Consider the following 55,367-nt stretch of genomic DNA (forward strand, 5'->3'; position numbering starts at 1 on the left):
CGCGACGAACACGGGCACGCCCGCTGCGGAGAAGCTTTCGGCGAGACCCTGCAGCGTCACCGTCTTGCCCGTGCCGGTCGCGCCCGCAATCAGCCCGTGGCGGTTGGCGCGATCCAGCCGCAGCTCCTGCTCCTCGCCAGCATGGTTGCGACCCAGAAAAATCGTACTCACCGCGCGCGTCTCCCCGTCCTGCCGACAGGCTTTGCGTCTTCGCGGCGCACCCGTAGCCCGTCAAGGTGGTTCCAATTCGCGGACGCTTCGATAGAGCGGACAGCGAATGGCAACAGCGGACCCCTTCATCCTGCTCGACGATGCGCGACCCGGCGCAAAGGGCGGCGCGCGCCTGCTGGAGAGGCCGCTGGAAATCTTCCGCGCGCTGCGCCCGGACGAGGTCGCCGATACGCTCGCCGCAGCAGAGGCCGCGCAGGCCGAACGCGGCGGCACGCTGGCAGGCTATCTCGCCTATGAGGCGGGGCTTGCGCTCGAACCCAAGCTGCAACCGCTGGCCGATGCGCGCTCGGGCGCGGCAGGGCCGCTGGTATGGCTCGGGCTGTTCGATGCCGAGCAGGTGATTGCCGCAGACGCGGTCGAGGACTGGCTCGCCCGGCGTGCCCACGGCCCCGCCACGCTCGGTCCGCTCGACCCGGCGATTTCGCTGGGCGAATGGCAGGCGCGGTTTGCAGAGTTGCAAGATCAAATCGCGGCAGGCGATATCTATCAGGCGAACCTCACCCTGCCGCTGGCCGGCGCATTCCGCGGCGATCCGCTGGCGCTCTATGCGAGCTTGCGCAAGGCCTCCAGCGCCGGGCACGGCGGCGTGGTGTGGGACGGCAGCCATGCGGTGGTCAGCCTCTCGCCCGAACTGTTCTTCGAACTGGCCGATGGCGGCCTGACCGCGCGCCCGATGAAGGGGACCCGCCCCCGGCATGCGGATGCGCAGGCCGACCGGGGGGCCGCTGAGGAACTCGCAGCGTCGGAGAAGGACCGCGCCGAAAACCTGATGATCGTCGATCTGATGCGCAACGATCTCTCGCGCATTGCCGTGCCCGGGTCGGTGCGGGTCGACGAGCCGTTCAAGGTCGAAAGCTTCCCCACCGTGCACCAGATGGTCAGCACGGTACATGCGCAGATGAAGCCAGGCACGGGCCTTGCGCAGATCGTCGCCGCACTGTTCCCCAGCGGATCGATCACCGGCGCGCCCAAGATCCGCGCGATGGAGATTATCGACCGGCTGGAGCGTGATGCGCGCGGTCCCTATTGCGGCGCGATCGGCGCGTTCGATGCCGATGGCAGCGCCAGCTTCAACGTCGCGATCCGCACGCTGCGCCTGACCCCGACCGAGAATGGCCACGGCACCGCCGTGCTGGGCGTGGGCGCAGGGATCGTCGCGGACAGCGATTCGCTGGGCGAATGGCGCGAGGCGCAGATCAAGGCGGGCTTCGCGCGCGCCAGCAGCCCCGAATCGCGCGCGCCCGCCTTCGACCTGATCGAGACGATGCGGTTCGACCCCGAAGAAGGCGTGCCCCTGCTCGAAGGGCATCTGGCGCGGATTTCCGCCAGCGCGAGCGAGCTGGGCTTCGCGTTCGACCGGCACGCCGCGCGCAACCAGATCCAGACGCTGTGCTTCGATCTCGCCGATCCGGCGCGCGTGCGGCTCGTCTGCGCGCGTTCCGGCACGACCGCGATCGAGGTTTCGCCGCTGCCCGTCACGCCGAGCGAACCGCTCGACTGCATTGCCCTGCCCCTGCCGGTCGATCCCGGCGACTGGCGGCTACGGCACAAGACCACCGACCGGGGCTTCTACGCCGATGCGCTGGCTGCCGCGCGGCATCTGGACGCGCACGAGGCGCTGCTGGTGCGCGACGACGGACTGGTCACCGAAGGCAGCTGGACCAGCGTCTTCGTCGAGCGCGACGGCGTGCTGGCAACCCCGCCCCGCGCGATCGGCCTGCTGCCCGGCGTGCTGCGCGATTCGCTGATTGCCGAAGGCCGCGCAGTGGAAGCCGAACTCACGCTGGACGACCTCGAAAACGGGTTCTGGATCGGCAACGCCGTGCGCGGGTTGATGCGCGCAAGACTCATATAAAAAGCTCCAATTTCACATGACCGATACGACCATCCCGATCCTCTACGAAGACGGCGAGGCACTGGTGATCGACAAGCCCGCCGGCCTGCCGATCGACCGCCCGCGCAAGGGCGGGCCATGCCTCGACGATTATCTGGAGCAGCTCAAACTGGGCTTCCAGCGCCCACCGAGCGCGGTCCACCGGCTCGACACGGATACCAGCGGCTGCCTGCTGCTCGCGCGCAATCCCAAAGCGCATAAACGCTTTTCCGCCGCGTTCGAGGCGCAGCAGGTGACCAAGGTCTATCACGGCATCCTCGCAGGGATCCCTGCGCAGGAAGAGGGCGTGGTCGAACTCGCGCTGTCCAAGATCAGCAGCGCGGAAAAGGGCTGGCGGATGATCCCGGCGAAAAAGGGCAAGCCCTCGGTCACCGCATGGCGGGTGGTCGCGACGCACGAGGGCCGCGCGCTGGTCGAGTTTCGCCCGGCAACCGGGCGCACGCACCAGATTCGCGTCCACGCGGCGAGCGGGATCGGTATCGCGCTGGTCGGGGATCCGGTCTACGGCACCAAGCAGGGCGCACCGCGCACGATGCTCCACGCCAGCGCGCTGACGGTTGAGCGCGAGGGCAAGACGGATATCGCCGCGACCAGCCCGCTCCCGGCGGATTTCCAGGCGCTTGGCTTCGGCGGCGAAGGGCCGGATGCTCCCTGACGATCTGATCTCTCGCGCACACGCGCTGGCGGAGGAACGCTTCGTCGCAGGCTCCGGGCCGGGCGGGCAGAACGCCAACAAGGTCGCCACCGAAGTGCAGCTGCGGGTCAACGCCTACAAGCTGCGCCTCTCCCCCTTCGCATTCCGGCGGCTGGGCGAGGTCGCGGGCAGCCGGCTGACCGATTCGGGCGACATCCTGATCGTCGCGCGCGAACACCGCACGCAGGAAGCGAATCGGGCGCTGGCGCGCGAAAAGCTGGAAGATCTGCTGCGCGAGGCGCACCGGCGGCCCAAGCAAAGGGCCAAGACCCGGCTCAACCGCGTGGGCAAGACCCAGCGGCTCAAGCAGAAGAAGGCACGCGGCGCGGTGAAGGCCAATCGCGGGAAGCCCAGCCGCAGCGATTGGTAGTGCGACTGCTTGCTTGACTTTTGAGGGCCTCGCGGCCAATAGCGCCTGCGATCGGGCGGTGCCGCGTGCGCCGCCTGTTGTTTTTTCACCCGATGCACATCGTAAGGTTCCCCATGGAGCCAATCACCGATGGCCGGGCCATTGAACTGGCAGGATTGAGTTATGGCGAAGCCCGCAACCGTCAAGATCAAGCTCGTGTCGACCGCGGACACCGGCTTCTACTACGTGACGAAGAAGAATCCGCGGAACATCACCGAGAAGATGACCTTCCGCAAATACGACCCGGTCGTGCGCAAGCACGTCGAGTTCAAGGAAGCGAAGATCAAGTAAGAGTGGGGAAGCCGCTCGCGGCCTCCCTCTACCGATTCGTCTGACAATGCCGGAACCGGCACGCTCACGCGCGGTTCACTCCGAGACCATTACGGAGGCCGTCATGACGACCACTCATAAAATACTTCGCCGCCCGCTCGCCGGGCTTGCCAGCATTGCCTTGATCGCCGGTGCGCCGATCGCCGCAACGACCATCGCCCTGCCCTCCCCTGCGCTTGCGCAGGCGGGCGGCTCGCTGGACGACGCGGTCGCGTCGCTGCGCGGCATCAGTACGATGCGCGCCAGCTTCACCCAGACCGACCGCAGCGGCCAGACCGTTCGCGGGACCATGACGCTCAAGCGGCCGGGCAAGATTCGCTTCGAATATTCCAAAGACGTGCCGCTGCTGATCGTGTCCAACGGCAAATCGCTGACCATGGTCGATTACGAGGTCAACCAGGTGCAGCGCTGGCCGATCAGCAATTCGCCGCTGGGCGCGCTGCTGGACCCCAATCGCGACGTCAAGAAATACGGCAAGCTGCGCAATACCGGCAATCCCAACGTGCTCTCGGTCGAGGTGCGCGATCCCAAGAAGCCCGAATACGGCGTCATCACGCTGATCTTCGTGCGCAAGGCCGGTGCGCCGGGTGGATGGGAGCTGACCAACTGGGTCTCGCTCGACCCCCAGAACAATCGCACCACGGTGCGGCTGGCGAATCAGCGCTACGGCGTGTCGGTGAGCGACTCGACGTTCACCTACAAGGACCCGCGCCGCGCATCCCGTCGGCCACGGTAAACCGTTCGTCGAGCGATGCACCCTGTGAGCGATCGAATGACGGCGGCGTTCATGGGGAAGCAAGGCTCGGCAACCTAGTTTCATTCTTGCAAGGCCTGATGAACCAGCGGGTTTCCCCCCTGTTGCCCCGCGGTTCCCTTCAAACACAGGCCTTGTCGCAAGCGTGACGAACGCGCGTAAGGAACCCCCGTGCCACAGCCCCCGGCGCGGGGGTTTTCTTATCTGTTTGGCTTCAAGCGCCAGCGCGCGCATCCGCGCGTTTGGCTATCCTCGCTGACGCTGCGGGCGGCCTCGCAGGTGGCCATTGGCCATCTGCGCCTTCGGCCTCGACTCCGCCCTTGCCGGTCCGCCAAGGCGGACCGGTCTGGTGCGATCCAGGAATGTGGGCCGTCTTAATCTTCTTCCCAGCCGAATGCCTTGCGCATGATATAGGCGACCACGTTCTGCTCGATCACACCGTGGACCCGCTGCGATCCCGGGCCGGTGGCGAACAGCGCGACATCCTCGCCCCCGTGGGTTTCGGAGCCGAGCGGGACCAGCGACTGCTGCTGCGCCTGCGCGCCGGTTTCCGGCTCGCCGCGCTCCCCCTTCACCGCGCCCGGACCATTGGCGTAGCCGAGCGTGGTATACGGCTGCCCGTCGCCTGCGATCACCGCCGCGTCATTGGCCGCACCCGGATGATCCTCGTCCCCGCTGGCAGGCGGATGGACCAGGCCGAGGATCGGATTGCCGCGCTTGGGATAGCCCGCGATCGTGAACACGTGGCTGTGATCGGCGGTCACCAGGATCAGCGTCTCGTCCGGATCGGTATTGTCGACCGCGTACTGGATGGCGCGGGCGAACTCGATCGTCTCCTCCAGCGCGTAGCCCGCCTTGCCCGCGTGGTGGCCGTGATCGATCCGGCCACCTTCGACCATCAGGTAATAGCCCGAGGGATCATCCGACAGGCGGCGGAGGGCTTCGGCGGTCATCTCGGTCAGGGTGGGCTCGCTCGTGTCCGGCTTGCGGTCGAGCTGGTAGGTCATGTGGCTCGGCGAAAAGAGCCCCAGCACCGGCCTGTCGAGCGGTGCTTTGCGCATCGCCTGCGTATCGGCCACGAAGGTGCCGCCCGTACGCGCGGCCCATTCGGCGGGAAGATTGGCCCCGGCGTCCTTGCGCTCGCCACCTTGACCGGTGCCCAGAAACTTGCGCGATCCGCCGCCCAGCGCGAGATCGAACGGGAATTCGACCAGCTGCTGCGCGAAGTCGGTGCACCCGAGCGCCTGCTGCGGAGCGGGCATGTCAGCGTCGGATTCCCAGTTGCGATCCGGGTTGTGGCCGTAAACCGCCGCCGGAGTCGCGTGAGTCAGCCGCGCGGTGCTGACGATGCCGACCGCCTTGCCATGCTCGAGCGCCTCTTGCGCGACCGTTTCCATCATGTGGCCCTGCGCCGCAGCGCAATCGCCGCGCGGCACGTCGGGCGCGGTGTTGATCACGCCGATCCGCGTCTTGGTCCGGGTGTTGAGCGCGGACGCGGTGCCCGCACTGTCGGCGACCTGCGCATCGGTGTTGTAGGTCTTGACCAGCGCGACATTGTCGAACTTTTCGAAGCTGAGCGAATTTTCCTCGCCCGTCTGGCCCTGCTGTTGCCCGGCAAGGATGCGCGCGGCGGTGATCGTTGAAATGCCCATCCCGTCACCGACGAACAGGATCACGTTCTTCGCCTTGCCCTGCGCTACTTGCCCCTGCTGCACAGGCGCGGCGGACTGCACCGCCGGGTCCGCGCCGTAGTAATTGGTAGTGGAGCTGCACGCCGCCAGCGGCAGTGCGATCAGCGCAAGGGCGGCGGCCCAGCGCCGGTGCGGGCGGGCGGAATGGCGGATCATGGCAGGCTCCCTCAAGCGAATGGCTGAAACGAATGGCCGAATCGGCGTTCCCATGCCCCTCGCCGATGAATGAGACAAGCGTGCGACCGGTTGGCGCTTGTGATTCGTGCGCCTTGCGGGGGCCGGACCCCGCGCCTAAGTCCGCCGCCATGGTTTCTGTCACCACATGGAATATCAATTCGGTCCGCCTGCGCATGCCGCTGGTCGAGCAATTCCTCACCGCCAACGCGCCCGACGTGCTGTGCCTGCAGGAGATCAAGTGCGTCGAGGAGCAGTTCCCTGCCAAGGCGTTCCGCGATCTCGGCTATGATCACATCGCGATCCACGGGCAGAAGGGCTATCACGGCGTCGCCACGGTCAGCCGCCTGCCCTTCAGGGAATTCTCCCGCCACGACTGGCAGGATAATGGCGAGGCGCGCCATATCGGCGTGCAGCTGACCGATCCCGTGCATCAGGGTATGGTGATCGAGAACGTCTACGTCCCCGCAGGCGGCGACGTGCCCGACCGCGAGGTAAACGCGAAGTTCGGCCAGAAGCTCGACTTTCTCGAACGCATGACGCGCTGGGCGGACACGGTCGACCAGCCAACGCTGATCGTCGGCGACTTCAACATCGCCCCGCTCGAAAGCGATGTGTGGAGCCACAAGCAGCTGCTCAAAGTGGTCAGCCACACGCCGGTCGAGGTCGAGGCGCTGCAACGCTTCATGGACGCGCACGGGTGGACCGATATCGGCCGCGAGCATGTGCCTGCGCCGGAGCGGTATTACAGCTGGTGGAGCTATCGCAATCCCAACTGGCAGACCAACGACAAGGGTCGCCGACTCGACCACATGTGGGCCAGCCCCGATCTGGCGAAGCAGGCCACGCGGCACACGATTCTGGAAGAAGCGCGCAATTGGGAGCGGCCTTCGGACCATGTCCCGCTGACGACGGAGTTCGAGCTCTGAGCGCGCAGGGCGCAGGCGGCAGCGCCCGCGCGCTGGCGCAGGCGATCGATGCGCTGCGCCACGGCTGGCCGATCCGCGTGGATGGCGGGCCCGCCCTGCTGCCCGTTGAAACCGCGGCGGAGCCTGACGCAAGCGGTGCGCGGATGCTGATCGCCGCGGCGCGCGCGCAGACCCTCAAGCTTGCCAACCAGCGGGATGCGGCGGTTCCGCACGCCCCGGTGCTGATCGAGGGGAGCGATGCCTTCACCCTCGATCTGGCGCGCGCGGTCGCCGACCCGGCGCTGGATCTCGCAAATCCGATGAAAGGTCCGTTTCGCGCAGTTGCGCTGCCCGAGGGAGAGTGGCCTGCAACCGCGCTGGAAATCGCGCGGCGCGCAGGCGTGCTGCCCGCCTTCATGATCGATCCGGCACCATGCGAAGACCCGCTAGACGTGACCAGCGCCGATCTTGCCGCCTTCTCCGCCCCCGACACGCTGCGCATCGCGGCACGTTCCCGCCTGCCGACCTCCGCAGCCGAACAGGCCGAGATCGCGGTGTTCCGCTCGCCCGCAGACCTGCGCGAACATGCCGCGCTGATTATCGGGCAGCAGAATGCCGATCAGGTGCCGCTGGTGCGCCTGCACTCCGAATGTCTGACCGGCGACGTGTTCGGCAGCCTCAAGTGCGATTGCGGCCCCCAGCTCGATGCCGCGCTCGCCACTTTCGCGCAGGAAGCAGAAGGCGGCGGTTATGGCGTGGTGCTCTACCTGCGGCAGGAAGGGCGCGGCATCGGCCTCGTCAACAAGCTGCGCGCCTATCAGCTGCAGGATCAGGGGCACGACACGGTCGAGGCGAACCTGCGGCTCGGCCTGCCCGACGAGGCACGAGACTTTCCCATTGCGGGACGCATGCTTTCACTACTGGGGATTCCACGCATACGTCTGCTGACCAATAACCCGGCGAAGGTTACCGCGCTGGCCGAATCAGGCATCACCATCGTCGAAAGGGTTCCCTTGAGCGCGGGCATCAACCCCCACAACACACGCTATCTCGCGACCAAACGCGATCGTTCCGGCCACCTTTTGCCATGAGGTTGCCGACCATCCGGGAAGAGGTCGAAAAAGACATCCCGGCGATCCGAGCTCTCTCCCGCGCTGCCTTTGCGCGTGCGCAGCGGCCGCGGGGTAACGAGCCGGAGATCGTCGACGCGCTGCGCCGGGACGGAGACCTGGCGCTGTCGCTGGTGGCGACCAATATGGACGAGGCGGTGATCGGCCACCTCGCGTTTTCGCCGGTCAAGATCTCGGACGGCACGCAGGGCTGGTACGCGGCCGGGCCGATTGCGGTGATGCCGACGCGGCAGCGCACGGGGATCGGTGCACATCTTGCAACCCAGAGCATCACCTACCTTATGCAGATGGATGCCAGGGGTATCGTGCTGGTGGGCGATCCGGGATATTACGCCCGCTTCGGGTTCCATCCCGATCCCGATCTCATCCTGCCGGGCGTTCCGCCGGAGTTCTTTCAGGTCCGGACACTGGCCGACGGTCCACTGCCCAAGGGCACGGTCACTTACGCGCCGGCCTTCGGCGAGATGCCGTCCAAGCTCTAGCGCCGCTGGAAGGGTGTGAGGCCGGCACCCAGACGGTTGTCGTCGATCCTCAGATTGGCCCCGGTCCAGTCCGCCACGAAGGCCGACTGGCGCGACAGCGAGGGCACGAAACGCGCGTCGTTGCCCGCGATCACCAGCCCGTCTGAACTATGGGTTTGCTCTTCGGCACCCACTGCGATGAACGCGGAGTAGTTCTCCTTGTCCTCGCCCTGGACGAACCAGTTATTGGTGATCTGCCCGCGCGCACCCTGCGGCAGGTCGATCATGTAATTGGTTTCGCGGCCATTCGAATCGTCGAAGCTGGAGGCCGCGATCTCGACCATCGCCGCGCGCGCCTTCACGTAATGGCCGCCCGTGCCCTGTTCGAACCGGCTGCGGGTCACGCGCAGGTGGCCGATATCGCCGGTATAGATCGAATGGGCGCAGCCGCCCGAGTTCTCGCAGGTGCCCAGCCGGGTGAAGGTGGATCGGTCGACCACCAGCCGCATCTGGTCGTCATGGCCGGTCAGGATGCCCTGCTGGCTATCGCGAAACCAGGAATTGGCCACGGTCAGCGTGCCCGCTTCCTGGCGGATACCCGCGCCATTGCCGTCCGCGACCGCGATATTGCTGAAGATAAGGCCCGAAACGCTCGCCTCGGTGCCGCGCAGGACCAGCGCCGCCTTGCCTTCGCACGCGGTGCCGGTGAACTCGGCACTGCCCGGCTCGCTCGCAAGAAAAGCGATCCTTCCTGCCTGCTGCACCGCGCACTGGCGATAGGTGCCCGGCGCGATGGCGATGCTGCCCTCGCCCGATCCGATCGCATCGACGGCGGCCTGCAAGGTGGGGTATCCACGATTGGTCTCGACCACGACGAACGGGGGGTTGGGCGTCTGCGCCATCAGCGCCGCCAGCGGGATCAGCGCGATCGCCGCCACCGCGACCAGCGTGGCCAGAAGCATCGACGGTCGGCCAAGCACGGGCCGATCGACGAAGGTGGGGCTGATGCGGTCGCTGTCGTGGGTCATGGGCGACAGGCGTAGGATGGAATGGTTAACAAGCCGCAAAGCCTTTGCATGCTGAATGGGCCGCATTTCCCTTTGCCCCGGGCGCGCAGCTCTGCTTAGTTTGCGCCAGCGCGCGCGGCGCATGCCTGCCGCCCCGCGCGGCATATTCCAACGGAGGATCCGCACATGAAATTCACGACCCGGATGGGGCTGGCTGGGGTGCTCGGCGCGAGTGCGCTGGCGCTGGCCGCCTGTGGCGATTCGAACGACGCGAGTGACGAGGTCGTTGCCGAAGATGTCGAGGTAGTCGCCGACGACGCGATGAGCGGCGTCGCAGACGAGCCGATCGAAGACGACTCGGCCATGCCCGAAGCGCCGCCGCCCGCCCCGGCGAGCGAAGGCCCCACCGCCGAAGAACGCGCCGAGGCCGATCGCGAGAAGATGCAGAGCGATGCCGAGGCAGCGGAAGCGGCAGCCGCCGACATCCAGGCCGAACTGCAGAACATGCAGACCGAAAACTGAGTATGGCCTGGGCGGCCCGCGGGACGGGGCGCCCGGGCTTTCTGCCGCGATAAAAAAGACAAGGGATGATCATGTCGGGAATGGATGCCGAGGTCTTCGACCAGTTTATCGAACAGCTGTGGCGCTACGTGCACGAACGGCTGATCCCTGCTGAGAAAGACGTGATCGCGGCCAACGCGATTCCAGAAGAAATTCTCGACGAGATGCGCGAGATGGGCCTGTTCGGCCTGACCATGCCGGAGGAATACGGCGGCGCAGGGATGAACACCTCGCAATATGTCGAGACGATCCGTGTGCTGTCCTACGCCCTGCCGGCCTATCGCTCGATCACCTCGATCAACCTCGGCATGGTGTGCACCGCGCTGAAGAAGTCGGGCACAGAGGCGCAGAAGGCCGAGTGGCTGCCCCGCCTTGCCGCGGGCGAAATCGCGTGTTTCGGCCTGACCGAGCCGGGCAGCGGCTCCGACAGCGCCGCGATGCAGACCACCGCGGTGAAGGACGGCAACGGCTATCGTCTGAACGGCTCGAAACGCTACATCACCAACGCGCCCTTCGCGAAGCTGGGCCTGATCATGGCGCGCACCAGCAAGGAACCGCTGCCCAAGAACGCGCACGTTTCCGCGTTCCTCGTCGACATGGAGAAGGCGGGGGTCACTGTGGGCAAGCCCGACAAGAAGATGGGCCAGGAAGGCAGCCAGATCGCCGACATCTATCTCGACGATGTGCACGTCGATGGCGACGCGCTGCTCGGCGGCGAGGAAGGCCAGGGCTTCCGCACCGCGATGATGAGCCTCGACAACGGGCGGCTCTCCGTCGCGGCGGCGAGCGCGGGCTACGCGCGCCGCATCCTCGATACCGCGATGCGTTACGCCCAGGACCGCAAGGCCTTCGGCGAGCCGATCAACCAGTTCCAGCTGATCCAGGCGATGCTCGCCGATAGCGAGGCGGAAATCTACGCCGCCGAATGCATGCTCAAGGACGCGACCGCCAAGGTCGATGCGGACGAGCCCTCGCTGCTGCCCGCCGCCAGCACCAAGCTGTTCGCCTCCGAGATGTGCAACCGCGTGGCGGATCGCTGCGTACAGATCCACGGCGGTGCGGGCTATCTGGCCGAATACGAGGCAGAGCGGTTCTATCGCGACAGCCGGATCTACACGATCTACGAAGGCACCAGCCAGATCATGCAGCTGGTGATCGCCAAGGCCATGCTGCGCAACTTCGCCAATGGGGCGCAGGGCTGATGGCTGAGCTGCGCCGCGCCGCGATCGTCTCGCCGCTCCGCACGCCCGTGGGGCGGTTCCTTGGGACGCTCACCCCGCTTGAGGCGGGGCCGCTCGCCGCGATTATCATCAAGGCGCTGGTCGAACGCTCGGGCGTCGATCCCTCGCGCGTCGACGACGTTGTCTTCGCGCAAGGCTACGGCAGCGGCGAAGCACCGGCGATCGGGCGCTGGTCCTGGCTTGCCGCCGACATGCCGATCGAGACGCCCGGCTTCCAGCTGGACCGGCGCTGCGGGTCGGGCCTTCAGGCGGTGATCGAGGCGGCGATGATGGTGCAGACCGGCGCGGCGGACTGCGTGCTGGCGGGCGGCGTCGAGTCGATGTCCAATGTCGAGCACTACACGACCAAGGCGCGCCAAGGCGCGAAGATGGGCGACCTCTCGCTCTACGACCGGCTGACGCGCGGCCGCCTGATGAGCCAGCCGATCGAGCGCTTCGGCGTGATCTCGGGCATGATCGAGACGGCGGAGAACCTCGCCAAGGATTACGACATCAGCCGCGAGGCGGCGGATGAGTACGCGGTCGCCTCGCACCAGAAGGCCGCTGCCGCGTGGGACGCAGGCAAGTTTGATGCACAGCTGGTGCCAGTCGATGTGCCGCAGCGCCGCAAAGATCCGATCCGCTTCGACCGCGACGAAGGCTTTCGTCCCGATGCCTCGATGGAAAGCCTCGGATCCTTGCGCGCGATCGAGAAGGACGGGATCGTCACCGCGGGCAATGCCAGCCAGCAGAACGACGCCGCCGCCGCGTGCCTCGTCGTCTCGGAAGACAAGCTGGCCGAGCTCGGCCTCGAACCGCTGCTGTGGTTCGAAGGCTGGGCCGCCGCAGGCTGCGATCCGGCGCGCATGGGGATCGGCCCCGTGCCAGCCACCGAGCGGCTCTTCGCACGCACCGGTAAAGGCTGGGACGATATCGATCTGGTCGAACTGAACGAGGCGTTCGCGCCGCAGGTGCTCGCCGTGCTCAAGGGCTGGGGCTGGAGCGAAGACGATTCGCGCCGCGACATGCTCAACGTCAATGGCTCGGGCATCTCGCTCGGCCACCCGATCGGTGCGACCGGCGTGCGCATTCTCACGGATATGGCACACGAGCTGCACCGGCGCGAAGGGCGCTACGCGCTCGAGACGATGTGCATCGGCGGCGGACAGGGCCTCGCCGCGCTGTTCGAACGCGCCGCCTGATGGCCACCGACTGGTCCGACTGGATCGGGCGCGAGGCGCGCGCTGCCGAACGCCTCGACGAGTCGCTGGCGGCGCGCTGGCTCGCCACGCTCGACCTCACTGCGCCTGAGGGTGCCGTGTTGCCGCAGGGCATCCACTTCGCGCTGTGCACCCCGCAGGCGCCGACCGCGATGCTGGGCGAGGACGGGCATCCGGCAAGGTCGGACGACCCGGCAAGCCTCTACCCGCCGATCGACCTGCCCCGGCGGATGTGGGCGGGCAGCGAGATCGCGTTCCTGCGCCCCTTGATGCTCGGCGACCGGATCGACAAGCTCAGCCGCGTGGTCAGCCTTTCGGAAAAGGAAGGGCGCAGCGGTCGCCTCGCCTTTCTGGAGCTGGAACACGAGATCGCCGCCAATGGCGAGCCCGCAATCCGCGAACGTCAGACGCTGGTCTATCGCGAAACCGCCGCACCCGATACGGCGCTGGTGCCGCCAGTGGTGGGCGAAAAGCTGTTCGATCCCAAGGCGTGGGACCGGGTGCAGACGATGGTGCCGTCCGAAGCGCTGCTGTTTCGCTTCTCCGCACTCACCTTCAACACGCACCGGATCCACTACGATGCGCCCTACGCCCGCGATATCGAGCGCTATCGCGGCCCGGTGGTCCACGGCCCGCTGATCGCGACCCTGCTTTTGCAATTGGCCGCGGAGGTCGCGGGCCCGGTTGGCGCCTTCGGTTTCTCGGCGCGCTCACCCGCAATCGCGGGCGACATTCTGCACCTGGCCGTTCGCGAGCAGGGAAATGCGTTGGAACTGGCCGCGCTCAATGCTGCGGGCGCGGTGCTGACGACGGCCCACGCCGAGCGCTGACTTCAACTCGGTTCGTCGTTAAAATCGGCATAAATTGTTTCGTTACCCGCGAAGTGCTATCTGCACGGACATGGACGCAGTACTCGAACGCAAGCCCGATTTTTCGCAGAAGCCCGTCATGCCCGACGACGTTTTCACCGCGCCGCTCAAGCGGCCGGAGCACGTCGGCGAAGACTGGCTCGAGCCCAAGCAGACCGAATACGACAGCGACGACGACAAGATCTGGGACGATCTTTTCGCGCGCCAGATGGAGGTGCTCCCCGGACGCGCGGCGAGCGCGTTTCTCGAGGGCCTCGAGCGGCTCGACCTTGGCGCCGGCGGAGTGCCCGATTTCGGCGAGCTGTCCGAGTCGCTCGACAAGATGACCGGGTGGAGCGTGGTCCCCGTTCCGATGCTGATCCCCGATCACATCTTCTTCTGGCACCTCGCCAATCGGCGCTTTCCCGCAGGCAACTTCATCCGCACGCGCGAGACCTTCGACTACATCCAGGAACCCGACGTGTTCCACGATGTGTTCGGCCACGTGCCGATGCTCACCAATCCGGTCTTCGCCGATTACATGCAGGAATATGGCCGCGCAGGCTGGCGCGCGATGAAGCATAACCGCCTCAAGGCACTCGGCGCGCTGTACTGGTACACGGTCGAGTTCGGCCTGATCATGGAAGAAGGCAATGATCTGCGCGCCTATGGCGCAGGGATTCTCTCAGGCCCGACCGAGGCTGTGTTCTCGGTCGAGGCGAAGAGCCCCAACCGGATCATGCTCAACGTCGATCGCGTGATGCGGACCGATTATGTGATCTCGGACCTGCAGCCGACCTATTTCGTGATCGAAAGCTTCGAGGATCTGTACCGCAAGACGGTCGAGCGCGATTTCGAGACGCTCTACCAGAAGCTGCCGCCGTCCTTCACCTATGCCAACTCGGCGGTGATCGACGTGGACAATGTGGTCAATGTCGGCACGCAGGAATACCTGCTGCGCGGCGGGCGCGGCAGCAGCGCACGGCCCGTCTAGGGCTCTGCCCACACGCACCCCGGCACGGGTGCCTTTCGGACAAACAAAAACCGGCCCCGAATCGCTTCGGGGCCGGTCGAATTCATCCGACGGATGAAACCCGATTATTCCGCAGCAGCGGTTTCGTCGGTGGTTTCTTCGGTGGTCGCTTCGTCAGCGGCGTCGGTCGCCATGGTGTCTTCAGCCATCGCGTCGTCGGCGGCGTCGGTCGCCATCGCGTCTTCAGCCATCGCGTCGTCGGCAGCGTCGGTCGCCATGGTGTCTTCAGCCATGGTGTCTTCGGTGGTGGTCTCTTCGGCGGTTTCGCCGCAAGCAGCCACGCCCAGGCCCAGAACGACGGTCGACGCGATCAGAGCGGCTTTGAAAGTGGTCTTCATGATTCTTCCCCTAGATTGGTTGGGGGTTCCGCATAGCCACGTTTTTGCCACACGGATACCCTGAATTTGCCTCAATCAGGATGGGATATGCAGATTTCTGCGGATTAGCGGCGGGCGTGCGAGGCCGCAAATGACACAATTGCGAGCACTGCCAGACCGATAGCGATCGCCACGAGCAGCGCGTTGGCACCCAGCGATCCGATCAGCGAGGCATCGCTGACGGCCATGCCAGACACCACGGTCGCGCCTGCACCCAGGGCGATTCGCAGCCACGCAGAGCGCGCATCGTCGGCACCGGTTACAAGCGCGACGATCCAGCCGATGACGCCGCCGCTACAGATGAGGATCAAAAAGCCCATCGCTCGATTCAACAAAAGTTAGGTTTCTGCACTTTTGTCGAACAGCCGAACCCGGGCTTGGTTCCCGCTCGTTTACCCCACCGCCCTCAGCAAGGCGCGGATCGGGTGGCCGCGGACAAGGGCAAGCCCCTTGCCAGCTAGAATGCGAAGAGCCAGATCAGCGTGACCGAGCCGATCAGGATGCGGTACCACGCGAAAGGCGCGAAGCCGCGCTTGCTGACATAGGCGACGAAGGCCCGCACCACGACCAGCGCGACCAGGAAGCTGGCGACGAAGCCCAGCGCGATATGCGTCCAGCCGATCGTCGCGGTCCCTGCGAGAAGCTCCGGCTCCTGGACGATCTTGACCACCGACGCACCGAGCATGGTCGGCACCGCGAGGAAGAACGAGAACTCGGCCGCAGTCTTGCGCCCCACGCCCATCGCCAGTGCGCCCATGATGGTCGCGCCCGAGCGGCTGGTGCCGGGGATCATCGCAAGGCACTGGACGAAGCCGATTCCGATCGCCGTCTTCCACGACAGCGCCTCGACCCCCTGCTCCTCGCGCGTAGGGATGGCCTTCTCCAGCACGAGGATCGCGATCCCGCCCACGATCAGCGCGATGGCGACCACGGCGGGGCTTTCCAGCATCGCGTCGATCACGTCGAGGATCAGCAGGCCGATCACTGCGGCGGGCAGGAAAGCGAGCAGGATGTTGCGCACGAACAAAATCGCCTTGCGCTCTCCGCGCAGCAACCCCGTGCCCATGGTCCAGAAGGTTTTGAAATAGGTCACCACCACCGCGAGGATCGCGCCCAGCTGGATGATGATATTGTACTGCCGCCACAGCGCCGGGTCGTAGCCGAACCACGCCTGCGCAAGGATCAGGTGACCGGTCGAGGAGACCGGCAGGAACTCGGTCAACCCTTCGAGGATGCCGAGCAGGATCGCGGTTACGATGGTGTCCATGGGCGACACGCTCAAAGACAAGGGGCCGCGCAAGTCAAGCTCGCGCGGCCCCACAGTGTCAGGATGACAGGCTTATGCCCGCTTACCAGATCCGGATCCGCTCTTCGGGCGGCAGGTACAGATCGTCTTGCGGGGTCACGTTGAACGCGTCGTACCACGCATCCATGTTGCGCACGATGCCGTTGACCCGGAACTCTTCCGGGCTGTGCGGATCGGTCAGCAGGCGGGTGCGGGCCGCCTCCTCGCGCTGCTGGCTGCGCCACACCTGCGCCCAGGCGAGGAAGAAGCGCTGGTCGCCGGTCAGCCCGTCGATCACCTTGTCTTCCTTACCATTGAGGCTGAGCTTGTAGGCGCGGTAGGCGAGGCTGAGCCCGCCGAGGTCGCCGATATTCTCGCCCAGCGTCAGGCGGCCGTTCACGCAGGTCTCGCCATCGTCGAGCGGGCAGTAGCTGTTGTACTGCGCGACCAGCGCATCGCCCAGCTTGTCGAACGCGGCGCGGTCGGCGTCGGTCCACCAGTTGCGCAGCATGCCGGTGCCATCGGACTTGGAACCCTGATCGTCGAAGCCGTGGCCCATCTCGTGCCCGATGACGCCGCCGATCCCGCCGTAGTTCACGGCCGGATCATTGCTCAGCGCGAAGAACGGCTGCTGCAGGATCGCGGCGGGGAAGACGATCTCGTTCTTGGTCGAGTTGTAGTAGGCGTTGACCGTCTGCGGCAGCATGAACCACTCGGTCCGGTCGATCGGGCCGCCCAGCTTGGAAAGATTGTCCTTCCACTGCCAGCGGGCCGCAGCCATCCGGTTGGCGATCGGATCGCCCGGAGTGATGGTCAGCCCCTGATAGGTTTCCAGATTGTCGCGGTAGCCGATCTTGGGATCGAAGCTGTCGAGCTTGTCGAGCGCTTCATCCTTGGTCGCCTCGCCCATCCAGTCGATCTCTCCGATCGACTGGCGCAGCGCGACGCGCAGGTTGGCCACCAGCTCTTCCATCGCGGCCTTGTTCTCCGCCGGGAAATATTCCGCGACGTAGGACTTGCCGAGCAGCTCGCCGAGCAGGCCCTCGGTCTCGCCGATCGCGCGCTTCCACCGGGGGCGCTGTTCGGGCGTGCCCTGCAGCACCTTGCCGTAGAAGGCGAAATCCGCCTCATCGAAACGCGAGGGCAGGACCGAGGCGTTGTTTTCGAGGAATTCCTTGATCGTCCAGGCCTGCAGCACCTCGACCGGCGTGTTCACCGCCAGCTCCATCAGCGCGGGCGTGCCGCCACCGATCTTGTCGAGCGTCTCGTCGGTCAGGCCGAGCTCCTTCGCCTGCTCGAGGCTGGGCGGAAGGTCGCCGACGATGAAGCGGTCGGTATCGGCAAAGCCGCTCGCGCTGAGCAGCGCGGTGAGCGGGAAGCCACCGGCCAGTGCGCCCAGTTCTTCGGGCGTCAGCGCATTGTAGGTCAGGTCGCGGTTGCGGCGCGTCGCGCGGTCCCAGGAGACCTTGCGGGCAATGCTGTCTTCGAAATTGTACACGGACTCCGCCATCGCGGCGGGGTCGTCATAGCCTGCCTCTTTCAGCAGGAAGGTCAGGTATTCGCGATACTTGGCCTGTATCTCGCGGCCCTTGTCCGTCTCGTCGAGGTAGTAGTCGCGGTCCGGCAGGCCGAGGCCGCCCGATCCGACATAGACCGAATAGCGGGTCGGCTCTTTCGAATCGACGCTGACGCCCCCGCCCATGGGCGAGGAATAGCCCGGCGTGCCCCACAGCGTGGCGAGCTCCGCCAGTGTGCCCGCATCGCGGATCTTGTCGAGATAGGGCTGCGCGGGCGCAAGGCCGGCGGCATTGATCGCGTCGGTATCGAAATAGGAATTATAGGCGTCGACGATACGCTTTTCGTCCGACGTCAGCTGCGCGGCCGGCTTCTTGAGCAGGCTGTCGACCAGCGTGTTCACATCGCTGGTCGACTTCTCGCGCAGCAGGTTGAACGCACCGAAGCGGCTGTATTCCGGCGGCAGCGGGTTCGCATCGAGCCACTTCTGGTTGACGTAGGCGAAGAAGTCGTCGCCCGGATCGATCGTGTCGGACAGCAGCGAGGTATCGACGCCCCATTCGCCGAAGCTCATGGTCGGCGTGGCGGTTTCGCCCTCGCTCGAGCCATTGTCCTGCAACAGCATCTCGATCCCGTCGGGCGCGTCCCCCTCATGGGCGGCGGCGGGCGCGGCGATCGCCAGCGCGGCAACGCTAGCGGTGGCTAGGAAGGTTCGGATCATGATTATGCCCCTTGTTCAAAGATTTGCTTCTATCGCCGCCCGCGATGAACGGCGGATTGCGCATGGTGCCGTCATACGCCCATGCGGGCCAGGTACAGCGACGCTCGTCGGGCCGAGTCTGTCGCTCATCGATTGAGGCAGCGCCGCAATCAGGCGGTGTCGCTGCGCGGCGCGTCGAATTGCAGCTTTGCGAGCTGCGCATAGAGCCCGCCGCGTGCGACGAGTTCGGAATGGGTGCCCTGCTGGACGATCCGGCCACCGTCCATCACCACGATCCGGTCCGCCTCGCGCACGGTGGCGAGCCGGTGCGCGATGACCAGCGTGGTCCGCCCGCGCATCACGTGGCCGAGCGCTTCCTGCACCAGCCGCTCGCTCTGCGCGTCGAGCGCGCTGGTCGCCTCGTCGAGCAGAAGGATCGGCGAATCGCGCAGGATCGCGCGGGCGATCGCGAGTCGCTGTTGCTGCCCGCCCGAAAGACGCGTGCCGTCCTCGCCCAGATTGGTGTCGAGCCCCTGCGGCAGCGCTTCGATAAAGTCGGCCGCATTGGCGAGGCGCGCGGCCTCCCAGATCTCCTCGTCGCTCGCATCCCAGCGGCCATAGCGCAGGTTGTCGCGCGCATTGCCGGAAAACAGCGTACCGATCTGCGGGACGAAGGCCATCCGCTCGCGAATTTCGGCCGGATCGGCGCTCGGCAAGGCAATCCCGTCGAGCCGGATCGTGCCCTCTTCGGGATCGTAGAACCGCTGGGCGAGCATGAAGAGCGTCGATTTGCCCGCCCCAGACGGGCCGACCAGCGCGACGGTTTCCCCCGGCTCGATCTCCAGCGTCAGGTCGTCGATCACGACCTCGCCGGGGCGGCTGGGATAGGTGAAGCTGACATTGCGGAACGACAGGCTGCCGCGCGCGGGCACGGGCAGCGGCTGCGGTTTGGGCGGCGGGGCGATGGCCGGCTCTGCGTGCAGCAGCTCGGCCAGCCGGTCCGCCGCGCCCGCCCCGCGCAGCAGATCGCCATAGACCTCGGTCAGCGACCCGAACGCGCCCGCGACCAGCCCGCCGGTGAGGACGAAAGCGGTGATCGTGCCCCCGGTGATAGCGCCTTCCGACACGGCGAGCGCACCGCGCCACATGACCATCGTGATCCCGCCGAAGATCAGCACGATGACGATCGAGGTCATCGCAGCGCGCAGCAGGATGCGCCGCTTCGCGCTGTCGAAGGTCCGCTCGACCACCCCGGCGAAGCGCTTCCCCTCGCGCGCTTCCTGGCCGAAGCTCTGGACGATGGACATCGCGCTCAGCACTTCGGTGACATAGGCCCCGACATCGGCGACCCGATCCTGGTTGGAGCGCGAAACGGTGCGAATCTTACGCCCGAAAAACACGATCGGCGCCAGCACCAGCGGAATCCCGATCAGCAAGCCGAGTGTCAGCGACGGCGCGAGATAGAGCAGCAGCAGGATACCGCCGATTGCGGTCAGGCTGTTGCGCAGCGCGACCGAAACCGTCGTCCCCACCACGGTTTCGATGATCGCGGTGTCCGAAGTCATCCGGCTCGAAATTTCCTTCGGGCTGTTTTCCTCGTAAAAACTCGGAGACTGCCGCAGCAGGTTTTCCTGCACCTTCAGCCGGATATTGGCGACCACCCGCTCGCCCAGCCAGCTGACGAAATAGAACCGCAGCGCGGTGCCGATGCCCAGCACCACCACGATCATCAGCAGGTACTCGAAGGCGTGCGCGATCTGCTCCGGCCCCGCGCTGCCGCCGAACGCATCGTCGACGATCACCTTGAAGCGCCACGGAATCGCTAGCGTCGCGGCAGATGTGGTGAGCAGCGCGGCAGCGGCGAAGGCGATCTCGCGCGGGTAGCGTGCCGCCTCACGGTAGACCATGCGCAAGGGGGCGAGCGAGCGAGCCTTGGGCGGGCCGGCCTCGGCTTCAGGTAAACTGCCCCGGCGCCGCCGGCCTTTGTGAGTCTGATCTTCGCGAGCCATGTGCGCCCCGCCTAGCCGCGCGGCGGCGGGAAATCCACGGTCGATGGACACCTCATCCACCTCGTACGTTGCCTATAATACATTGTGCGTTGCACAACGGCATGAACCCGGGCAGGCTATTGCCGAACCTGGAGGCGATTTTCGCCCCGACACTGAATGTAAGAGGCCCCCCGTGCTCTATCACGCTTACGAATTGCAGGCCGCCTGGCTGAACAGTGCCAGCGCGATGGCCTCGATCGGCTCCGAATTGCTGACCAATCCGCGCAACCCGATGGCCTATACCGGTATCGGACCGATCGCCGGCTCCGCGCTGGAGGTTTTCGCGCACGCCACGATCCGGCGCGGCAAGCCGGAGTTCGACATCGAAAGCGTCACCGTGAAGGGCAAGGCCGATCCGGTGTCCGAGACGCTGGTGCTGCACCGCCCCTTCGGCGACCTCAAGCGCTTCCGCCGCGCAGGTCTGCCCGATGATGCACCTGCGGTTCTGATCGTCGCCCCGATGAGCGGCCATTTCGCCACCCTGCTGCGCGGCACCGTCGAACGGATGATCGAAAGCGCCGAGGTCTACATCACCGACTGGCACGACGCGCGCGACATCCCCCTCGCCGAAGGGCGCTTCGACCTCGACGACTATATCGATTACATCGTCGAATTCCTGCAGGAGATCGCGCAGCGCAACGAAGGCGAGGCCGCGCATGTGGTCGCGGTATGCCAGCCCTCCGTCCCCGCGCTCGCCGCGACCGCGCTGATGAACGGCGCGAAGGACAAGGCCTCACCCAAGACGCTCACCATGATGGGCGGGCCGATCGACACGCGCGAAAGCCCGACCACGGTCAACGACATGGCGATGAAGCGGCCGCTCAGCTGGTTCCGGCAGAACGTGATTGCCACGGTGCCCGCCCAATACGCGGGCAGCGGGCGGCGCGTCTATCCCGGCTTCATGCAGCTGGCGAGCTTCATGAGCATGAACCTGGGCGGCCACATCCTCTCGCATTACGAGATGTACAAGCATCTGGTCGCAGGCGACGATGACAGCGCGCAGCAGACCAAGGATTTTTACGAAGAATATCGCAGCGTCTGCGACATGACCGCCGAATTCTACCTCCAGACGGTCGAAGAGGTGTTCCAGAAGCACTCCCTGCCCAACAACGAGCTGGAGCATCGCGGCAAGGTGATCGACCTGGGCGATATCACCACCACCGCGCTGCTCGCCGTCGAGGGGGAGCGGGACGATATTTCAGGCATCGGCCAGACCAAGGCCGCGCTGCCGCTGGCGCGCAACCTGTCGGACAAGAAGAAGCGCTACTATCTCGCCGAAGGCGCAGGCCACTACGGCATCTTCAACGGCAGCAAGTGGCGCACCAAGATCGCGCCGGTGGTCGAAGACTTCATGGACGCCAACGGGTGAGGTTAACGACCGAACCTCGGCGTCAAATACTCTCGTAACAAGTCAGGGCAGACGAACTGAGACGCGAAAAGGCTCTCAATCCACGGCCCCGGTCTTATAGTGGGATATACCATCGAGCCCTCGGCGAAGTACGCAGCTGCTGTTAGCAAGGCATGTGAATCGGCGAAGGGGACTCCATCGAGTTGCGGAATATCGGCCACCAGCGCTCTAATCACTGCAAAATCACTCGGCGTTTTTGCGTAATCCAGTCGGAAAGCTTCCCCTTCCGCATGCCAGTTCAAACGATTGAGTTCGTCGTCACTGATCTCGCCGGCAATCCAGCGTTCGGCGCCCCTCAGCCCTTCGCGAATACCTTCCTGAGGGATCAAATGGCCATGCTTCCAGCAGCAGGCGATGAGAAACCGATGCAGCTGCCGGGATTGGCTACGAAAGTAGCGCGGCTTTTGAGCGTATAGCGCTCGCAGCATCTCCGTTGCGCAAGTCGAACTGCGCCATTCCTCGTCTGTCATGATGAACCTATGTCGCGTCCGGCGGGCGTCTCTTGCCGTGGAGCAGGCGCTTCACCGTGCGTCCCACCACCACGATCAGCGCGATACTCAGCACCAGCAGCATCGTCGCGATGATCGCAGCGGCGATCGGGTTGGCTATGGCCAGCGCCAGCAACCCCACCGTTGCGACATCCTCTGCAGTCGAAACCAGCACGTTGCTGACCGGTTCGGGGCTGGTGTTGACGGCCGCACGCGCGCTCGCCTTGCCCGCATGGGCGGCAAAGGCCGCGCCGCCGCCCAGCAGGAAGGCGACGACCTGCCAGGTCGGGTCGGACGGATCGACGATCGCGAGCGCCAGCAGCGCGCCGCCGACCGGGCGGGCCAGCGAATTGACCGCATCCCACGCCGTATCGAGCCACATCACCTTGTCGGCGAGGAATTCGACCACCGTGCCGACCGCCGCGATCCCGATGACCCACGGATTGGCGAGCACGGTCAGCATTTCGAGATGGTCGGGCAGCGGCACCCAGCCGGTCCGCATGGCGATGCCGGTGACCAGCACGGTGGCGTAGAGCCGCCAGCCGGACAGCAGGCTGATACTGCCTGCAAGGCCGAGGAGTTCGATCAGTCCCATCGGCGCAGCCTAGCACATCCGCGGGGCTAGCGCGCCTCGCCGATATAGCGCGGTTCGTTCGCGCAATCGAAACCGGCGGCATCCGCATCGGCAATAGCACGCGCACGCTGGTTGGCGCGGGGCGTATCGCCTGCGATCTGCGCGACGCGGCAGCCCGGCGCACCGGGCTGGCCGATCGTGTCGACCGCAAGGACGGAGCGCGTGCCGCTCTCGCTGCTGACATCGCGATAGCGGATGATCGTCGCGAATGGCGCGCCCTCGCGCAGCCGCCATTCCACCGTATCGCCGATGGTGTTGAAGGCGAGGATGGTCTGGAAATTCTCGTTCGGAACGCCGGCGTCGACGTCGAAGCGAAGGTCGCCCTCGCTCACGAACAGGGGGATGCCTTGATAACCTGCACAGCGCAGTTCGACCCAGCTGCCTTCATCGATGCTCTGGTCGAGCACGCGGCAGCTTTCGAGATCGAGCTGGGTGTAGGCAGAGGCGTAGCCATCGTCGTCAGGAGCCTGCGCTGCCTGCTCTGCCCCGGCGTCTGCATCCGGCCCTGCCGGTTCGGCTGTCAGGCCCGGCGTTGCCGCCGCGTCGGACTCTCCTGCGGCGCGGTCGGGACTGCCCGGCTCCGGGTCGGACGAACATCCCGCCACAGCCAGGGTGGCGAGGAATGTAAAAAGGGGCAGGCGCATCGGTGTCTCCTGTTCGGCGACCACCGGCGATCCTGCCCCAATTTTCGGGTTCCTTAAAGGACTTCGAAGATCCCCGCAGCGCCCATGCCGCCACCGACGCACATGGTGACGCAGATGTATTTGGCACCGCGGCGCTTGCCTTCGATCAGCGCGTGGCCGACGCAGCGTGCGCCGGTCATGCCGTAGGGGTGGCCGATCGAGATCGAGCCGCCGTTGACGTTGAGGTCTTCGTCCGGAATGCCGAGCTTGTCGCGGCAGTAGAGCACCTGCACCGCGAAGGCTTCGTTCAGTTCCCACAACCCGATATCGCTCATCTTGAGGCCGGTGCGTTCGAGCACGGCGGGGATCGCGAAGACCGGGCCGATGCCCATTTCGTCGGGCTCGGTGCCCGCAACCGCCATGCCGACATAACGACCGAGCGGGGTCAGGCCGCGCTTTTCGGCGAGCTTTTCTTCCATCAGGATGCTGGCGGACGAACCGTCCGAGAGCTGGCTGGCGTTACCGGCGGTGATCGTGCTGTCGGGGCCGAGCACGGGGTTGAGCGACTGCAGGCCTTCCAGCGTGGTGCTGGGGCGGTTGCCTTCGTCCTTCGCGACGGTCACTTCCTGGTCGGAAACCTCGCCGGTTTCCTTGTCCTTCACCTTCATGGTGACGGTGACGGGCACGATCTCGTCGTCGAACTTGCCCGCTTCCTGCGCAGCCGCCGTGCGCTGCTGCGAGCGGAGCGCGTATTCGTCCTGCGCGTCGCGGCTGATGCCGTAGCGCTTGGCGACGGTTTCGGCCGTCTGCAGCATCGGCATATAGACCGCGTTGTGCATCGCCATCAGCTCGGGATCGGGCATGACGCGCATTTCGGGGGTCTGGACGAGGCTGATCGATTCCTGGCCGCCGCCCGCGACGATATCCATGTTGTCGACGATGATCTGCTTGGCAGCGGTCGAGATCGCCATCAGGCCCGAAGAGCACTGACGGTCGATCGTCATGCCGGAAACGCCGATCGGGCAGCCCGAACGCAGCGCGACCTGGCGGCCGAGGTTGCCGGCCTGCGCGCCCTGCTGGAGCGCGGCACCCCACACGACGTCGTTGATTTCGCCGGCCTCGATCTTGGCCCGCTCGATCGCGGGGGCGAGCGAGTAGGAGCCGAGGGTCGCGCCCTTGGTGTTGTTGAAGCCGCCTTTGTACGCGCGGCCGATGGCGGTGCGGGCGGTGGAAACGATGACTGCACTACGGGTCATGGGAAGGGTCCTCTTGCTGAGTCCCAGCGGAAGCCGGGACCTCCTTATTCTTGCTGCCTGATCGCATGAGGTCCCAGCTTTCGCCGGGACTCACGCCAAGGATTTAGACGAAGAACATCGTCATCCATTCGCAGATCAGGGCGGGCTTATCCTCGCCTTCGATCTCGATCGTGATCTCGACCGTCTGCTGCCACTGGCCGGGGCGCTTCTCGGTCATCTCGAGCAGCTTCCAGTGGCCGCGGATCTTCTTGCCGCTCCGCACCGGGTTGATGAAGCGCGTCTTGTTGCCGCCGTAGTTGACGGCCATCTTGATCCCGTCGGGCTTGGGCAGGTCTGCCTCGGCGCTGAGATAGGGAATCATCGAAAGGGTCAGGAAGCCGTGGGCAATGGTGCCGCCGAACGGCGTCATCTTGGCCGCTTCCTCGTTCACGTGGATGAACTGGTGGTCGCCGGTTGCCTCGGCGAACTGGTTGATCCGTTCCTGGCTGATCTCAACCCAGGGGCTGGTGCCGATCTGTTCGCCAACCTTTTCAGCGATATCCTGCGGGCTCATGCGCGCCTCTCCTTTGCGTGGATTTGTGCGCGCTCCATGCCGTATGCCGGGCGCTAGCGCAATGGAGCCGGGCCTGTCGCTACGGCATCGGGAGCGGCGGCGCGCCGCTGTGCGGCCAGCCGCTCTCCCACAGTGGCACCCTGCGGCGAATCATAGCGCTTCGCATAGATTGCCAGCGCGATCTGGAGCCCTGCCAGCATCATGATGAAGGGCTGCCACGCGATCCCCTGAAACAGCGCGCCGACCAAGTAGATCAGCTGCGCATATTGGAGCGCGATGGCCAGATGGCCGAGCCATTCGACCTGTGGGTCTGCCCGCCTGCGCATTCGCCGCCGGACCAGTTCCATCTGCAACAGGCCGAGCGCCTGGAGCAGCAGCCACGCGATCAGGCCGGGCCAGCCCTGTTCGCCCAGCATCTCGAAGATTGCCGAATGATAGGCGCGACCCTCGTCCACCACCTTCTCGAACCGGGTGGTGGTCATGTTCCCCTCGCCCGTCGTCTGCGGCATGCGATAGGTGAAGCTGTTGGCGCGATAGGCCTCGAACCCACCGCCCATCGGCCGGTCCTTCGCGTAGTCGATCGTCCATTCCCACACCGCCATCCGGGTCGAGGCGCTTTCGTCCTCCTCCGCAGTCATCATCGTGGCCATGCGGTCGGCATAGGATTGCGGCAGGAACGGGAAGGCGGCGACGCACAGCAGCACGCCGCCGACCGCGAGCAGCAGCTTGTGGCGGCTTTCGCGCAGGATCAGCAGGCCGAGCATGGCGATGCACAGCAGGCCCGTGCGCGCCTCGGTCCCGATCGGGATCAGCAGGCAGGCCCCTGCCAGACAGGCCGCGAAGATCTTGACCGGCAGGCTGGGGGGAAAGATCGTTCCGTAGCGGGTGAACCAGTAGAGCAATGGGATGATCGCGATCGCCACGGTCGAGATGGTGGAGCTCTCGTAGATCCCGCTATTATCGTTCACGAACAGCGACAGCGTGCCGTAGCCGCCACCGCCGAACACGGTCTTGATCCCGCCGGAAATGATGATCGCCCCGGCCGTCAGCACCATGACCAGCGCGGCGGCTTCGAAGCGCAGCTTGGTGGTCACGGTGAACGGCAGGAAAATCGCGAACACCAGCGTCTTCCACACCCAGTCCCACTTGGCGAGCGCGGGCTCGGTGAACTCGGCCCCCTGCAGCGTGAACCAGCTCCACACCAGCAGGAACAGCATCAGCGCCTGGCGGAAGGTAAAGGTCGGCTTCGCCTTCTTGTCCATCAGCAGCCAGCCGCCGAAGGCCGCCGCAAAGGCGATCAGCGAGACCGGCACGCTGGTGATGATCCCGAAGCCCATCTTCTGCGGGGCGAGGATATCGACATAGAGATAGGCGCAAACCCACAGGAACGGGCGCTTGAGCCCGAACAGCAGGAGAAGGCCGAAAAAGCCGAGGAGGAACAGGTCGGTCATGCGCCCGGGTCGCTATCGGCTCCCGGTTCGAGCAGCGGATCCTCGTCTAGGTCGTCGCGCAGCATTAGCCGATAGGCCGCCAGCAGCAGCAATCCGTGGATCGAAACGATGACGATCATATCGATCACGGCGTGAATGCTCCATCGGGCAAGTGACGGGCACGGACCTTTCCGGGCCATCTCGCAGCCGCGCTATCAGGGCGGAGTTGACGCGGCGTTAAGGGCACCGCGCTAGGCACAGCCTGCCATGCGCGTTCTTCACGTCCTCGATCATTCGCTCCCGCTGCACAGCGGCTACGCCTTCCGCACCCGAGCCATCATGCGCGCGCAGCTGGCGGCCGGGCTGGATGTGCGCGGGCTCACCGGTCCGCGCCACAGCGCCGTCGGCCCGCAGACGGAAACCTGCGAAGGACTCACCTTTCATCGCAGCGAGGGTGCGGCAGGCGGCCCTCCGCTGATTGGCGAGTGGCGCGAGGTGAAGGCACAGGCCGATGCAATCGTGCAGCTGGCGGAAGAATGGCAACCCGATGTACTCCACGCGCATTCGCCTGCGCTATGCGGTCTCGCTGCCGTCCGGGCGGGCAGGAAGCTCGATATCCCGGTGGTGTACGAGATCCGCGCCTTCTGGGAGGACGCAGCGGTCTCCAACGCGACCGGGCGCGAAGGGTCGGCCAAATATCGCCTGACCCGGATGCTCGAAAACCATGTCGTGGGTCGCGCGGACGCGGTATTCACGATCTGCGAGGGGCTGCGCGACGATCTGGTCGCGCGCGGTTTCCCGCCCGGCAAGATCGGCATTTCGCCCAATGCGGTCGACCTCACCCAGTTCGGAGATCCCGCTCCGCGCAACGGCGAACTCGCCGCCCGGCTCGGCGTGAGCGACGGCCCGGTGCTCGGCTTCATCGGCAGTTTCTACCCCTATGAAGGGCTCGACGATCTGATTGCGGCGCTGCCCGCGCTGCAAAGGCGCCACCCGGACGCGCGCCTGCTGCTGGTCGGCGGCGGGCCGGACGATGCCGCTCTGCGCGCACAGGCGGACGCCTCGAGCGCGGCCGACTCGATCATCTTCGCAGGCCGCGTCCCGCATGGCGAGGTGGCCGACTACTATTCGCTGATCGACATTCTCGCCTTCCCGCGCAAGCGCAGCCGCCTGACCGAACTGGTCACCCCGCTCAAGCCGCTGGAGGCAATGGCGCAGGGGCGTATCGTCGCCGCCTCGGATGTCGGCGGGCACAGGGAACTGATCGATCACGGGCAGACAGGTGTGCTCTTCCCCGCCGACGATCCCCACGCATTGGCCACCGTGCTCGGCGACATGCTCGATCGGCAGGCCGAATGGCCCGCGATCCGCGAAAGGGCCGGCAAGTATGTTGCGCTCGAACGCGACTGGGCGATAAATGCCCAGCGTTATCAAGCCATTTACCATCGCCTGCTAGGCAGGCCTTTGGATCGGTCGCCCGAAGGCGCGGCGTGGGCAGTTCCCGCTGGGAGAGCCCGCGCCAGCCAGGGCGGCACGCGATAGAGGACAAGCAGGGTGACCGAGAGCGATCACACCGCACAGACACACGCCGGCAAAGGTGCCGGATTTACGCAGAGCACGGCCTTCGTCATCATCGTCGGCCTGTGGTTCGCCGCGCTGTTCGGCGGCGGCTGCCTGCTGCTGCCTCCCGTATTGTTCGACGCGGCGTTTTCCGGCGAGCCGCCGTTCGGCCCCAACACGCGCATCATCTTTGTCGCGGTCGCTGCCGGGCTGGGGCTGCTGCTGGGCCTGTTCATCGCGAGCCGTGTGCGCAGCGATGACGAGCAGGCCCCCCGCTCGATCGAAACCAGTGCCGAACCGCGCAAGACCCGCAAGAGAAAGGCGCGCGCGCCGCTCGACGTTCGTGCCGCGCTCGGCATGCTGCGCGGCGTAGAAGACGAGGACGCGGACAAGGTGGCCGAGGAGAAGGAGCGCCCCGCCCCGCCTCCGCAAGATGCCCGCTACGAACTGACCGACGAGATCGGCCCGCCGATCGACGATCCCTATTTCGCATCGGCATGGAGCGATTCGGGCAGCCACGACGCCGATATCCCGACCGGCGAGACAGAGGATGCCGAGCAGGACGAATCCGTGCCGCTGCCCGGGCACGATCCGCAGGTCTTTGGCGCTGACGTGTCCTCGGACGACGGGAGCGACGACGCATGGCCGGTCGAGCAGGAAATCGCTCAGCCGACGCCCGTCCCGCAACCCTCGCGCTACAACCCTTTCGCCGATTTCGTGTCGAAGGAAGAGCCGGAGGACGCAGAGCCGCGCCGGAAAGAAGCGCCCGCTGCCCAACCGCTGTCTTTCGCGCCCGCAGCGCAGGCAGAGCCCCCCCTGGACCTCACGCAGATCGAGCTGATGATGTCGCGCCCCACCGCGCCGCCTCCGCCCCCGGTCTGGCCCGCACCGCGTGCCGAAGAACCGGAATTGCAGGAGCTCGGAGTTGCAGAACTGGTCGAACGTCTCGCCCGCGCCCTGCAGGGTGAGGCCGAAGCGCAGGCTGGCACCACCCCACCGCGCACCGGCGCACATCGCCACGAATCGGCGCTGGCGCCGAAGTCCGTGCCCGATGAAAGCGACATCGACCGGGCGTTGCGCGTCGCGCTGGACCGACTGACCCGGCTCGACGACGTGGCCTGACCGAGCGCGGAGTCGCTCAGGCGATCTGCCAGTCGACCGGGCCGAGGCCGACCTGTTCCAGAAACGCATTGGCGCGGCTGAACGGCTTCGAGCCGAAGAACCCGCGATGCGCCGAGAGCGGGCTGGGATGCGGCGAGCGAATCACGCAGTGCCGCGTCGGCTCGTTCAGCTCCGCAATCCGCGACGCTTTCTTCTGCGCATGGCTGCCCCACAGGATGAACACCGCCGGCTGTTCGCGCGCCGCCACCGCCGCGACGCAGGCATCGGTGATCGCGTCCCACCCGCGCCCCGCGTGGCTGCCCGCATTGCCCGCTTCCACCGTCAGCGTGTTGTTGAGCAGCAGCACGCCGCGCCGTGCCCACGCGGTCAGATCGCCCGACGCGGGCGCCGGGATGCTGCAATCATCGGCCAGTTCCCTAAAGATGTTTCGCAAAGAGGGCGGATGCGGCACGCCATCGGGCACGGAGAAGCTCAGCCCCATCGCCTGCCCGGGGCCATGGTAGGGGTCCTGCCCCAGGATCACGACCTTCACCGCATCGAGCGGAGTCAGCTCCAGCGCGCGCAACCTGCAGCCCTGCGGCGGATAGATCGCCTTGCCCGCCGCTTCCTCGGCGCGCAGAAAACCGCCCAGCTTGCGCGCCTCCGGCGTGGCGAGCACCGGGGCCAGCGTGTCTTGCCAGCTATCGGGTAAGTCTTGGCCCATGCCCCCCTCGCTATTGCTCCGGGGGCGCAGAGGCCAGATGCCCTTCCCCTCTTTCCCCAATATGCCTACGGAACGCGCAAGGGGCGGGCTGGCACCAGACGAAGAAAGTTCTCCATGGCCGTATATTTTCACGAGGAAGACCTGCCCGAGGGCGTGCTTGCCGATGGCGCGGTGGCGGTCGATACCGAAACGATGGGTCTGATCACCCGGCGCGACCGGCTGTGCCTCGTGCAGATCAGCGATGGCAAGGGCGACGAACATCTGGTCCGCTTCGGCGTCGACAGCAGCTTCGATGCGCCCAATCTCAAGGCCGTCCTCGCCGATCCCGCGCGGACCAAGCTGTACCACTTCGGCCGCTTCGATCTCGCGGCGATCGAATACTGGCTCGGCGTCACCGCCGCCCCGGTGTTCTGCACCAAGATCGCGAGCAAGCTGACCCGCACCTATACCGACCGCCACGGGCTCAAGATGCTGGTCAGCGAACTGCTGGGCGAGGATATCTCCAAGCAGCAGCAAAGCTCCGACTGGGGCGCGCCCAAGATCAACGACGCACAGCGCGAATATGCCGCGTCGGATGTGCGTTACCTCCACCGGCTGCGCGATATTTTCGAAGAGCGGCTGGCACGCGAAGGGCGCACCGAAATCGCGCAGGCCTGTTTCGATTTCCTGCCGACCCGCGCGCGGCTGGACATTATCGGCTGGCCCGACACCGACATCTTCAGCCACGAGTAAGCCCGGTTAGGGTCTGAACCCATCATGCAGCACGATCAGGTGGAAGAAACGAGCGAGGCAAGCCGGCAGCGCCGCGGGCGGCAACGCCAGGCTGCGCCCGGCGGGTTTCACGATCGCCTGATCAAGATCCTCGCGGTCGCCCTGCCGATGGCGACCGGGGTGATCGTCGCCTTCCTCGTGATCGCCCCCTTCTCGCCGCGCGACGAGGTTTCCTTCGTGCTCGATCGCGACAAGGTGCAGGAAATCGACGAGCGTCTGAGGATCGACAACGCGACCTATCGCGGGTCGGACAATCAGGGCCGTCCCTTTTCGCTCACCGCGCGCGAGGCAGTCCAGAGGTCGAGCAAAGAGGGAATCGTGCGGCTGGACGAGGTCATCGCCCGGATCCTGCTACAGGGCGGCCCTGCGCAGCTGCGCGCAGAAGGCGGCGCATACAAGATCTCCGACGAAGTGCTCGATGTGACCGGCCCGATCATCCTGAACGCGGCCGATGGCTACAACCTGGTCGCGCGCGGCGTTTCGGTCGACCTGCGCGACCAGACTCTGGTGGGCGACGAAGGCGTATCGGGCGCCGTGCCCGCGGGCACCTTCTCCGCCGACACCCTGCGTGTCGATCTGGAGACCCGAACGATAACGCTTGACGGCAATGCGCGCCTGCGCATGGTGCCGGGCCGATTGGAGACCATGCAGTGATCCCGCGCCTCATCCGCCAAAATTCCCGACTGGCCGCACGATCCGGCGTGGTCGGCTTCGCGCTGGCCGCGTGCACTCTCACCGGCATCCAGCTGCACGCACAGGCGATTGCGGCGCATAATTCCAACGCGCCGGTGGATTACGCGGCCAACCGGATCGAGCTGCAGGACCGGCAGAACCGCGTGGTCCTGTCGGGCAATGTGGTGATCGAACAGGCCGACCTGCGGATGACTTCGGCGAGCACGATTGTCGACTATTCGGACGCCGGATCGCTCAGCATCCAGCGCATTTCCGCGACCGGCGGGGTCACCGTGACCCGCGGCAACGAAAGCGCGCGCGGCAATGTGGCGGTGTACGATTTCAACCGGCGGGTGATCACCATGACCGGCAATGTCCGGCTGAAGCGCGGGTCGGACACGCTCAATGGCGGGCGGCTGACGATCGATCTGCGCACCGGCCTTTCCAGCGTGGACGGGGCCGGCGGATCGAATGGCGGCGGCCGGGTGACCGGCTCCTTCTCCGTCCCGGAGGACTGATCTTCCTGTAACTAGGGCCCCAGAGCGGGCCGCCACCGCCTCACATCAACGCGAGGCGACTCGCGCGATCCACGCGATTTCCTGGCTCAGGAGCAGTTCGGCCTGCTGGCTGTTGGCGAGCAGCGCCTGATGCAGTGCGGTCAGACGCGAGACCAGACGGTCGAGCCGTTTGCCGCGCCAGATCCGTAGCTGTTCGGCCAGATCGCGCTCGTCCTTGAAGAAGATCCGCCGCGCGCGCTTTTGCGCATCGACGAAAGAGCCGACATCCTCGCCCGGGCGCATCCGTGCCGAAAGCTGGGCCAGCTGCGCCGCGCGCCGCTCGAACGCCAGCGCCACGCCGACCGGGTTGAGCGCCAGCGTATGAAGCCGCGCCAGTTCGCCGGGCAGCCGCTTAGCATGACCGCCCAGTGCGGCGTTGACCAGCGGCATGAAGCCGTCCTCCTCGCTCGACGCGCCGATCGCGTCCCACGCGGCGGCATCGGCGGTCTTGGGCGTATCGGGCGCGGCATCGAGGTATAGCGCCAGCTTCTCCACCTCGGCCTCGGCCAGTCGCCGGTCGAGGCCGGAGGCGCGGGCGATTCGCTGCGCCAGATCGCCGCCGAGCCGCAGCCCCGCCCGGTCCGCAAGATCGCGCACGGTATTGGCCATGTCGCCCAGATTGGGCGGATAGAACATCGCGACCAGAGTGCCCTTCGCACCCGCCACCAGCTTCGCGCTGCGCGACTTGTCGGTCGCGTTGACGGCCACCACCAGCACCGGGCAAGCCTCTCCCTCGGCCTCCAGATGCAGTTTCAGCGCGTCGTGCGCTTCCTCGCCTGTCGCGCGCACCAGAATGTGGCGCGCATCGCCGAACAGCGAGGAAGAGCGCGCCTCGTCCGCCAGCCTGACGGGATCGCGGCGCAGTTCCGCGCCGGACAGATCGACCCGCTCGCCCGCATCCGCCAGATTGCCCACGATCGTCGCGGCGGCGGCGGAAGCGGCGCTCTCGTCGGGACCGCACAGGAAGAAGGTGTGGCACTCGCGCGCCGCCTGCCCTGCGACCCGGCCGAAAGTGTTCTGATTGGCCTTAAGGGATTGCTGACGCGCCGCCGCCATGCGTCCGCGCGCCTCAGTCTTGCGCGCGTAGCGTCAGCGAGACTCGCGTCACGATCTGGTCGGCGACGACCTGGGCCAGCCGTTCGAGAGCCGCGCGCTCGGCGGCGATGGTGGCGTAGTCGCTCGACACGACGTCGATCCCGGCGTCGGACCCGGCGGTCGAATCGAGCAGGATCGCCCCGCTCGACAGGTCGACCAGCTGATAGCGCGCACGCAGCGTGCGGCGTTCGCGGCTGACGGTTTCGTCGCTCAACAGGCCGAGACTGCCCAGCTCGTCGTCGAGCAGGATATCGAGGCGGTAGCGCGGGGTCTGGCCCGCCGGGCCGATCGACAACCGGTCTTCCAGCGCGGTGGCGACCAGCCAGCCGTCGCGCCCCTCGATCGGGGCGACTTCGATGGCCGAAAGGTCCGCAATCGCCGCCTTGCCATTGGCTCCGGCATAGATCGGCTGGAGCCCGCAGGCCGAAAGCGCGAGCAGCGCGAGAAAGGCAAACGCGAATCGCATCAGGTGACGATATTCACCAGACGGTCGGGCACCACAATGACCTTGCGAATCTCGGCCCCGTCGATCGAGCGCTGGACCTTGTCGCTGGCCAGCGCCAGTTCCTCCAGCGTCTCTTTCGATGCCCCCTTGGGGACGGTCAGCGTGTCGCGCAGCTTGCCCTTGTGCTGAACCGCGATGGTCACCTCGTCCTCGACCAGCAGGCTCTCGTCGACCTCGGGCCACGGCGCATTTGCGATCAGGCCCTGCTGTCCGATGGAATGCCATGCCTCTTCTGCAAGGTGCGGCATCATCGGCGCGACGAGCTGGAACAGCGTCTGGATCGATCCGGTGCGGGTTGCCGAAGGCTCCGCCTTCTCGAGCGCACCGACCAGTTCGTAGAGCTTGGCGACCGCCTTGTTGAAGTGCAGCGCCTCGATCGTTTCGGCGACGTCGTGCACGCTGCGCGCGGTCTTGCGCGCCAGATCGGAATCCTCGCCCTGCGCGGACGGATCATGTTCGCCGACCAGACGCCACACGCGCTGGACGAAGCGCGCGCAGCCTTCGATGCCGCTTTCGGACCACGGCAAGTCGCGTTCCGGCGGGCTGTCGGACAGCATGAACCAGCGCACGGCGTCCGCACCATACTGCGCGATGATCGTATCGGGATCGACCACGTTGCGCTTGGATTTGGACATCTTGACCACGCGGCCGACGCTGACCGGGAAGCCGTCTTCCTTGAGCACCGCGCTCTTGGCGTCGCGGGTGATTTCCTCGGGCGCGAAATAGACCATCCGGCCCGAATCAGGCTCGCGCCGGAAATAGGTTTCGTGCGTGACCATGCCTTGCGTGAACAGGCTGGCGAAGGGCTCGGTGAATTCGACCATGCCCAGCCGCGAAAGCGCCCGGGTCCAGAAACGTGCGTAGAGCAGGTGCAGGATCGCATGCTCGATCCCGCCGATATACTGTTCCACCGGCAGCCACTTGGCGACCTCTTGCGGATCGAACGGGCGATCCGCAGGCTGGCTGGCGAAGCGCAGGAAATACCACGAGGAATCGACGAAGGTGTCGAGCGTGTCGGTCTCGCGCACCGCCGCGCCGCCGCATTTGGGGCAGGTGGTGTTCTTCCAGCTCTCGTGCCGGGCGAGCGGATTGCCCGGGGTCTTGAAGTCGATATCTTCGGGCAGGGTCACCGGCAGATCGGCCTTGCGCACCGGCACCACGCCGCAAGCATCGCAGTGGACGAAGGGGATCGGCGTGCCCCAGTAACGCTGGCGCGAAACGCCCCAGTCGCGCAGGCGCCAGACGGTCTTGCCCTCGCCCCAGCCTTCGCGTTCCGCCCGGTCGATCACCCACTGCTTGGCGCTATCGACATCCATCCCGTCGAGCGGGCCGGAATTGACCAGCACACCCTCGCCCGGCTCCGCAGTCGTGCCCAGCGGGCGGTCCGCATCGGCGGCGCTGACCCCGACCACACGCAGGATCGGCAGGTCGTATTTGCGCGCGAAGTCGAAATCGCGCTGGTCGTGGCCGGGCACGCCCATCACCGCGCCGGTGCCGTAATCCATCAGCACGAAGTTGGCGACGAACAGCGGCAGCTCACTGCCCAGCAGCGGGTGACGCGCGGTCAGGGCGGTCAGATAGCCCTTCTTTTCCGCCGTTTCGAGATCGGCAGCAGTGGTCCCGCCGCGCTTGCATTCCTCGATGAAGGCAGCCGCGCCTGCATCCTTTGCGGCAACCGCCTGCGCGATCGGATGATCGGGCGCGACCGCGACGAAACTGGCCCCGTAGATCGTGTCGGGCCGGGTCGAATAGACCTCTACCCGCCCGCCGTCCGACAGATCGAACGCGAGCTGCAGGCCGCGGCTCTTGCCGATCCAGTTTTCCTGCATCAGCCGGACCTTGTCGGGCCACTTGTCGAGGGTTTCGAGCCCGTCGAGCAGTTCCTCGGCGAAATCGGTGATCTTGAGGAACCACTGCGCAAGCTTGCGCTTCTCGACCTCGGCGCCGGAGCGCCAGCCGCGGCCGTCGATCACCTGCTCGTTGGCGAGCACGGTCTGGTCGACGGGATCCCAGTTGACCTCGCTTTCCTTGCGATAGACCAGCCCGGCCTCGAACAGGTCGATGAACAGCGCCTGCTCGTGCCCGTAGTACTCGGGCTCACACGTGGCGAGTTCGCGGCTCCAGTCGAGCGCGAACCCCAGCCGCTTGAGCTGGGCCTTCATCGATTCGATGTTCTCGCGGGTCCACTTGCCCGGGTGGACGCCTTTTTCCATTGCCGCGTTTTCCGCCGGCATGCCGAACGCATCCCACCCCATCGGGTGCAGCACCTCGTGCCCGCGCATCGCCTTGTAGCGCGCGAGCACGTCGCCCATCGTGTAGTTGCGCACGTGCCCGATATGGATCCGCCCCGAAGGGTAGGGAAACATTTCGAGCACGTAGCTCTTGGGCCGGTCGCTGGCGCTGTCCGCACGGAAGCACTCGGCCTCGTCCCATGCCTTCTGCCAGCGCCCGTCGGCACTCGACGGGTCGAAACGCGTGTCGTTCATAGGTACGTCTTTTCGCGAAACAGGCGGATCAGCTCGAAATCGCCTGGCGGCGCAGTTCGCGCGCCTTGGTCAGAATGATGTCTTCCAGTTTCTGCACGGTCGCGGCCTGTACCGGCGCATCGACCCAGGTGCCGCCCTGGTTGACCTGGCGGCTGGCAGCGACGCGCAGGGCATCGGCGCGCAGATCCTGGTCGAGGATGGAGATGGTGAGCTTGACCCGCTCACCCGGGTTTTCGGGATTGGCGTACCAGTCGGTCACGATCACCCCGCCCGCGCTGTCCGCCTGCAGCAGCGGTGCAAAGCTGACTGCTTCGAGGCTGGCGCGCCAGAGATAGGAATTGACCCCGATCGTGGTCACCTGGCTCGCCGCCAGATCGGGATCGGGCAGTTCGTTGCCGCCGCCGGCGCAGGCGGCAAGAGCGGCGCACGCGCCGGCGAGCAAGCCGCAGCGAATTGCGGTGGAGGCGGAACGGGTCGAAGAGCGGCGCTGGATCATCTGTGCTGGCTTTCCACTGAAACTGGCCCAAGGAAATCGCCAGGGGCCCATGAGAATGGCGTATGGATCGGTCGGCAGACCGCGCGTATGTAGCCTCTATCGCCGCGCAACGGGCGCAGCAAGTGCGCGCCTGCCTTGCCGCGTAAAGCAGCGCCAGGCGGCTTTACGCATCATGAACCCGGATTGCGATTGTGTGCCGCGTGCAACACCTGACATGCAAGTGCGCAGGGCCCTGTGGAAAAGCTGGCATCCGCCAGGGCGGTGTCCTAGTGTTCAGGGGAACCATTGGTCCGGGCAAAGCGCTGCCAGCTTTGTTCATCCTGCCGCAAATCGTGCGGCGCTAGAGTGAGTGTAATGAGCGTCAAGGTCGCTTCAGGACTACGCAAGCTGATCGTGCCCGCCTTGGGCGGTGCGCTGGCGCTTGTCGCGATTCCGGTGGTTGGCGTTGCTCTGGCAGAGGCCACGTCGCCTGCGCTCGTCAGCACCATCGGCGAAAACGCGGGTCGTTTCACGCCCGCCTCGGTCGACCCTGCGCTCGCCCGCCGTGTGGCGGAACGCTACGCCGCCCGCCAGCAGCCGCTGCCCTTCACCCCCGCCGCAGGCAAGACGATTCCCGATCGCATGGTGACCGTGGCCGTTCGGGTAGACAATAATGTGGCGCGCGCCGTTTCGGTCCGCTCGGCTATCGACGCGGCCCGTGGCGAGCCCGGTCGTCGCGATATCGCGATTGCGCCCTCTGCGTTCGACCTCGGTGTTGCCCGTGGATACCAGAGCTTCGCGAAGCCCGCAGCAGAGCTGCCCAAGTCCGTCTCGCGCATTTCCGTGCCCGACCTTGCCGAATTCCGTCCGTCGAAAGGCGTGAAAGAAGAACCGAGCCGCTTCCAGCCGCGGGTCTCGATCGATCAGGACCGCATGCGCGGTCGCACCTCGCGCACCCTCGACGGTCGCAGCGATCGCGAAGTCGATCTTGGCGGTGCCTACCGCGTCACGCGCAATCTCGACGTGACCGCAGGCGTCCGCCTGTCGGACGAGAGCGACCGGCTTGCACCGCTGACCAATGGTGCGGAAGACAGCCAGTCGGTCTACATCGGAACCCAGCTGCGCTTCTGACGCCCGGCTGATCCTCGCGCACGCGACGCGGCGCAAATCTCTCTCTCTGCCATCTCTTTTTCTTTGCCCGCTGCTGCGGGTGGGCTACGTCTGGGCGAATAAGATAAGAAATACAGGGGAGAGAGTGGAATGGCACGTGTCGCTGTGGTGACGGGTGGAACCCGGGGTATTGGCGAAGCGATCAGCCTTGCGCTGAAGGAACAGGGCCGCACGGTCATCGCCAATTATGCCGGCAATGACGAGCGCGCGCAGGAATTTGCGACCCGCACCGGGATCGCCGTGATGAAGTGGGACGTGGGCGACCACGAGGCCTGCCTCGAGAATGTCTCGCGAATCACCGAGACTCACGGCCATGTCGAGATTCTGGTCAATAATGCCGGGATCACCCGCGACGGCACGCTCGCCAAGATGAGCTTCGACGACTGGAACGAGGTGATGCGGGTCAATCTGGGCGGCTGCTTCAACATGGCCAAGGCGTGCTTTCCCGGCATGCGCGAGGGCAAGTGGGGTCGGATCGTCAATATCGGGTCGATCAACGGCCAGGCCGGCCAGTACGGGCAGGTGAACTACGCCGCCGCCAAATCGGGTATCCACGGCTTCACCAAGGCGCTGGCGCAGGAAGGCGCGCGTTTCGGCATCACCGTCAACGCGATCGCGCCCGGCTACATCGATACCGATATGGTTGCCGCCGTCCCCGAAGAGGTGCTGGGCAAGATCGTCGCCAAGATCCCGGTCGGGCGGCTTGGCCACGCGGAGGAGATCGCGCGCGGCGTCGCCTTCCTCACCGCCGATGATGGCGCCTTCGTCACCGGATCGACCATGAGCATCAATGGCGGGCAGCACATGTATTGAGGGCGCGCGGGCGCGCCGCGATGGCGCGCCCGCATCCGCTTCAGTCGATGAAGTAGCCGACGACCCTCCAGCTCCCGCGGTCCTCCTGCTCAAGCGTCACCGATTCGGTCACGCCCTTGCGGTTTGCAAAATCGCTCCGAAACTGGACCACGCGATATCCGCGCGGCGGCGCATTGACCGACTGATAACCGACCGCCTCGCGCTCGATCACCGCGCCCAGCGGAACCCGTGCCGCCTGCGACGCAGCCTCCCAGCCCGCGACCGTGTTCTGCTCCCGAAACTGCTTGCCCGCCGCAGCGAAGCTGGCGCTCCAGTCGCTCGCGTCGACCATGGCGAGCCATGCGCGCGCCGCGTCCTCGGTCGCGTGATCGAGCGCTACCTGTTCGGGCGGGGTGTCCGGCATGGGCGGTTGATCGGGCGTCGCGGCGGCAAGGGCGAGTGCAAGAATAAGCGACATGAGAAGACATCCTCCGATGATCCAGCCGCGCAGCTTGCTGGCGGCACGGGGGCCGGGATGGCGCCCGTTCGATGGATCGGAGATATCGGCGCCCTCCGCCGAGTTGGCTTCCCCAAAAGGATTGTACCCAAGGATTTCGGGGCCTTCATCCTCAAGCAGAATCCGCGCCGCCTCCCGGCTGCTGGTGACCGCAAGCTTGCGCCGCGCGGCACGCAGGCGATCATTGACCGTATGGACCGACCTGTCGAGCTCGCGCGCGATCGACTTCGCGTCATGGCCGCGCAGGATCAGGCGCAGCGTCTGCTTTTCCTTTTCGGTAAGTGCGTCGATCCCCTCTTGCATCATAGCATTTGTCTAAGCCGCCGAAGGATTTCCAGACACCCCAAATTCTTGGGGGCACACCATCACGGCCTTTCACGGGGATTGCTCTTGCCGGGAACACCGCGCACACCTGACGCATGATCTTTACGAGAGAGCGCGCCGGGTTTCGCGGCCTATTCGCCCTGTGCCTCCTCGGCCTTTGCGCAATTCTGGTCTCGACAGCGGCGAATGCGGGACCGGTTTCCAGCCGGGCCTACGAGCCCGTTTCGCTGGCCGACACGCAAGTGGAATTCCGCGGCGAGCCGCCCCAGGCGATCACCGCGCAAACCGCAGACGGCTTGACGCTTGCAGGTGCCTACTGCCCACCGGACGATGGCGTGGACCAGATCGTGGTCGTGTTCCACGGCAGTTCGTACAACCACCTCGTCATGGCGGTGCGTGCCGAACCCTTGCGGGTGGGCGGGCGCGGGGTGCTGGTCGCCTCCTATCGCGGGTTCGGCGACAATCCGGGCGAGCCGTCCGAAACCGGTTTCTATCGCGATGCGGATGCGTGGATTGCGAAGGCGCGCGAATTGCAGCCCGATGCCCGGGTTTACCTTTTCGGCTTCTCGCTCGGCGGTGCAGTCGCGCTCGAGATGGCGGTCCGGCACGATGTGACGGCGGTAGCAACCCTGGGCGCGTTCACCAGTCTCAAGGATGCCGCACCCGCTCTGCTGCGCCCCTTCGTGACCGAGCAGTACGACAATCTCGAAACCATCACGCGCGTGAATGAGCCGATCCTGCTGCTCCACGGGACAACGGACGAGACGATCGACCCGCACATGGCCGAACGGCTGGAGAAAGCCTGCGGTGCCAACGTCATCCGCATCAATCTGACAGGAGGCGGACACTGGGTGCCCCTCGATTCGATCGCGGAGAAGATCTGGCAGCAGTGGGAAGCTGCGGAGGCGGGCAAGCCTGCCGCAGCCGGGAACGCACCGTGAGATATCATCCGCCCGTCAAACGATCGGTCGAGATCGCCGGCCACAAGACCAGCATCACGCTGGAGCCGGTGTTCTGGGACATGTTACGCGATGCCGCCCGCGACCGCGGCGTGCCAGTCAACGCGATCGTCGCGCAGATCGATGTCGAGCGGCTCGATGCGGACGAGCCCACTGGACTCGCCAGCGCGATCCGGCAGTGGCTGGTCGATCAGCAACGGGGCGGAGACGCAAGCTAGCGCCCCGCCCCGTCGATGCACTCAATATTTCGCAGTCGCGTCGCTTGCCGGAAAGGTTTCGTCGAGAGCCTCGTCGGTCTGGCTCATCTTGTCACCCTTGGTCGCCGTGGCGGAGGAGCCTGCGTTGCGCACGCCCCCGCTCGGCTGGCCATCGGCGAAGGCGACGCCATTTTCGTCCTTATGATTCTTGTAGGCCTTGTAGCCAAGATAGCCGAGGCCACCGAGGATTGCGGTTCGAATCAAACCCATGTCACGTCTCCGATAATGTTCTTACTTGGCGAACGTGGGAGAACGGGTTTGGGTCCGAATAATCGGCGCTAGTCGTCGCCGACCCGTTCGATCTGCGCGCCGATCGCCTGCAGCTTCTCTTCCAGCCGCTCGTACCCGCGGTCGAGGTGATAGATCCGGCGGATCTGCGTCTCGCCCTCGGCGGCGAGCGCGGCGATCACCAGGCTCATCGAGGCGCGCAGGTCCGTCGCCATCACTTCCGCACCGGTCAGGCCCGGCTGGCCCTGCACGATCGCGGTGCGCCCCGACACTTCGATATTCGCGCCCATGCGGCTCAGCTCGGGCACGTGCATGTAGCGGTTTTCGAAGATCGTTTCCGTCAGCACGCTGGTGCCTTCGGCAACGGTCAACAGCGCCATCAGCTGGGCCTGCATATCGGTCGCAAGGCCCGGATAGGGCGCGGTCGAAAGGTTGACCGCCTTCAGCTTGCCATCGGCGGCGATGTTGACGCCCTTGGCATCGCTTTCGACATGGACGCCGATATTGCGCAGCGCATGCAGCGTGGCGGACATGTCGTCCGCCTTGGCACCTTCGAGGCGCGCCTCCCCGCCGGTGATCGCTGCGGCGCAGGCGTAGGAGCCTGCCTCGATCCGGTCGGCCATCACCTTGTAGGTCGCCCCGTTGAGCCGCTTGACCCCGTGGATAACGAGGTCCGACTGGCCGATATTCTCGATCTCGGCACCCATCGCGACCAGCAGGTTGCACAGGTCGATGATTTCCGGCTCGCGCGCGGCGTTGCGCAGGGTCGAGGTGCCGTTGGCGAGCACCGCCGCCATCAGAGCATTCTCGGTCGCGCCGACCGAGACGACGGGGAAGTCGAATTCGCCGCCCGGCAGGCCGCCATCGGGGGCGTGCGCGCGGACATAGCCCTGCGCAAGCTCGATCCTCGCGCCGAGCGCTTCGAGCGCCGAAAGATGCAGGTCGATCGGGCGGTTGCCGATCGCACAGCCGCCCGGCTGCGACACGGTCGCCACCCCGGCACGCGCGAGCATTGGCCCTAGCACGAGGATCGAGGCGCGCATCTTGCGCACCAGATCATAGGGCGCCGTGGTAGAGGTCAGGCGCGTCGCTTCGAAGGTGACCACCCGGCCGAAATCTTCCGGCCGCGTGCCTGCGATGTTCACCGCCACACCGAACTGCGTCATCAGGTGCTGGAAGCCGTCGATGTCGGCCAGCCGCGGCAGATTGCGCAGCGTGACCGGTTCGTCGGTCAGCAGCGCGCAGGGAATCAGCGTGAGCGCGGAATTCTTGGCACCGGAAATCGGAATCGTTCCGGAGAGCTTTTGCCCTCCGATAATGCGTAGTTTGTCCATCCCTCGGTCGTGTAGCGGTCGCGCGCGCCAACACAAGTCGCACCGGCGCGCGGGCGAGTGGTTAAGGCGCTTCATTGACGCTTGGCGCGCACGGACATAGTTTGCGAACATGGTACATAAACCGATCAAAAAGGCCGTTTTTCCAGTCGCAGGGCTGGGCACCCGGTTCCTCCCTGCGACCAAGGCGATCCCGAAGGAAATGCTCGCGATCGTCGACCGTCCGCTGATCCAGTACGCGGTGGACGAGGCGCGCGAGGCGGGGATCGAGCAGATGATCTTCGTCACCGGGCGCGGCAAGACCGCGATTGTCGAACATTTCGACATCGCCTTCGAGCTCGAACAGACGATGGAGAAACGCGGCAAGGACCTGTCGATCCTCGATCCCACCCGCGCGACTCCGGGCGACATCATCACCGTGCGCCAGCAGGTGCCGCTGGGGCTGGGCCACGCGATCTGGTGCGCGCGCGCGATCGTGGGTGACGATCCCTTCGCGATCTTCCTGCCCGACGAGCTGATGGTCGGCAAAGCAGGTGGGACCGGATGCATGAAGCAGATGGTCGACGCCTACGAAAAGGTCGGCGGCAATCTGATCAGCGTGCTGGAAGTGCCGCAGGAAAACGTATCGAGCTATGGTGTCATCGATCCGGGCAAGGAAGATGGCTCCCTGACCGAGGTGAAGGGTCTGGTAGAGAAGCCGCCGGTCGCAGAAGCGCCGTCGAACAAGATCATCTCTGGCCGCTACATCCTCCAGCCCGAAGTGATGCGGGTGCTCGAAACGCAAGGGAAAGGGGCCGGCGGCGAAATCCAGCTGACCGACGCGATGGCGAGGATGATCGGCAACCAGCCGTTCCACGCCGTGACCTTCGACGGTGCCCGCTACGACTGCGGCAGCAAGACAGGCTTCGTCGAGGCGACGCTGGCGCTGGCTCTGGAACGCCCCGACATGGGCGACGAAGTCCGCGCGATGGCGGAGCGGTTGCTCAAGGCGTAAGACCTGCGCCCAACCCGCGGCGGGTTCGAGGATTTTCCGACCCTGGAGCGCTTTGCTAGGGCGAAAGACGCTCTTTCAAACCGTCAATCGTCGACGCGCGCCCGCCTGACGATGGGGCGGGGCTCGGCCGAACATAAAAGCGCCCCCGAAATAGGCAATATGTCGCCCTCGCCCGGTCGAGCCGGACGACAATCGCCTGTTCTCAGTGGGTTGGCGCGATCAGCCGGAGGGTGACACCCGGGTTACACGTGTTACCCTGTCACAGCCTCAGCCTTCCGCGCATATTCGTCGCGCAGCTCGCGCTTGTAGAGCTTGCCGTTGGCTTCGCGCGGCAGATCGGGCCGGAAATCGAACTGGCGCGGCATTTTGATGCGGCTCAGCTGGGGCTCCAGATAGTCGCGCAGCGTCTGTTCGAGGGCGTCTCCGGCCTTCGCCATGTCGACCGGCTGGATCACCGCGACCACGCGTTCGCCGAGATCGGGATCGGGCGCGCCGATGACCGCCGCATCGAGTACGTCCGGATGTGCGACCAGCAGGTTCTCGATCTCCTGCGGATAGATGTTGATCCCGCCCGAGATGATCATGTGGCTCTTGCGGTCGGTCAGGAAGATGAAGCCGTCCTCATCGACATGGCCGATATCGCCCAGCGTCATCCACCCGCGATCGTTCATCGCATCGGCGGTCTTGTCCGGATCCTTGTGATAGCTCGGCAGGGTCTCGTTCTCGAAGAACAGCAGGCCGGTTTCGCCAGGGCCCAGTTCGCTGCCGTCGGGCGCGCAGACATGCGCCTTGCCGTAGAGCATCCGCCCCACCGTGCCGGGCCTGGCGAGCCACTCCTCGCTCTTCACCAGCGAGAAGCCGATGCCTTCCGAACCGGCGTAGTATTCCTGGATGATCGGGCCCCACCAGTCGATCATCGCCTGCTTGATCGGCACCGGGCACGGCGCGGCGGCGTGGATCGCGCGGGCGTGGCTGGAAAGGTCGTAACCGGTCCGCTCTTCCTCCGGCAGCTTGAGCATGCGGACGAAGTGGGTCGGCACCCACTGGCTGTCGGTCACGCGGTATTTCTCGATCGCGGCGAGCGCGCCCTCGGGCGTGAACTTCTCCATGATTACCACCGTCCCGCCAAGGCGGTGTATCGTGCTGCACCAGCCGAGCGGTGCCGCGTGATAAAGCGGCGCGGGCGAGAGATAGACCAGGCTCCCGTCGGTCGGCATGCCAACGCCCATCGTGGCAAGGCCGACCAGCGCGTTGGGCGCGGTGATATCCTCGCTCGGCGGCGGAGGCGGCACGATCCCCTTGGGCCGTCCGGTGGTGCCGGAGGAATAGAGCATGTACTGGCCCGGCACGGGATCCTCGATCGCCCCGGCAGACTGCGCGGCGATCTCTTGCTGGAAGTCATCGCTGTCGACATCGACGATTCGCAGATCGGGCGCGATTTTTGCCAGTTCCCGCACCACATCGGCAAACGCGGGCGAGGTCAGCAGCAGGCTGCATTCCGCATCGGCGAGGATATAGGCGATCTCGGGTGCGGTCAGCCGGGTCGAGATCGGCACCAGCATCGCGCCCATGCGCTGCGTGGACCACACGATTTCGAGATAGAGCGGGCGATTCTCCAGCAGCAGCCCCACGCTGGTGCGGCGGGTGATGCCCTGCGCGCGGAGCCAGCGGGCCATGCGATTGGCGAAGGCGTCGAGCTCGCCATAGGTGACCTGTTCACCGGACGTGGCATTGATGATCGCGGCATGGTCCGGCCGCGCCGCGGCGTGTGTTATCGGATGCATATGTCTCTCCCGTCGCGCAGTCTTTCGAATGGACAGGGAGCACGCAAGAAAAAAGGCGGCGCCGCAGCACCGCCTTTTCGTAAACCTGGGTTCTGGAAGAGGCCGGAGGCTTACTCTTCCTCGTCGCCGCCGCCGATGCCGCCGGGGCCCATCGCGAGACGGAAGGCTTCCTGAGCTTCGGTCTCGACCATGAACGGGCGCGGGTCGACAGCGCGGCCGTCGATACGGACTTCGTAGTGGAGGTGCGGGCCCGTCGAGCGGCCGGTCGAGCCGACATAGCCGATCAGGTCGCCCTTGCGGACCTGCTGACCATCGGCGACGATGATCCGCGAGAGGTGCGCATAGCGCGTCTCGATCGCGTTGCCGTGGCCGATCTGGATGTAGTTGCCGTAGCTGCTGAACCAGTTGGCGCGTTCGACGGTGCCATCCGCAGTGGCATAGATCGGCGTGCCGCTGGGCGCAGCGAGGTCGATACCCTTGTGGTTGGCGCGCTTGCGCAGAACCGGGTGGTCACGCATGCCGTAGCCGCTGGAGACGCGGGCATTTTCAAGCGGCATCCGCGAGGGGACCGATACGGTGGGGATGGCTACCGCCGGCGTGGTCCGTTCCACATCCAGCGTCTGCCAGCTGGCGAACAGCTGACGGAACTGCGCATCACCATTGCCGAGCGGGCTCTGCGCCTGCTCTGCGGCGTCCGAAACATCGACCGCTGCGGCAGCGGCGCTGCTGCTGTTGGCTTGGGCGGGGGTGGCTGCGATGGCAAATGCGGCACCGCATACGAGGCTGGCGCGCAGGAAAAAGCGATCAGTGGTCAGCAAAATATCCGTCCCTCTGTCGGCGGCAGAGCTTGCTGCTCCGCCCGTTCCGATCCCTGGCGTATCCTCGATCCGTGAGACCCGCCGAGACCCCTAAAAGTTGGCGGGAACCACTCCCGCCCTCGTCTGTTTAGTTTGATAGGCGGGTCCCGGTTAACTTGCCAAGCGGGTCTTGGGCCCTGCGCGACGGAACGGCTGCATTGCGCGTTGAGTCGTTGAACCGCCGCTTAATCCACCCCGAAGATAGTCGGTTAACCTCCAGAAGGTTCGCTTTTCTGCGGCTCCTTGGCGATTCTCCACAAGCTGCGGTGAAATGCCTTGCGCGGTTCGTCGCCCGGGCGATCTGGCGGTCAAGCGAATGCGGAGCCTTTTGCACCGCATCCGCCCTGCAGAGATTCAGAGTGCCTTGACCGCGGCGAGCACGTCTTCCCCGTGACCCGCAACCTTCACTTTGGGCCAGATACGCGCCACCCTGCCCTGCTCGTCGAGCAGGTAGGTGCTGCGGACCATGCCCATGAAGGTCTTGCCGTACATCTTCTTCTCGGCCCACACGCCCAGTTCGTCTGACAGCCCGCCTTCCTCGGCATCGGTTGCAAGGTCGACCGTCAGATCGTGCTTGGCGATGAAGTTCTGGTGCTTCTTGGTCGAATCCTTGCTCACGCCGAGCAGCGCACAACCCGCCGCCTCGAATTCATCCTTCAGTGACGAGAAGTCCTTCGCCTCGGTGGTGCAGCCGGGTGTGTTGTCCTTGGGGTAGAAGAACACCACCAGCTTGCGACCGCGATAGTCGGACGGCTTCACGCTCTCGCCGTCGTGCCGCACCATCGCAATATCAGGCATCTGCTCGCCTTCGGTCACGCTCATCGCTCATATCTCCAGTCGTTCGTCGAACATCGTCTGCCAGGTTCGCGCGACCTCCTGCCGCGCCTCGGCCATGCGGTGCAAGAGCGCATCGATATCCGCGCACCCGCACGCCCGCGCGAGCGCTTCGCCGGATGGGCCCTGCGACACCGCGAGATCGGGCGCGAGCAGTCGCGCGGCGACGATCAGCCGGGTGAGGAAGTCGTGCGCCTCGGCAAATTCGCGCGTCAGCGTGCCCGCGTGGACCAGCGTTTCGCACACCTTCGCCAGCCGCGGATCGAGCGCGACACGGTCGCGCAGCTGGATGAAGTGGAGGATGAACTCGATATCGACCAGCCCGCCGCGCAGCAGCTTCGCGTCGAGCGGGCCCTTGGCCGGCTTGTGCTCCGCCATGTCGGAACGCATCTTCAGGATGTCCTGCCGCAGCGTAACCGGATCGCGCGGCGTGCACAGCACGTCGCGGATAATCTCCTCTACCTGGGCGCGCGCGGAGAAAGAGCCTGCGACCACGCGGGCACGCGCCAGCGCCATATGCTCCCACGTCCATGCCGATTCGCGCTGGTAGCGGGCGAAACTCTCCACGCTCACCGCGAGCGGCCCCTGTGCGCCCTGCGGCCGCAGCCTGGTGTCGATTTCGTAAAGCGGGCCTTCAGCGGTCGGGACGCTCATCGCCACGCTCACCCGCTGGGCGAGGCGATTATAATAGCGCGTCGCGCTGACGGGACGTTCACCGTCGCTCTCCGCCGCGTGGTTGCCGATGAACAGATAGATGATGTCGAGGTCGGAGGCATGGGTCAGCGCCTCTCCGCCCAGTCGCCCGAGGCCGAGGATCACCATCTCGCTGTCGGCGATGCTTCCGTGGGTCCGCGCGTAATCCGCCACCGTCCCATCGAGCGCAGCCTGCAGCGCCGCCTCAGCCACGGTCGCGAAACCGGTCGCGATTTCGAGCGGGTCGTGCACCCCGCCGATCAGCTGCACGCCGAGGGCAAACCGCTGTTCGCCGGTGACGACCCTGATCCGGTCGAGCAGCGCCTCGTAATTACCCTGGGGCTCGGCCCGCATCATCCGGCGACGCAGCGTGGGGACGCTCTCGGGAAGGTCGAGTGCAGAGCGATCGATCAGCGCGTCGAACAGGGCCGGGCGTAGCGCGAGATCGTTGGCGAGCGGCGGGGCGAGCGTGATGATCGAGAGCAGCTGGTCGAGCAATGCCGGGCGCGCTTCGAGCAGGCGGAACAGGTTGATCCCGCTCGGCAAAGCTTCCAGCAATCGTTCCAGCCGCACGATCGCGCGATCCGGTTCGGACGAAGCAGCCAGCGCGTCGAGCAGCGGGGGCAGGATACGACGGAACGCGTTCTGCGCATCGGTGCTGCGCAACGCGCGGTAGCGTCCGTCGAGCCAGCCGGAGACCCGATCCGCCATCGCCGATTCGTCCGCCAGCGGGCTCGCCGCAACCAGTTCGCGCACCGGGCGCTGCTTGGCGGCGCCCGTCTCGCTCGCTTCGAGCAGCCGGTCGAACGCCTGCGCGGCGGCACTCATATGCGGTTCGAGGTCGGCCAGCAGACCGGCCCCGTCGGCAAACCCGTCAAGATGCGCAAGCCGCTCCAGCGCCTCGCCTTCGGGGACCGTATGGGTCTGCCGGTCTTCCATCATCTGGATGCGGTGTTCGACCACGCGCAGCCGGGCGTAGGCATCGGCGAGCTGCGTTGCGACGTCCTGCTCGACGATATCCGCGCGGGCGAGCGCATGCAGCGCGGCACGCGTATCGCTGCTGCGCAGTCGAGGCAGCCGCCCGCCATGGATCAGCTGGTGGGTCTGGGCGAAGAACTCGATCTCGCGAATGCCGCCCCGCCCACGCTTGAGATCGAAGCCGGGGCCAAGCTTCGGCTCGCCACCATAGGCCTCGCGAATCCGCACACGCAGCTGGGCAATGTCGTCGATCGCGCCGAAATCCACGCTCCGTCGCCAGACGAAGGGCCGGATGCTGGCGAGAAACCGCTCGCCCCGCTCCACGTCCCCCGCCGCCGAGCGCGCGCGGATGAACGCGGCGCGCTCCCACGCCAGCGCCGCGCTTTCGTAATGCGAGGCGGCTGCGTTGACCGACACCGCCAGCGGGGTGACCTCCGCCGCCGGGCGCAGCCGCAGGTCGACCCGGAAGACGTACCCTTCATCGGTATGATCGGCGAGCAGGCGGACGATATCGCGAGCCATGCGCTGCGCTGTTTCTGCGGGTGACGAGCGCTCGCCATGCGCGAGCACAGCAGGGTCGAACAGCAGGATCGGGTCGATGTCCGAACTGTAGTTGAGTTCGCCCGCACCATGCTTGCCCAGCGCGAGCGCGAAGAATCCATCGACACTGTCCATCGTCGTGCGCGCGCGCGCCGCCTCTGCAATCGCGCGGTCGAGCGAGCGGTCGGCAAAGGCGGAGAGGCGCGCCATCACCTCGTCGAGCGACAGCAGACCGGCAAGGTCGCCGATCGCCAGCGTCAGCGCGAGGGCCAGCCGCTCTCGCCGCAGGGCAACGCCGATGTCGGCGCCATCGCCCGCGTGCGCGCAGAGATCGAATGCGGCATCCAGATCGCCTGCCGTCAGCAGATCGGCCAGCTCCGGCAGGCGTTCGAGGCTGCGTGCAAGGAAGGGCGCGTTGCGCTGCGCCCGGTCGATCGCGGATTGCCATTCGCCAGCCATTGGTTTGCCCTGCCCGTTGCCCCCGGCAGTGGCAAGCGCACTGTGGCAGCCCTCTCGCTTGCCCTGCGGCGCACAGTTTGCAACAAGCGCGCCGAAGCGAACTCCCCGGAGAACCTGAGATGAAACGCATTCTTGTCGTGGCCGCCGCCGCCCTCGCCCTTGCCGGTTGCGATGCCGCCGTATTGTCCGGTTCGGACGGGAATGACGACACGCTCGACATTCCAGAGATTGCCGATGGCGACATCTCCGAAAAGACGATGGTCGATGTCACCCGCGAGCTGTCGTCCGACGAGTTCGAAGGCCGCATGCCCGGTAGCGAAGGAGAGAAGAAGACCGTCGAACTGCTGACGCAGCGGTTCGAGGCCGCCGGCCTCCAGCCCGGGAACGACGGCAAGTGGACGCAGGACGTCCCGCTGGTCGAAATAACCGGGAGCGATTTCGCGCCGCTGTCGATCACCGGCGGCAAGGACGGCGGGATGGCGTTCGAATATGGCAAGGACTGGGTCGGTGTAAGCTATCGCGAGACCCCGCGCACCCGGATCAACAACAGCGAACTGGTCTTCGTCGGCTACGGCATCAACGCGCCCGAGCGCGGCTGGAACGATTACGAAGGGCTCGACATGAAGGGGAAGACCGCGGTCATCCTCGTCAACGATCCCGATTTCGGTGCCGAGGATCTCGAAGGGCCGTTCAACGGCAAGGCGATGACCTATTACGGGCGCTGGACCTACAAGTTCGAAGAGGCCGCCCGGCAGGGTGCCGCAGCCGCGCTGATCATCCACGAGACAGAGCCTGCCTCCTACGGCTGGAACGTCGTCGAAAGCAGCTGGTCCGGCCCGCAGGCCTACCCGCAGCGGGGCGAAAACGCGCCGGCGCTGACCGAGATGAACGGCTGGATTCAGAACGATGTCGCGCAGAAGATCTTCACTGCGGCGGGCAAGGATCTCGCCAAGCTGAAGGAAGCTGCGCGCAAGAAGGATTTCAAGGCGGTGCCGCTGGACGTGCAGGCGTCGACCAGCTTCGCCAACGAAACCCGCGAATACATGTCGCAGAACGTGATCGGCATTCTGCCGGGCACCAAGCGGCCCGACGAATACGTGCTCTACACCGCGCACTGGGATCACCTTGGCCGCTGCACGCCCGCCGATGACGGCGACGACATCTGCAACGGCGCGGTCGACAATGCCACCGGCACCGCAGCGCTGGTCGCACTGGCCGAAGCGCAGGCGAAGGCGGGCGCGGCGGATCGCAGCATGGTGTTCCTCGCGGTCACAGCAGAGGAACAGGGCCTGCTCGGTTCGACCTATTACGCGCAGAACCCGGTCTTCCCGCTCGACCAGACGGTTGGCGGGGTGAACATGGACGCCTTCCTGATCGCAGGCCCGGCGCGCGATGTGACCGTGGTCGGCCCGGGCAAGTCGCAGCTCGACGAATTCCTCGCCGCTGCGCTGAAGGCCGATGGCCGGATCGCGACCGATAACCCCAATCCGGAAGCGGGATACTACTACCGTTCCGACCACTTCCCCTTCGCCAAGCAGGGCGTGCCGATGCTCTATCTCGACGGCGGTGAGGATCTGGTCGACGGCGGGCGTGAGGCCGGAGAGGCGGTCGCCAAGGAATACCGCGACAACCGCTATCACGGGCCCAAGGACGAGTTCGACGAGAACTGGGACTGGTCGGGCGTGATGGCCGACCTGCAGCTCTATTACCGTCTGGGCCGGATGATGGCGATGTCGACCAGCTGGCCCAACTGGGTCGAGGGCGACGAATTCCGCGGCATTCGCGACGAGAGCTGCGCCGCGACCAACGCAGGTTGCTGACCGGCTCGTGACCCAGCAGAAGGTGCGCGCAATGCGGCTCCCCGCAGAGTGGGAGCCGCAGGACTGGCTGTGGATCGGCTTCCCGCATGATCCGGACGAGTGGGGCGATGCCTTCGCCCCCGCGCAGGAAGAGATCGCAAGCTTTGCCAACGCGGTTGCCGAGAGCGGGCAGCAAGTCCGCCTGCTGGTCCGCGATGCCGCGAACGAAGCCCGCGCGAAGGCGCTGGTGACGGGCGCGGTCCACCTCGAGCGCCGCACCTATGGCGATGTCTGGCTGCGGGATACCGGCCCGCTGACCGGCTTCGACGGCGCGACGCGCCGCGCGGTGCGCCCCGGCTTCAACGGCTGGGGCGGCAAGTACCTGATGGCGGGCGACGAGGCGATCGGGGCGGAGCTGGCGGGGGACGAGGGCCTGCCGGTCGACCGGCCCGACTGGATCCTCGAAGGCGGTGCGATCGACACCGACGGACAGGGCATGGTCCTGACGACCGAGCAATGCCTGCTCAACCCCAATCGCAATCCCGCACTCAACCGCGAGCAGATCGAGCAGCGGCTGGCCCGCGATCTGAGCCTGACGCGCGTCGTGTGGCTCGGCGACGGGCTGCTCAACGACCATACCGACGGCCATGTCGACAACCTCGCGCGGTTCGTCGCTCCGGGTATGGTCGCGCTGGCCGAGCCCTTCGGCAGCGACGACCCCAACGCGGATGTTTATGCCGACGCCAAGGCCCGGCTCGAAGCCGCGGGGCTGACGGTTGCGGCGATCCCCTCACCCGGCCTCGTCACGCGCGGGGACTGGGTCGAGCCTGCCAGCTACGCCAATTTTCTGATCGCCAATTCGATTGTCGCGGTGCCGACCTTCGGTGTGCCGCAGGACGAAGGCGCGGTCGCGGCGATCGATGCGCTGTTTCCGGATCGCTCCGCGATCGGCCTGCCGATGCGCGCAGTGCTGGCGGGCGGTGGCGGCTTCCATTGCGCCAGCATGCAGATGCCCAGCCCCCCGGCGCGGTAGGACTTTCTTAAGGTGCACCCGCCAAGCTGGTGCGCATGATCCGCTCCATCGCCATCGCCCGCCGGTTCGAGGCGCTTTCCGCCGCCCGCACGATTATCGTATCGGCCTGCGCGATCGCGCTGATCGTGGCCGAGCGCTTCGTCCCGGTCTTCTAGACGACCAGCTTGAGCAGCGCGGCCAGCGCCGCTGCCGCCAGCACCAAGCCTACGAAAATACGCCACGCACGGTCGGACACATGCCCGTCCGCCTTGCGCCCTAGCCATGTGCCCAGGATCACGACCGGCAGCAGCATCGCGCCCAGCAGCGCGAGTCGCCACTCCATCCGCCCGAGCGCAATGCCCGATCCGATCCCGATCATCGCCGCGAAGGTGAAGATCAGGATCATCGAGCTCTTCGCCATCTGCCGGGGAATCGCGCGCCCGACATAATAGGGCACCACCGGCGGGCCCGGCATCCCGGCGAAGCCCGTCAGAATACCGGTCGCCACGCCGGTCAGCCCGGTGGTCACCATACCGGGCCGCTCAGGCTCGCGGACCGGGAACAGCATCGCGAAGAAGGCGGAGAGCGCGACCAGCGCGATCAGCAGGCGCGCGATGTTGGGCGGAGTCGCGGCGAGCAGGGCCAGGCCCGGCAGCGTGGTCAGCAGGACGAGCACGATGATCGTCCACACGCTGCGCTCCGCCTCGCGCAGCAGGCGTGGCAGTTCCAACCCCCCGATCAGCAGCGCGACCACGTTGGTGGTCAGCACCGCTTCGACCGGGGTGAGCGTCAGCGCAAGCACCGGCACCAGCAGGATGGCGAGGCCGAAGCCTGCCAGCCCGCGAATGAACGCGGCGGTGAGCCCCGTACCCAGCGCGACTGCGAGTTGCAGCCAGGTGAAACCGGCGAAGATCTCCAAGGGGTCAGTCGCGCAGATCAGGCGGCGTCGCGCCGTCGCGCAGCATCGCGATCGCCTCGTCGAGGCTCATCACGCGCTGCTCCTTTTCGCCCAGCGTGCGGACCGCGACGGTGCCTTCCTCAGCCTCGCGCTTACCGACGACCAGCAGGTGCGGAACCTTCGCAAGGCTATGCTCGCGGACCTTGTAGTTGATCTTCTCGTTACGCAGGTCCGCCTCGGTACGAATGCCCGCCGCGCGCAGCTTGGCCAGCGCCTCGTTCGCGTAGTCGTCCGCATCGGAAACGATGGTCGCGACCACCGCCTGCGTCGGCGCGAGCCACAGCGGCAGCTTGCCTGCGAAATGTTCGATCAGAATGCCGATGAAGCGCTCGTAGCTGCCGAAGATCGCGCGGTGGAGCATCACCGGGCGGTGCTTCTCGCCATCCTCGCCGATATAGCTTGCGTCCAGCCGCTCGGGCAGCACGCGGTCGCCCTGGATTGTGCCGACCTGCCAGGTGCGCCCGATCGCGTCGGTCAGATGCCATTCGAGTTTGGGGGCGTAGAACGCGCCCTCACCCGGCAGCTCTTCCCAGCCGTACTCCTCGTTCATCATGCCCGCTTCGGCCACCGCATCGCGCAGTTCCTGCTCGGCCTTGTCCCAGTCGGCATCCGAGCCGAAGCGCTGTTCGGGGCGCAGCGCCAGCTTGATCGCATATTTGAAGCCGAAGTCGCGATAGACGGCGTCGGCCAGCTCGATGAAGGCGCGAACCTCTTCGACCACCTGCTTCTCGGTGCAGAAGATATGCGCATCGTCCTGCGTGAACTGGCGCACGCGCATCAGCCCGTGGAGCGCGCCGTGCGGTTCGTTGCGGTGGCAGCAGCCCATTTCGCCCAGCCGGATCGGCAGTTCGCGATAGGAGGTGATTCCCTGCTTGAAGACGAGCACGTGCGCGGGGCAGTTCATCGGCTTCAGCGCCATCCAGTCGGCGTCTTTCGACACCAGCTCGCCCTCGTCCTCGGTATTGGGCACCTCGTCGGGGATGACGAACATGTTCTCGCGATACTTGCCCCAGTGGCCGGACTGCTCCCACTGGCGCGCGTCCATCACCTGCGGGGTCTTGATCTCGCGATAGCCCGCACCGTCCATCTTGCGGCGCATATAGGATTCGAGCTGGCGCCAGATCTTGTAGCCCTGCGGGTGCCAGAAGACGCTGCCGTGCGCCTCTTCCTGCAGGTGGAACAGGTCCATCTCGCGGCCCAGCTTGCGGTGGTCGCGCTTGGCGGCCTCTTCCATCCGGTGGAGATGCTCGTTCAGCTGCTTCTTGTTGAGCCAGCCGGTGCCGTAGATGCGGCTGAGCATCGCGTTCTTCTGGTCGCCGCGCCAGTAGGCACCCGAAACGCGCGTGAGCTTGAACGCCTGCGGGTCGAGCTTGCCGGTGCTGGCGAGATGCGGCCCGCGGCACATGTCCAGCCAGTCGCCCTGGCGGTAGATCGTCAGTTCCTCGCCTTCGGGAAGTTCGGCGGCCCATTCGGCCTTGAAGCTCTCGCCATGGTCCTTGAACCACTGGATCAGCTGCTGGCGGGTCCACACCTCGCGCTCGAGCGGGGTATCCGCCGCGATGATCCGGCGCATCTCCTCCTCGATCTTGGGCAGGTCTTCCTCGGTGAAGGCCCCGCGCCCCTCTGCCGGAGCAAAATCGTAATAGAAGCCGTCATCGGTCGCCGGGCCGAAGGTGATCTGCGTGCCGGGGAACAGGTTCTGCACCGCTTCGGCCAGCACGTGCGCATAGTCGTGCCGGGCCAGCTCGAGCGCTTCGTCGACATCCTTGCTGGTCACCAGCGCCAGCTGCGCGTCGCCTTCGAAGGGCCGCGTGATGTCGCGCAGTTCGCCGTTCACGCGGGCGGCAATCGCCGCCTTGGCGAGACCCGGGCCGATCGCGGCGGCGACATCCGCCGGAGTCGATCCTTCCGGCATTTCGCGCACGGAGCCATCGGGCAGGCTGATCTTGAGCAGTTCGGTCATTGTATCGTGCTTTCGTCCGAGCAGTGTTCGGGAGAATAAGGTTCAAGCGCCTATGGTCGGCACAGCGCGGCTAGGCAACGGTGCTCTCAC

At 66.0% G+C, this 55,367-nt stretch carries 56 protein-coding genes (2 of these 56 only partly in view); 26 read left to right on the top strand and 30 right to left on the bottom strand.

Features of this window, described 5'->3' with window-relative positions:
- On the bottom strand, window positions 1-171 hold the 5' portion of the coding sequence (locus tag K7H93_RS05375) for a helicase HerA-like domain-containing protein (RefSeq protein ID WP_230782803.1). Its footprint begins 1,404 nt before the window's first position; only the first 171 of its 1,575 coding nucleotides appear in the window; the start codon lies at window positions 169-171; the stop codon falls past the left edge of the window.
- Between the two features lie 106 nt (window positions 172-277).
- On the opposite strand from K7H93_RS05375, the gene pabB reads away from it, so the two are divergent.
- From pabB to K7H93_RS05400, 5 genes are all read left to right on the top strand, one after another.
- Entirely contained in the window at window positions 278-2,086 is a 1,809-nt protein-coding gene (gene pabB / locus K7H93_RS05380) for an aminodeoxychorismate synthase component I (protein ID WP_230782804.1), read from the top strand.
- Window positions 2,087-2,102: 16 nt separating this feature from the next.
- Window positions 2,103-2,780, top strand: a complete 678-nt coding sequence (locus K7H93_RS05385) for an RluA family pseudouridine synthase (protein WP_230782805.1) — start codon at window positions 2,103-2,105, stop codon at window positions 2,778-2,780.
- The gene (gene arfB, locus K7H93_RS05390) at window positions 2,770-3,189 is read left to right on the top strand and encodes an alternative ribosome rescue aminoacyl-tRNA hydrolase ArfB (protein ID WP_010233707.1); all 420 of its coding nucleotides are present in this window, start codon (window positions 2,770-2,772) and stop codon (window positions 3,187-3,189) included. The genes K7H93_RS05385 and arfB overlap by 11 nt, the downstream gene beginning before the upstream one ends.
- 162 nt (window positions 3,190-3,351) lie before the next feature.
- Window positions 3,352-3,519 (top strand): 50S ribosomal protein L33, encoded by a 168-nt coding sequence (rpmG, locus tag K7H93_RS05395; RefSeq protein ID WP_010233410.1) that lies wholly within the window; start codon window positions 3,352-3,354, stop codon window positions 3,517-3,519.
- A gap of 103 nt (window positions 3,520-3,622) precedes the next feature.
- Window positions 3,623-4,294, top strand: a complete 672-nt coding sequence (locus tag K7H93_RS05400; protein WP_230782806.1) for a LolA family protein — start codon at window positions 3,623-3,625, stop codon at window positions 4,292-4,294.
- Between the two features lie 392 nt (window positions 4,295-4,686).
- Here the strand turns inward: K7H93_RS05400 and K7H93_RS05405 are convergent, their stop codons facing one another.
- Complete coding sequence (locus K7H93_RS05405) at window positions 4,687-6,159, bottom strand: alkaline phosphatase (RefSeq protein WP_230782807.1); 1,473 nt, start codon at window positions 6,157-6,159, stop codon at window positions 4,687-4,689.
- 149 nt (window positions 6,160-6,308) lie between these two features.
- On the opposite strand from K7H93_RS05405, the gene xth reads away from it, so the two are divergent.
- From xth to K7H93_RS05420, 3 genes are read left to right on the top strand one after another with little or no spacing between them, the layout of a single operon-like run.
- The gene (gene xth, locus K7H93_RS05410; protein WP_230782808.1) at window positions 6,309-7,106 is read left to right on the top strand and encodes an exodeoxyribonuclease III; all 798 of its coding nucleotides are present in this window, start codon (window positions 6,309-6,311) and stop codon (window positions 7,104-7,106) included.
- Window positions 7,055-8,176, top strand: a complete 1,122-nt coding sequence (gene ribA, locus K7H93_RS05415; protein ID WP_230782809.1) for a GTP cyclohydrolase II — start codon at window positions 7,055-7,057, stop codon at window positions 8,174-8,176. Before xth ends, ribA begins: the two co-directional genes overlap by 52 nt.
- On the top strand, window positions 8,173-8,697 hold the full coding sequence (locus tag K7H93_RS05420) for a GNAT family N-acetyltransferase (RefSeq protein WP_230782810.1): 525 nt from the start codon (window positions 8,173-8,175) through the stop codon (window positions 8,695-8,697). Before ribA ends, K7H93_RS05420 begins: the two co-directional genes overlap by 4 nt.
- Here K7H93_RS05420 and K7H93_RS05425 read toward each other — a convergent pair.
- Entirely contained in the window at window positions 8,694-9,704 is a 1,011-nt protein-coding gene (locus K7H93_RS05425) for a hypothetical protein (protein WP_010233392.1), read from the bottom strand. The genes K7H93_RS05420 and K7H93_RS05425 overlap by 4 nt on opposite strands.
- Before the next feature lie 165 nt (window positions 9,705-9,869).
- Here K7H93_RS05425 and K7H93_RS05430 point away from each other — a divergent pair, with 165 nt between their 5' ends.
- The 5 genes from K7H93_RS05430 to phhA all read left to right on the top strand — a co-directional run bounded on the left by K7H93_RS05430 (window position 9,870) and on the right by phhA (window position 14,526).
- Complete coding sequence (locus tag K7H93_RS05430) at window positions 9,870-10,205, top strand: hypothetical protein (protein WP_054523458.1); 336 nt, start codon at window positions 9,870-9,872, stop codon at window positions 10,203-10,205.
- Window positions 10,206-10,270: 65 nt separating this feature from the next.
- Window positions 10,271-11,446 (top strand): acyl-CoA dehydrogenase family protein, encoded by a 1,176-nt coding sequence (locus tag K7H93_RS05435; protein ID WP_230782811.1) that lies wholly within the window; start codon window positions 10,271-10,273, stop codon window positions 11,444-11,446.
- Window positions 11,446-12,666, top strand: a complete 1,221-nt coding sequence (locus K7H93_RS05440; protein ID WP_230782812.1) for an acetyl-CoA C-acetyltransferase — start codon at window positions 11,446-11,448, stop codon at window positions 12,664-12,666. The genes K7H93_RS05435 and K7H93_RS05440 overlap by 1 nt, the downstream gene beginning before the upstream one ends.
- Window positions 12,666-13,514: an HTD2 family dehydratase gene (locus K7H93_RS05445; protein ID WP_230782813.1), complete on the top strand. Its 849-nt coding sequence runs from the start codon at window positions 12,666-12,668 to the stop codon at window positions 13,512-13,514. The genes K7H93_RS05440 and K7H93_RS05445 overlap by 1 nt, the downstream gene beginning before the upstream one ends.
- Before the next feature lie 70 nt (window positions 13,515-13,584).
- Window positions 13,585-14,526: a phenylalanine 4-monooxygenase gene (gene phhA / locus K7H93_RS05450; RefSeq protein ID WP_230782814.1), complete on the top strand. Its 942-nt coding sequence runs from the start codon at window positions 13,585-13,587 to the stop codon at window positions 14,524-14,526.
- A 104-nt stretch (window positions 14,527-14,630) separates the two neighbouring features.
- Here the strand turns inward: phhA and K7H93_RS05455 are convergent, their stop codons facing one another.
- The 5 genes from K7H93_RS05455 to K7H93_RS05475 all read right to left on the bottom strand — a co-directional run bounded on the left by K7H93_RS05455 (window position 14,631) and on the right by K7H93_RS05475 (window position 20,349).
- Complete coding sequence (locus tag K7H93_RS05455; protein WP_230782815.1) at window positions 14,631-14,903, bottom strand: hypothetical protein; 273 nt, start codon at window positions 14,901-14,903, stop codon at window positions 14,631-14,633.
- A 104-nt stretch (window positions 14,904-15,007) separates the two neighbouring features.
- Window positions 15,008-15,262, bottom strand: coding sequence for a hypothetical protein (locus K7H93_RS05460; protein WP_100068221.1), 255 nt, complete (start codon window positions 15,260-15,262; stop codon window positions 15,008-15,010).
- A 137-nt stretch (window positions 15,263-15,399) separates the two neighbouring features.
- Window positions 15,400-16,209 (bottom strand): undecaprenyl-diphosphate phosphatase, encoded by an 810-nt coding sequence (locus K7H93_RS05465; protein WP_010233375.1) that lies wholly within the window; start codon window positions 16,207-16,209, stop codon window positions 15,400-15,402.
- Between the two features lie 82 nt (window positions 16,210-16,291).
- Window positions 16,292-18,463: a M13 family metallopeptidase gene (locus K7H93_RS05470; RefSeq protein WP_230782816.1), complete on the bottom strand. Its 2,172-nt coding sequence runs from the start codon at window positions 18,461-18,463 to the stop codon at window positions 16,292-16,294.
- 149 nt (window positions 18,464-18,612) lie between these two features.
- Window positions 18,613-20,349, bottom strand: a complete 1,737-nt coding sequence (locus tag K7H93_RS05475) for an ABC transporter transmembrane domain-containing protein (RefSeq protein WP_230782817.1) — start codon at window positions 20,347-20,349, stop codon at window positions 18,613-18,615.
- A 274-nt stretch (window positions 20,350-20,623) separates the two neighbouring features.
- Between K7H93_RS05475 and K7H93_RS05480 the strand changes: the two genes are divergently transcribed.
- Window positions 20,624-21,859, top strand: a complete 1,236-nt coding sequence (locus K7H93_RS05480; protein ID WP_230782818.1) for a polyhydroxyalkanoate depolymerase — start codon at window positions 20,624-20,626, stop codon at window positions 21,857-21,859.
- A gap of 2 nt (window positions 21,860-21,861) precedes the next feature.
- On the opposite strand, the gene K7H93_RS05485 is transcribed toward K7H93_RS05480, so the two are convergent.
- The 7 genes from K7H93_RS05485 to K7H93_RS15945 all read right to left on the bottom strand — a co-directional run bounded on the left by K7H93_RS05485 (window position 21,862) and on the right by K7H93_RS15945 (window position 27,031).
- A complete protein-coding gene (locus tag K7H93_RS05485; RefSeq protein ID WP_230782819.1) occupies window positions 21,862-22,368 on the bottom strand; it encodes a hypothetical protein in 507 nt (168 codons plus the stop codon).
- Window positions 22,369-22,375: 7 nt separating this feature from the next.
- The gene (locus tag K7H93_RS05490) at window positions 22,376-22,981 is read right to left on the bottom strand and encodes a DUF4126 domain-containing protein (RefSeq protein ID WP_230782820.1); all 606 of its coding nucleotides are present in this window, start codon (window positions 22,979-22,981) and stop codon (window positions 22,376-22,378) included.
- A gap of 26 nt (window positions 22,982-23,007) precedes the next feature.
- Complete coding sequence (locus tag K7H93_RS05495; protein ID WP_230782821.1) at window positions 23,008-23,664, bottom strand: hypothetical protein; 657 nt, start codon at window positions 23,662-23,664, stop codon at window positions 23,008-23,010.
- A 53-nt stretch (window positions 23,665-23,717) separates the two neighbouring features.
- Window positions 23,718-24,899, bottom strand: coding sequence for an acetyl-CoA C-acyltransferase (locus K7H93_RS05500; RefSeq protein WP_230782822.1), 1,182 nt, complete (start codon window positions 24,897-24,899; stop codon window positions 23,718-23,720).
- 103 nt (window positions 24,900-25,002) lie between these two features.
- A complete protein-coding gene (locus K7H93_RS05505; protein WP_222824586.1) occupies window positions 25,003-25,452 on the bottom strand; it encodes a MaoC family dehydratase in 450 nt (149 codons plus the stop codon).
- Window positions 25,453-25,505: 53 nt separating this feature from the next.
- Window positions 25,506-26,903 (bottom strand): DUF5935 domain-containing protein, encoded by a 1,398-nt coding sequence (locus K7H93_RS05510; RefSeq protein ID WP_230782823.1) that lies wholly within the window; start codon window positions 26,901-26,903, stop codon window positions 25,506-25,508.
- Window positions 26,900-27,031 (bottom strand): hypothetical protein, encoded by a 132-nt coding sequence (locus K7H93_RS15945; protein ID WP_010233360.1) that lies wholly within the window; start codon window positions 27,029-27,031, stop codon window positions 26,900-26,902. The genes K7H93_RS05510 and K7H93_RS15945 overlap by 4 nt, the downstream gene beginning before the upstream one ends.
- A 118-nt stretch (window positions 27,032-27,149) precedes the next feature.
- Here K7H93_RS15945 and K7H93_RS05515 point away from each other — a divergent pair, with 118 nt between their 5' ends.
- Together K7H93_RS05515 and K7H93_RS05520 are read left to right on the top strand one after the other, a co-directional pair.
- Window positions 27,150-28,424, top strand: coding sequence for a TIGR04063 family PEP-CTERM/XrtA system glycosyltransferase (locus K7H93_RS05515; protein ID WP_230782824.1), 1,275 nt, complete (start codon window positions 27,150-27,152; stop codon window positions 28,422-28,424).
- Between the two features lie 12 nt (window positions 28,425-28,436).
- Window positions 28,437-29,564, top strand: a complete 1,128-nt coding sequence (locus K7H93_RS05520) for a hypothetical protein (protein ID WP_230782825.1) — start codon at window positions 28,437-28,439, stop codon at window positions 29,562-29,564.
- Window positions 29,565-29,580: 16 nt separating this feature from the next.
- Here K7H93_RS05520 and ung read toward each other — a convergent pair whose 3' ends face one another.
- A complete protein-coding gene (gene ung / locus K7H93_RS05525) occupies window positions 29,581-30,267 on the bottom strand; it encodes a uracil-DNA glycosylase (RefSeq protein ID WP_230782826.1) in 687 nt (228 codons plus the stop codon).
- A gap of 114 nt (window positions 30,268-30,381) precedes the next feature.
- Here ung and K7H93_RS05530 point away from each other — a divergent pair, with 114 nt between their 5' ends.
- The 3 genes from K7H93_RS05530 to K7H93_RS05540 are packed head-to-tail and all read left to right on the top strand — an operon-like array spanning window position 30,382 to window position 32,228.
- Complete coding sequence (locus tag K7H93_RS05530) at window positions 30,382-30,999, top strand: ribonuclease D (RefSeq protein ID WP_054523443.1); 618 nt, start codon at window positions 30,382-30,384, stop codon at window positions 30,997-30,999.
- A 24-nt stretch (window positions 31,000-31,023) separates the two neighbouring features.
- Window positions 31,024-31,692: an LPS export ABC transporter periplasmic protein LptC gene (lptC, locus tag K7H93_RS05535; RefSeq protein WP_230782827.1), complete on the top strand. Its 669-nt coding sequence runs from the start codon at window positions 31,024-31,026 to the stop codon at window positions 31,690-31,692.
- Window positions 31,689-32,228 (top strand): LptA/OstA family protein, encoded by a 540-nt coding sequence (locus tag K7H93_RS05540; protein ID WP_082384986.1) that lies wholly within the window; start codon window positions 31,689-31,691, stop codon window positions 32,226-32,228. The genes lptC and K7H93_RS05540 overlap by 4 nt, the downstream gene beginning before the upstream one ends.
- 45 nt (window positions 32,229-32,273) lie before the next feature.
- Here the strand turns inward: K7H93_RS05540 and holA are convergent, their stop codons facing one another.
- The 4 genes from holA to K7H93_RS05560 are packed head-to-tail and all read right to left on the bottom strand — an operon-like array spanning window position 32,274 to window position 36,849.
- Entirely contained in the window at window positions 32,274-33,323 is a 1,050-nt protein-coding gene (gene holA / locus K7H93_RS05545) for a DNA polymerase III subunit delta (protein ID WP_054526459.1), read from the bottom strand.
- A 13-nt stretch (window positions 33,324-33,336) separates the two neighbouring features.
- A complete protein-coding gene (gene lptE, locus K7H93_RS05550) occupies window positions 33,337-33,828 on the bottom strand; it encodes an LPS assembly lipoprotein LptE (protein WP_230782828.1) in 492 nt (163 codons plus the stop codon).
- On the bottom strand, window positions 33,828-36,353 hold the full coding sequence (leuS, locus tag K7H93_RS05555; RefSeq protein ID WP_230782829.1) for a leucine--tRNA ligase: 2,526 nt from the start codon (window positions 36,351-36,353) through the stop codon (window positions 33,828-33,830). The genes lptE and leuS overlap by 1 nt, the downstream gene beginning before the upstream one ends.
- Window positions 36,354-36,381: 28 nt before the next feature.
- On the bottom strand, window positions 36,382-36,849 hold the full coding sequence (locus K7H93_RS05560; protein ID WP_010233337.1) for a DUF3576 domain-containing protein: 468 nt from the start codon (window positions 36,847-36,849) through the stop codon (window positions 36,382-36,384).
- Window positions 36,850-37,203: 354 nt separating this feature from the next.
- Between K7H93_RS05560 and K7H93_RS05565 the strand changes: the two genes are divergently transcribed.
- Both K7H93_RS05565 and phbB read left to right on the top strand, forming a co-directional pair.
- A complete protein-coding gene (locus tag K7H93_RS05565; protein WP_230782830.1) occupies window positions 37,204-37,959 on the top strand; it encodes a hypothetical protein in 756 nt (251 codons plus the stop codon).
- A 129-nt stretch (window positions 37,960-38,088) separates the two neighbouring features.
- Window positions 38,089-38,811, top strand: coding sequence for an acetoacetyl-CoA reductase (phbB, locus tag K7H93_RS05570; RefSeq protein WP_054523437.1), 723 nt, complete (start codon window positions 38,089-38,091; stop codon window positions 38,809-38,811).
- Window positions 38,812-38,851: 40 nt separating this feature from the next.
- Here the strand turns inward: phbB and K7H93_RS05575 are convergent, their stop codons facing one another.
- Complete coding sequence (locus K7H93_RS05575; RefSeq protein WP_338080282.1) at window positions 38,852-39,613, bottom strand: helix-turn-helix domain-containing protein; 762 nt, start codon at window positions 39,611-39,613, stop codon at window positions 38,852-38,854.
- 113 nt (window positions 39,614-39,726) lie between these two features.
- Between K7H93_RS05575 and K7H93_RS05580 the strand changes: the two genes are divergently transcribed.
- Together K7H93_RS05580 and K7H93_RS05585 are read left to right on the top strand one after the other, a co-directional pair.
- A complete protein-coding gene (locus K7H93_RS05580; protein WP_230782831.1) occupies window positions 39,727-40,572 on the top strand; it encodes an alpha/beta hydrolase in 846 nt (281 codons plus the stop codon).
- Complete coding sequence (locus tag K7H93_RS05585; protein WP_230782832.1) at window positions 40,569-40,808, top strand: ribbon-helix-helix domain-containing protein; 240 nt, start codon at window positions 40,569-40,571, stop codon at window positions 40,806-40,808. The genes K7H93_RS05580 and K7H93_RS05585 overlap by 4 nt, the downstream gene beginning before the upstream one ends.
- 21 nt (window positions 40,809-40,829) lie before the next feature.
- On the opposite strand, the gene K7H93_RS05590 is transcribed toward K7H93_RS05585, so the two are convergent.
- Both K7H93_RS05590 and murA read right to left on the bottom strand, forming a co-directional pair.
- A complete protein-coding gene (locus tag K7H93_RS05590; protein ID WP_010233317.1) occupies window positions 40,830-41,057 on the bottom strand; it encodes a hypothetical protein in 228 nt (75 codons plus the stop codon).
- Window positions 41,058-41,125: 68 nt separating this feature from the next.
- Window positions 41,126-42,409, bottom strand: a complete 1,284-nt coding sequence (murA, locus tag K7H93_RS05595; protein ID WP_010233314.1) for a UDP-N-acetylglucosamine 1-carboxyvinyltransferase — start codon at window positions 42,407-42,409, stop codon at window positions 41,126-41,128.
- Between the two features lie 109 nt (window positions 42,410-42,518).
- On the opposite strand from murA, the gene galU reads away from it, so the two are divergent.
- A complete protein-coding gene (gene galU / locus K7H93_RS05600) occupies window positions 42,519-43,400 on the top strand; it encodes a UTP--glucose-1-phosphate uridylyltransferase GalU (protein ID WP_230782833.1) in 882 nt (293 codons plus the stop codon).
- Between the two features lie 251 nt (window positions 43,401-43,651).
- Here galU and K7H93_RS05605 read toward each other — a convergent pair whose 3' ends face one another.
- From K7H93_RS05605 to K7H93_RS05620, 4 genes are all read right to left on the bottom strand, one after another.
- On the bottom strand, window positions 43,652-45,184 hold the full coding sequence (locus K7H93_RS05605; protein ID WP_230782834.1) for an acyl-CoA synthetase: 1,533 nt from the start codon (window positions 45,182-45,184) through the stop codon (window positions 43,652-43,654).
- 110 nt (window positions 45,185-45,294) lie between these two features.
- Window positions 45,295-46,002, bottom strand: a complete 708-nt coding sequence (locus K7H93_RS05610) for a M23 family metallopeptidase (protein ID WP_230782835.1) — start codon at window positions 46,000-46,002, stop codon at window positions 45,295-45,297.
- 393 nt (window positions 46,003-46,395) lie between these two features.
- A complete protein-coding gene (locus K7H93_RS05615; protein ID WP_230782836.1) occupies window positions 46,396-46,863 on the bottom strand; it encodes a peroxiredoxin in 468 nt (155 codons plus the stop codon).
- A gap of 3 nt (window positions 46,864-46,866) precedes the next feature.
- Window positions 46,867-49,545, bottom strand: a complete 2,679-nt coding sequence (locus tag K7H93_RS05620; protein ID WP_230782837.1) for a bifunctional [glutamine synthetase] adenylyltransferase/[glutamine synthetase]-adenylyl-L-tyrosine phosphorylase — start codon at window positions 49,543-49,545, stop codon at window positions 46,867-46,869.
- A gap of 119 nt (window positions 49,546-49,664) precedes the next feature.
- Between K7H93_RS05620 and K7H93_RS05625 the strand changes: the two genes are divergently transcribed.
- Both K7H93_RS05625 and K7H93_RS05630 read left to right on the top strand, forming a co-directional pair.
- Window positions 49,665-51,365, top strand: a complete 1,701-nt coding sequence (locus tag K7H93_RS05625) for a M28 family metallopeptidase (RefSeq protein ID WP_230782838.1) — start codon at window positions 49,665-49,667, stop codon at window positions 51,363-51,365.
- Between the two features lie 31 nt (window positions 51,366-51,396).
- A complete protein-coding gene (locus K7H93_RS05630) occupies window positions 51,397-52,377 on the top strand; it encodes an agmatine deiminase family protein (protein ID WP_230782839.1) in 981 nt (326 codons plus the stop codon).
- Window positions 52,378-52,528: 151 nt separating this feature from the next.
- Here K7H93_RS05630 and K7H93_RS05635 read toward each other — a convergent pair whose 3' ends face one another.
- The 3 genes from K7H93_RS05635 to K7H93_RS05645 form a co-directional block, all read right to left on the bottom strand.
- Window positions 52,529-53,275, bottom strand: a complete 747-nt coding sequence (locus tag K7H93_RS05635) for a sulfite exporter TauE/SafE family protein (RefSeq protein WP_230782840.1) — start codon at window positions 53,273-53,275, stop codon at window positions 52,529-52,531.
- Window positions 53,276-53,279: 4 nt separating this feature from the next.
- Window positions 53,280-55,277: a threonine--tRNA ligase gene (gene thrS, locus K7H93_RS05640; RefSeq protein WP_230782841.1), complete on the bottom strand. Its 1,998-nt coding sequence runs from the start codon at window positions 55,275-55,277 to the stop codon at window positions 53,280-53,282.
- Between the two features lie 70 nt (window positions 55,278-55,347).
- Window positions 55,348-55,367, bottom strand: the end of a protein-coding gene (locus K7H93_RS05645; RefSeq protein WP_230782842.1) for a hypothetical protein. The gene runs 487 nt beyond the window's last position; only the last 20 of its 507 coding nucleotides appear in the window; its start codon lies beyond the right edge, outside the window; it ends in the stop codon at window positions 55,348-55,350.

Source organism: Citromicrobium bathyomarinum, assembly GCF_021021475.1.
Lineage (GTDB): Bacteria > Pseudomonadota > Alphaproteobacteria > Sphingomonadales > Sphingomonadaceae > Alteriqipengyuania > Alteriqipengyuania bathyomarina.

Bases quoted from the DNA above. Each gene is read 5' to 3' on its own strand.
- K7H93_RS05425 (WP_010233392.1), bottom strand. From the start codon at position 9,704: ATGACCCACGACAGCGACCGCATCAGCCCCACCTTCGTCGATCGGCCC.
- K7H93_RS05470 (WP_230782816.1), bottom strand. From the start codon at position 18,463: ATGATCCGAACCTTCCTAGCCACCGCTAGCGTTGCCGCGCTGGCGATC.
- galU (WP_230782833.1), top strand. From the start codon at position 42,519: ATGGTACATAAACCGATCAAAAAGGCCGTTTTTCCAGTCGCAGGGCTG.
- K7H93_RS05630 (WP_230782839.1), top strand. From the start codon at position 51,397: ATGCGGCTCCCCGCAGAGTGGGAGCCGCAGGACTGGCTGTGGATCGGC.
- phhA (WP_230782814.1), top strand. From the start codon at position 13,585: ATGGACGCAGTACTCGAACGCAAGCCCGATTTTTCGCAGAAGCCCGTC.
- K7H93_RS05420 (WP_230782810.1), top strand. From the start codon at position 8,173: ATGAGGTTGCCGACCATCCGGGAAGAGGTCGAAAAAGACATCCCGGCG.
- K7H93_RS05605 (WP_230782834.1), bottom strand. From the start codon at position 45,184: ATGCATCCGATAACACACGCCGCGGCGCGGCCGGACCATGCCGCGATC.
- K7H93_RS05435 (WP_230782811.1), top strand. From the start codon at position 10,271: ATGATCATGTCGGGAATGGATGCCGAGGTCTTCGACCAGTTTATCGAA.
- K7H93_RS05465 (WP_010233375.1), bottom strand. From the start codon at position 16,209: ATGGACACCATCGTAACCGCGATCCTGCTCGGCATCCTCGAAGGGTTG.
- K7H93_RS05385 (WP_230782805.1), top strand. From the start codon at position 2,103: ATGACCGATACGACCATCCCGATCCTCTACGAAGACGGCGAGGCACTG.
- murA (WP_010233314.1), bottom strand. From the start codon at position 42,409: ATGGACAAACTACGCATTATCGGAGGGCAAAAGCTCTCCGGAACGATT.
- thrS (WP_230782841.1), bottom strand. From the start codon at position 55,277: ATGACCGAACTGCTCAAGATCAGCCTGCCCGATGGCTCCGTGCGCGAA.
- K7H93_RS05445 (WP_230782813.1), top strand. From the start codon at position 12,666: ATGGCCACCGACTGGTCCGACTGGATCGGGCGCGAGGCGCGCGCTGCC.
- holA (WP_054526459.1), bottom strand. From the start codon at position 33,323: ATGGCGGCGGCGCGTCAGCAATCCCTTAAGGCCAATCAGAACACTTTC.
- leuS (WP_230782829.1), bottom strand. From the start codon at position 36,353: ATGAACGACACGCGTTTCGACCCGTCGAGTGCCGACGGGCGCTGGCAG.
- K7H93_RS05400 (WP_230782806.1), top strand. From the start codon at position 3,623: ATGACGACCACTCATAAAATACTTCGCCGCCCGCTCGCCGGGCTTGCC.
- K7H93_RS05455 (WP_230782815.1), bottom strand. From the start codon at position 14,903: ATGAAGACCACTTTCAAAGCCGCTCTGATCGCGTCGACCGTCGTTCTG.
- K7H93_RS05485 (WP_230782819.1), bottom strand. From the start codon at position 22,368: ATGACAGACGAGGAATGGCGCAGTTCGACTTGCGCAACGGAGATGCTG.
- rpmG (WP_010233410.1), top strand. From the start codon at position 3,352: ATGGCGAAGCCCGCAACCGTCAAGATCAAGCTCGTGTCGACCGCGGAC.
- K7H93_RS05625 (WP_230782838.1), top strand. From the start codon at position 49,665: ATGAAACGCATTCTTGTCGTGGCCGCCGCCGCCCTCGCCCTTGCCGGT.
- K7H93_RS05580 (WP_230782831.1), top strand. From the start codon at position 39,727: ATGATCTTTACGAGAGAGCGCGCCGGGTTTCGCGGCCTATTCGCCCTG.
- xth (WP_230782808.1), top strand. From the start codon at position 6,309: ATGGTTTCTGTCACCACATGGAATATCAATTCGGTCCGCCTGCGCATG.
- K7H93_RS05575 (WP_338080282.1), bottom strand. From the start codon at position 39,613: ATGATGCAAGAGGGGATCGACGCACTTACCGAAAAGGAAAAGCAGACG.
- K7H93_RS05440 (WP_230782812.1), top strand. From the start codon at position 11,446: ATGGCTGAGCTGCGCCGCGCCGCGATCGTCTCGCCGCTCCGCACGCCC.
- K7H93_RS05620 (WP_230782837.1), bottom strand. From the start codon at position 49,545: ATGGCTGGCGAATGGCAATCCGCGATCGACCGGGCGCAGCGCAACGCG.
- K7H93_RS05500 (WP_230782822.1), bottom strand. From the start codon at position 24,899: ATGACCCGTAGTGCAGTCATCGTTTCCACCGCCCGCACCGCCATCGGC.
- lptC (WP_230782827.1), top strand. From the start codon at position 31,024: ATGCAGCACGATCAGGTGGAAGAAACGAGCGAGGCAAGCCGGCAGCGC.
- lptE (WP_230782828.1), bottom strand. From the start codon at position 33,828: ATGCGATTCGCGTTTGCCTTTCTCGCGCTGCTCGCGCTTTCGGCCTGC.
- K7H93_RS05475 (WP_230782817.1), bottom strand. From the start codon at position 20,349: ATGGTCTACCGTGAGGCGGCACGCTACCCGCGCGAGATCGCCTTCGCC.
- ung (WP_230782826.1), bottom strand. From the start codon at position 30,267: ATGGGCCAAGACTTACCCGATAGCTGGCAAGACACGCTGGCCCCGGTG.
- arfB (WP_010233707.1), top strand. From the start codon at position 2,770: ATGCTCCCTGACGATCTGATCTCTCGCGCACACGCGCTGGCGGAGGAA.
- K7H93_RS05430 (WP_054523458.1), top strand. From the start codon at position 9,870: ATGAAATTCACGACCCGGATGGGGCTGGCTGGGGTGCTCGGCGCGAGT.
- K7H93_RS05560 (WP_010233337.1), bottom strand. From the start codon at position 36,849: ATGATCCAGCGCCGCTCTTCGACCCGTTCCGCCTCCACCGCAATTCGC.
- K7H93_RS05515 (WP_230782824.1), top strand. From the start codon at position 27,150: ATGCGCGTTCTTCACGTCCTCGATCATTCGCTCCCGCTGCACAGCGGC.
- K7H93_RS05505 (WP_222824586.1), bottom strand. From the start codon at position 25,452: ATGAGCCCGCAGGATATCGCTGAAAAGGTTGGCGAACAGATCGGCACC.
- K7H93_RS05510 (WP_230782823.1), bottom strand. From the start codon at position 26,903: ATGACCGACCTGTTCCTCCTCGGCTTTTTCGGCCTTCTCCTGCTGTTC.
- K7H93_RS05495 (WP_230782821.1), bottom strand. From the start codon at position 23,664: ATGCGCCTGCCCCTTTTTACATTCCTCGCCACCCTGGCTGTGGCGGGA.
- phbB (WP_054523437.1), top strand. From the start codon at position 38,089: ATGGCACGTGTCGCTGTGGTGACGGGTGGAACCCGGGGTATTGGCGAA.
- pabB (WP_230782804.1), top strand. From the start codon at position 278: ATGGCAACAGCGGACCCCTTCATCCTGCTCGACGATGCGCGACCCGGC.
- K7H93_RS05460 (WP_100068221.1), bottom strand. From the start codon at position 15,262: ATGGGCTTTTTGATCCTCATCTGTAGCGGCGGCGTCATCGGCTGGATC.
- K7H93_RS05590 (WP_010233317.1), bottom strand. From the start codon at position 41,057: ATGGGTTTGATTCGAACCGCAATCCTCGGTGGCCTCGGCTATCTTGGC.
- K7H93_RS05530 (WP_054523443.1), top strand. From the start codon at position 30,382: ATGGCCGTATATTTTCACGAGGAAGACCTGCCCGAGGGCGTGCTTGCC.
- K7H93_RS05565 (WP_230782830.1), top strand. From the start codon at position 37,204: ATGAGCGTCAAGGTCGCTTCAGGACTACGCAAGCTGATCGTGCCCGCC.
- K7H93_RS05615 (WP_230782836.1), bottom strand. From the start codon at position 46,863: ATGAGCGTGACCGAAGGCGAGCAGATGCCTGATATTGCGATGGTGCGG.
- K7H93_RS05490 (WP_230782820.1), bottom strand. From the start codon at position 22,981: ATGGGACTGATCGAACTCCTCGGCCTTGCAGGCAGTATCAGCCTGCTG.
- K7H93_RS05405 (WP_230782807.1), bottom strand. From the start codon at position 6,159: ATGATCCGCCATTCCGCCCGCCCGCACCGGCGCTGGGCCGCCGCCCTT.